Annotated in this window: 57 protein-coding genes and 1 pseudogene (1 of these 58 running past the window's edge); 29 read left to right on the plus strand and 29 right to left on the minus strand. The window is 67.9% G+C overall.

Annotated features, from left to right (window positions below; all coding sequences use genetic code 11):
- From ASC92_RS21910 to ASC92_RS21935, 6 genes are all read left to right on the plus strand, one after another.
- On the plus strand, window positions 1-259 hold a 259-nt coding region (locus tag ASC92_RS21910), incomplete at its 5' end, for an ABC transporter permease subunit (RefSeq protein ID WP_157609105.1).
- On the plus strand, window positions 256-1,134 hold the full coding sequence (locus ASC92_RS21915; RefSeq protein WP_056519951.1) for an ABC transporter permease: 879 nt from the start codon (window positions 256-258) through the stop codon (window positions 1,132-1,134). The genes ASC92_RS21910 and ASC92_RS21915, both read left to right, overlap by 4 nt.
- A gap of 8 nt (window positions 1,135-1,142) precedes the next feature.
- Window positions 1,143-2,132 (plus strand): ABC transporter ATP-binding protein, encoded by a 990-nt coding sequence (locus ASC92_RS21920; RefSeq protein ID WP_056519955.1) that lies wholly within the window; start codon window positions 1,143-1,145, stop codon window positions 2,130-2,132.
- Complete coding sequence (locus ASC92_RS21925; RefSeq protein WP_056519959.1) at window positions 2,129-2,956, plus strand: ATP-binding cassette domain-containing protein; 828 nt, start codon at window positions 2,129-2,131, stop codon at window positions 2,954-2,956. Before ASC92_RS21920 ends, ASC92_RS21925 begins: the two co-directional genes overlap by 4 nt.
- 253 nt (window positions 2,957-3,209) lie before the next feature.
- Entirely contained in the window at window positions 3,210-4,697 is a 1,488-nt protein-coding gene (locus ASC92_RS21930; RefSeq protein WP_056519963.1) for an ABC transporter substrate-binding protein, read from the plus strand.
- Window positions 4,688-6,088 (plus strand): amidase, encoded by a 1,401-nt coding sequence (locus tag ASC92_RS21935; protein ID WP_056519966.1) that lies wholly within the window; start codon window positions 4,688-4,690, stop codon window positions 6,086-6,088. Before ASC92_RS21930 ends, ASC92_RS21935 begins: the two co-directional genes overlap by 10 nt.
- A gap of 248 nt (window positions 6,089-6,336) precedes the next feature.
- Here ASC92_RS21935 and ASC92_RS21940 read toward each other — a convergent pair.
- A pseudogene (locus ASC92_RS21940) lies at window positions 6,337-7,176 on the minus strand (LysR family transcriptional regulator); the annotation flags it as partial.
- A 111-nt stretch (window positions 7,177-7,287) separates the two neighbouring features.
- Between ASC92_RS21940 and ASC92_RS21945 the strand changes: the two are divergent.
- The 3 genes from ASC92_RS21945 (at window position 7,288) to ASC92_RS21955 (ending at window position 10,832) form a co-directional block, all read left to right on the plus strand.
- Window positions 7,288-7,686 (plus strand): tautomerase family protein, encoded by a 399-nt coding sequence (locus ASC92_RS21945; RefSeq protein ID WP_056519969.1) that lies wholly within the window; start codon window positions 7,288-7,290, stop codon window positions 7,684-7,686.
- A gap of 42 nt (window positions 7,687-7,728) precedes the next feature.
- A complete protein-coding gene (locus ASC92_RS21950; RefSeq protein WP_056519973.1) occupies window positions 7,729-9,087 on the plus strand; it encodes a tetratricopeptide repeat protein in 1,359 nt (452 codons plus the stop codon).
- 149 nt (window positions 9,088-9,236) lie between these two features.
- Window positions 9,237-10,832, plus strand: a complete 1,596-nt coding sequence (locus ASC92_RS21955) for an N-acyl-D-amino-acid deacylase family protein (RefSeq protein ID WP_056520369.1) — start codon at window positions 9,237-9,239, stop codon at window positions 10,830-10,832.
- 16 nt (window positions 10,833-10,848) lie between these two features.
- Here the strand turns inward: ASC92_RS21955 and ASC92_RS21960 are convergent, their stop codons facing one another.
- Window positions 10,849-11,550 carry a histidine phosphatase family protein gene (locus ASC92_RS21960; RefSeq protein ID WP_056519977.1) on the minus strand — a complete coding sequence of 234 codons (702 nt, stop codon included), beginning with the start codon at window positions 11,548-11,550 and terminating at the stop codon, window positions 10,849-10,851.
- 41 nt (window positions 11,551-11,591) lie between these two features.
- Here ASC92_RS21960 and ASC92_RS21965 point away from each other — a divergent pair, with 41 nt between their 5' ends.
- Window positions 11,592-12,302: an alpha/beta fold hydrolase gene (locus ASC92_RS21965; RefSeq protein WP_056519979.1), complete on the plus strand. Its 711-nt coding sequence runs from the start codon at window positions 11,592-11,594 to the stop codon at window positions 12,300-12,302.
- Window positions 12,303-12,316: 14 nt separating this feature from the next.
- Here ASC92_RS21965 and pcp read toward each other — a convergent pair whose 3' ends face one another.
- From pcp to ASC92_RS22000, 7 genes are read right to left on the minus strand one after another with little or no spacing between them, the layout of a single operon-like run.
- Window positions 12,317-12,979 carry a pyroglutamyl-peptidase I gene (gene pcp / locus ASC92_RS21970; protein ID WP_056519982.1) on the minus strand — a complete coding sequence of 221 codons (663 nt, stop codon included), beginning with the start codon at window positions 12,977-12,979 and terminating at the stop codon, window positions 12,317-12,319.
- Window positions 12,980-13,004: 25 nt separating this feature from the next.
- Window positions 13,005-13,745: a 5-oxoprolinase subunit PxpA gene (gene pxpA, locus ASC92_RS21975; RefSeq protein ID WP_056519985.1), complete on the minus strand. Its 741-nt coding sequence runs from the start codon at window positions 13,743-13,745 to the stop codon at window positions 13,005-13,007.
- 35 nt (window positions 13,746-13,780) lie between these two features.
- Window positions 13,781-14,779 carry a biotin-dependent carboxyltransferase family protein gene (locus ASC92_RS21980; protein ID WP_056519988.1) on the minus strand — a complete coding sequence of 333 codons (999 nt, stop codon included), beginning with the start codon at window positions 14,777-14,779 and terminating at the stop codon, window positions 13,781-13,783.
- Window positions 14,776-15,438 carry a 5-oxoprolinase subunit PxpB gene (gene pxpB / locus ASC92_RS21985; protein WP_056519991.1) on the minus strand — a complete coding sequence of 221 codons (663 nt, stop codon included), beginning with the start codon at window positions 15,436-15,438 and terminating at the stop codon, window positions 14,776-14,778. The genes ASC92_RS21980 and pxpB overlap by 4 nt, the downstream gene beginning before the upstream one ends.
- A gap of 6 nt (window positions 15,439-15,444) precedes the next feature.
- Entirely contained in the window at window positions 15,445-15,948 is a 504-nt protein-coding gene (gene coaD, locus ASC92_RS21990; RefSeq protein ID WP_056519994.1) for a pantetheine-phosphate adenylyltransferase, read from the minus strand.
- A gap of 43 nt (window positions 15,949-15,991) precedes the next feature.
- The gene (locus ASC92_RS21995; protein ID WP_056519998.1) at window positions 15,992-16,645 is read right to left on the minus strand and encodes an RsmD family RNA methyltransferase; all 654 of its coding nucleotides are present in this window, start codon (window positions 16,643-16,645) and stop codon (window positions 15,992-15,994) included.
- 34 nt (window positions 16,646-16,679) lie between these two features.
- Window positions 16,680-17,315, minus strand: a complete 636-nt coding sequence (locus ASC92_RS22000; protein WP_056520001.1) for a LysE/ArgO family amino acid transporter — start codon at window positions 17,313-17,315, stop codon at window positions 16,680-16,682.
- Between the two features lie 75 nt (window positions 17,316-17,390).
- On the opposite strand from ASC92_RS22000, the gene ASC92_RS22005 reads away from it, so the two are divergent.
- Complete coding sequence (locus tag ASC92_RS22005; protein ID WP_056520004.1) at window positions 17,391-18,305, plus strand: LysR family transcriptional regulator ArgP; 915 nt, start codon at window positions 17,391-17,393, stop codon at window positions 18,303-18,305.
- Between the two features lie 4 nt (window positions 18,306-18,309).
- Here ASC92_RS22005 and ASC92_RS22010 read toward each other — a convergent pair whose 3' ends face one another.
- Both ASC92_RS22010 and ASC92_RS22015 read right to left on the minus strand, forming a co-directional pair.
- A complete protein-coding gene (locus ASC92_RS22010; protein ID WP_056520006.1) occupies window positions 18,310-19,683 on the minus strand; it encodes a M16 family metallopeptidase in 1,374 nt (457 codons plus the stop codon).
- Window positions 19,684-19,701: 18 nt separating this feature from the next.
- Complete coding sequence (locus ASC92_RS22015; RefSeq protein ID WP_056520009.1) at window positions 19,702-21,141, minus strand: M16 family metallopeptidase; 1,440 nt, start codon at window positions 21,139-21,141, stop codon at window positions 19,702-19,704.
- A 29-nt stretch (window positions 21,142-21,170) separates the two neighbouring features.
- On the opposite strand from ASC92_RS22015, the gene ftsY reads away from it, so the two are divergent.
- The 3 genes from ftsY to rpoH all read left to right on the plus strand — a co-directional run bounded on the left by ftsY (window position 21,171) and on the right by rpoH (window position 24,070).
- Window positions 21,171-22,421 (plus strand): signal recognition particle-docking protein FtsY, encoded by a 1,251-nt coding sequence (ftsY, locus tag ASC92_RS22020; protein ID WP_056520012.1) that lies wholly within the window; start codon window positions 21,171-21,173, stop codon window positions 22,419-22,421.
- Between the two features lie 145 nt (window positions 22,422-22,566).
- Complete coding sequence (locus ASC92_RS22025) at window positions 22,567-23,031, plus strand: DUF962 domain-containing protein (protein ID WP_056520015.1); 465 nt, start codon at window positions 22,567-22,569, stop codon at window positions 23,029-23,031.
- A gap of 97 nt (window positions 23,032-23,128) precedes the next feature.
- Entirely contained in the window at window positions 23,129-24,070 is a 942-nt protein-coding gene (gene rpoH, locus ASC92_RS22030) for an RNA polymerase sigma factor RpoH (protein WP_056520018.1), read from the plus strand.
- Between the two features lie 50 nt (window positions 24,071-24,120).
- Here rpoH and ASC92_RS22035 read toward each other — a convergent pair whose 3' ends face one another.
- From ASC92_RS22035 to ASC92_RS22060, 6 genes are all read right to left on the minus strand, one after another.
- Entirely contained in the window at window positions 24,121-24,948 is an 828-nt protein-coding gene (locus tag ASC92_RS22035; protein ID WP_235505946.1) for a DNA alkylation repair protein, read from the minus strand.
- A 10-nt stretch (window positions 24,949-24,958) separates the two neighbouring features.
- On the minus strand, window positions 24,959-25,576 hold the full coding sequence (locus ASC92_RS22040) for an SCO family protein (RefSeq protein WP_056520026.1): 618 nt from the start codon (window positions 25,574-25,576) through the stop codon (window positions 24,959-24,961).
- A gap of 10 nt (window positions 25,577-25,586) precedes the next feature.
- Window positions 25,587-26,492 (minus strand): heme o synthase, encoded by a 906-nt coding sequence (gene cyoE, locus ASC92_RS22045; protein WP_056520028.1) that lies wholly within the window; start codon window positions 26,490-26,492, stop codon window positions 25,587-25,589.
- Window positions 26,489-27,706: a COX15/CtaA family protein gene (locus ASC92_RS22050; RefSeq protein ID WP_200936018.1), complete on the minus strand. Its 1,218-nt coding sequence runs from the start codon at window positions 27,704-27,706 to the stop codon at window positions 26,489-26,491. Before ASC92_RS22050 ends, cyoE begins: the two co-directional genes overlap by 4 nt.
- 112 nt (window positions 27,707-27,818) lie before the next feature.
- Window positions 27,819-28,499: a hypothetical protein gene (locus tag ASC92_RS22055; protein ID WP_056520033.1), complete on the minus strand. Its 681-nt coding sequence runs from the start codon at window positions 28,497-28,499 to the stop codon at window positions 27,819-27,821.
- Entirely contained in the window at window positions 28,486-29,337 is an 852-nt protein-coding gene (locus tag ASC92_RS22060; RefSeq protein WP_056520037.1) for an SURF1 family protein, read from the minus strand. The genes ASC92_RS22055 and ASC92_RS22060 overlap by 14 nt, the downstream gene beginning before the upstream one ends.
- Before the next feature lie 27 nt (window positions 29,338-29,364).
- Here ASC92_RS22060 and ASC92_RS22065 point away from each other — a divergent pair, with 27 nt between their 5' ends.
- Complete coding sequence (locus ASC92_RS22065; protein ID WP_056520040.1) at window positions 29,365-29,595, plus strand: twin transmembrane helix small protein; 231 nt, start codon at window positions 29,365-29,367, stop codon at window positions 29,593-29,595.
- An 80-nt stretch (window positions 29,596-29,675) separates the two neighbouring features.
- Here the strand turns inward: ASC92_RS22065 and ASC92_RS22070 are convergent, their stop codons facing one another.
- The 8 genes from ASC92_RS22070 to ASC92_RS22100 form a co-directional block, all read right to left on the minus strand.
- Window positions 29,676-30,557, minus strand: a complete 882-nt coding sequence (locus ASC92_RS22070) for a cytochrome c oxidase subunit 3 (RefSeq protein ID WP_056520043.1) — start codon at window positions 30,555-30,557, stop codon at window positions 29,676-29,678.
- A gap of 63 nt (window positions 30,558-30,620) precedes the next feature.
- Window positions 30,621-30,836 carry a DUF2970 domain-containing protein gene (locus ASC92_RS22075; protein WP_007836356.1) on the minus strand — a complete coding sequence of 72 codons (216 nt, stop codon included), beginning with the start codon at window positions 30,834-30,836 and terminating at the stop codon, window positions 30,621-30,623.
- Window positions 30,833-31,486, minus strand: a complete 654-nt coding sequence (locus ASC92_RS22080) for a cytochrome c oxidase assembly protein (RefSeq protein ID WP_056520046.1) — start codon at window positions 31,484-31,486, stop codon at window positions 30,833-30,835. The genes ASC92_RS22075 and ASC92_RS22080 overlap by 4 nt, the downstream gene beginning before the upstream one ends.
- A gap of 29 nt (window positions 31,487-31,515) precedes the next feature.
- Window positions 31,516-31,632 carry a cytochrome oxidase small assembly protein gene (locus ASC92_RS29415; protein ID WP_007836360.1) on the minus strand — a complete coding sequence of 39 codons (117 nt, stop codon included), beginning with the start codon at window positions 31,630-31,632 and terminating at the stop codon, window positions 31,516-31,518.
- A gap of 14 nt (window positions 31,633-31,646) precedes the next feature.
- Window positions 31,647-33,287 carry a cytochrome c oxidase subunit I gene (gene ctaD / locus ASC92_RS22085; protein ID WP_056520049.1) on the minus strand — a complete coding sequence of 547 codons (1,641 nt, stop codon included), beginning with the start codon at window positions 33,285-33,287 and terminating at the stop codon, window positions 31,647-31,649.
- Window positions 33,288-33,330: 43 nt separating this feature from the next.
- Window positions 33,331-34,509, minus strand: a complete 1,179-nt coding sequence (coxB, locus tag ASC92_RS22090) for a cytochrome c oxidase subunit II (RefSeq protein WP_007836364.1) — start codon at window positions 34,507-34,509, stop codon at window positions 33,331-33,333.
- Between the two features lie 59 nt (window positions 34,510-34,568).
- Window positions 34,569-35,045: a DUF2244 domain-containing protein gene (locus ASC92_RS22095; RefSeq protein WP_056520371.1), complete on the minus strand. Its 477-nt coding sequence runs from the start codon at window positions 35,043-35,045 to the stop codon at window positions 34,569-34,571.
- Window positions 35,046-35,244: 199 nt separating this feature from the next.
- The gene (locus ASC92_RS22100) at window positions 35,245-36,159 is read right to left on the minus strand and encodes a hypothetical protein (protein ID WP_056520052.1); all 915 of its coding nucleotides are present in this window, start codon (window positions 36,157-36,159) and stop codon (window positions 35,245-35,247) included.
- Window positions 36,160-36,212: 53 nt separating this feature from the next.
- Here ASC92_RS22100 and ASC92_RS22105 point away from each other — a divergent pair, with 53 nt between their 5' ends.
- Both ASC92_RS22105 and trmL read left to right on the plus strand, forming a co-directional pair.
- Window positions 36,213-36,917 (plus strand): ComF family protein, encoded by a 705-nt coding sequence (locus tag ASC92_RS22105; protein ID WP_056520054.1) that lies wholly within the window; start codon window positions 36,213-36,215, stop codon window positions 36,915-36,917.
- 31 nt (window positions 36,918-36,948) lie between these two features.
- Window positions 36,949-37,410 (plus strand): tRNA (uridine(34)/cytosine(34)/5-carboxymethylaminomethyluridine(34)-2'-O)-methyltransferase TrmL, encoded by a 462-nt coding sequence (gene trmL / locus ASC92_RS22110; RefSeq protein ID WP_056520057.1) that lies wholly within the window; start codon window positions 36,949-36,951, stop codon window positions 37,408-37,410.
- 20 nt (window positions 37,411-37,430) lie between these two features.
- Here trmL and ASC92_RS22115 read toward each other — a convergent pair whose 3' ends face one another.
- Complete coding sequence (locus ASC92_RS22115; RefSeq protein ID WP_056520060.1) at window positions 37,431-37,892, minus strand: MaoC family dehydratase; 462 nt, start codon at window positions 37,890-37,892, stop codon at window positions 37,431-37,433.
- Between the two features lie 146 nt (window positions 37,893-38,038).
- On the opposite strand from ASC92_RS22115, the gene ASC92_RS22120 reads away from it, so the two are divergent.
- The 7 genes from ASC92_RS22120 to ASC92_RS22150 all read left to right on the plus strand — a co-directional run bounded on the left by ASC92_RS22120 (window position 38,039) and on the right by ASC92_RS22150 (window position 45,368).
- Window positions 38,039-38,758, plus strand: a complete 720-nt coding sequence (locus tag ASC92_RS22120; protein ID WP_056520063.1) for an NAD(P)H-dependent oxidoreductase — start codon at window positions 38,039-38,041, stop codon at window positions 38,756-38,758.
- Complete coding sequence (gene kefC, locus ASC92_RS22125) at window positions 38,759-40,621, plus strand: glutathione-regulated potassium-efflux system protein KefC (protein ID WP_056520066.1); 1,863 nt, start codon at window positions 38,759-38,761, stop codon at window positions 40,619-40,621.
- Window positions 40,622-40,851: 230 nt separating this feature from the next.
- Window positions 40,852-42,189 (plus strand): MFS transporter, encoded by a 1,338-nt coding sequence (locus tag ASC92_RS22130; RefSeq protein ID WP_056520069.1) that lies wholly within the window; start codon window positions 40,852-40,854, stop codon window positions 42,187-42,189.
- Window positions 42,190-42,232: 43 nt separating this feature from the next.
- Window positions 42,233-43,288 carry an aromatic ring-hydroxylating oxygenase subunit alpha gene (locus tag ASC92_RS22135; RefSeq protein WP_056520073.1) on the plus strand — a complete coding sequence of 352 codons (1,056 nt, stop codon included), beginning with the start codon at window positions 42,233-42,235 and terminating at the stop codon, window positions 43,286-43,288.
- The gene (locus tag ASC92_RS22140; RefSeq protein WP_056520076.1) at window positions 43,285-44,250 is read left to right on the plus strand and encodes a PDR/VanB family oxidoreductase; all 966 of its coding nucleotides are present in this window, start codon (window positions 43,285-43,287) and stop codon (window positions 44,248-44,250) included. The genes ASC92_RS22135 and ASC92_RS22140 overlap by 4 nt, the downstream gene beginning before the upstream one ends.
- A gap of 73 nt (window positions 44,251-44,323) precedes the next feature.
- The gene (locus ASC92_RS22145) at window positions 44,324-44,791 is read left to right on the plus strand and encodes a MarR family winged helix-turn-helix transcriptional regulator (protein ID WP_056520079.1); all 468 of its coding nucleotides are present in this window, start codon (window positions 44,324-44,326) and stop codon (window positions 44,789-44,791) included.
- Window positions 44,792-44,867: 76 nt separating this feature from the next.
- Complete coding sequence (locus tag ASC92_RS22150; protein WP_056520082.1) at window positions 44,868-45,368, plus strand: MarR family winged helix-turn-helix transcriptional regulator; 501 nt, start codon at window positions 44,868-44,870, stop codon at window positions 45,366-45,368.
- A gap of 64 nt (window positions 45,369-45,432) precedes the next feature.
- Here the strand turns inward: ASC92_RS22150 and ASC92_RS22155 are convergent, their stop codons facing one another.
- From ASC92_RS22155 to ASC92_RS22165, 3 genes are read right to left on the minus strand one after another with little or no spacing between them, the layout of a single operon-like run.
- The gene (locus tag ASC92_RS22155; protein WP_056520085.1) at window positions 45,433-47,004 is read right to left on the minus strand and encodes an acyl CoA:acetate/3-ketoacid CoA transferase; all 1,572 of its coding nucleotides are present in this window, start codon (window positions 47,002-47,004) and stop codon (window positions 45,433-45,435) included.
- Between the two features lie 43 nt (window positions 47,005-47,047).
- Window positions 47,048-48,295, minus strand: a complete 1,248-nt coding sequence (locus ASC92_RS22160; RefSeq protein ID WP_056520088.1) for a thiolase family protein — start codon at window positions 48,293-48,295, stop codon at window positions 47,048-47,050.
- Window positions 48,296-48,298: 3 nt separating this feature from the next.
- Complete coding sequence (locus ASC92_RS22165) at window positions 48,299-49,510, minus strand: thiolase family protein (protein WP_056520091.1); 1,212 nt, start codon at window positions 49,508-49,510, stop codon at window positions 48,299-48,301.
- Between the two features lie 157 nt (window positions 49,511-49,667).
- Here ASC92_RS22165 and ASC92_RS22170 point away from each other — a divergent pair, with 157 nt between their 5' ends.
- The 5 genes in view from ASC92_RS22170 to ASC92_RS22190 are tightly spaced (at most 43 nt apart) and all read left to right on the plus strand, a layout consistent with a single transcriptional unit that may run on beyond the window.
- The gene (locus ASC92_RS22170; RefSeq protein WP_056520094.1) at window positions 49,668-50,453 is read left to right on the plus strand and encodes a crotonase/enoyl-CoA hydratase family protein; all 786 of its coding nucleotides are present in this window, start codon (window positions 49,668-49,670) and stop codon (window positions 50,451-50,453) included.
- Window positions 50,454-50,481: 28 nt separating this feature from the next.
- A complete protein-coding gene (locus ASC92_RS22175) occupies window positions 50,482-52,350 on the plus strand; it encodes a feruloyl-CoA synthase (RefSeq protein WP_056520096.1) in 1,869 nt (622 codons plus the stop codon).
- Window positions 52,351-52,372: 22 nt separating this feature from the next.
- Window positions 52,373-53,158, plus strand: a complete 786-nt coding sequence (locus ASC92_RS22180) for an SDR family NAD(P)-dependent oxidoreductase (protein ID WP_056520098.1) — start codon at window positions 52,373-52,375, stop codon at window positions 53,156-53,158.
- Window positions 53,159-53,201: 43 nt separating this feature from the next.
- Window positions 53,202-54,341: an ABC transporter substrate-binding protein gene (locus ASC92_RS22185; protein ID WP_056520100.1), complete on the plus strand. Its 1,140-nt coding sequence runs from the start codon at window positions 53,202-53,204 to the stop codon at window positions 54,339-54,341.
- Window positions 54,342-54,368: 27 nt separating this feature from the next.
- On the plus strand, window positions 54,369-55,166 hold the 5' portion of the coding sequence (locus ASC92_RS22190; RefSeq protein ID WP_056520102.1) for a branched-chain amino acid ABC transporter permease. It continues 243 nt past the right edge of the window; 798 of the gene's 1,041 nt are visible here — the first part of the coding sequence; its start codon is at window positions 54,369-54,371; its stop codon lies off the right edge, out of view.

A 55,166-nucleotide genomic window follows, 5' to 3' on the forward strand; every position in this document is an offset into this window, starting at 1 on the left:
GCTGCGCAACGCGATGATCCCCGTCATCACGGTCATGGGCATGCAGTTCTCCGAGCTGCTGGCCGGCACCATCGTGGTGGAGAACGTGTTCTACCTGCCGGGCCTGGGCCGCCTCATCTTCCAGGCCATCAGCAACCGCGACCTGATCGTGGTGCGCAACTGCGTGATGCTGCTGGCGGCCATGGTGGTGATCGTGAACTTCGTGGTCGACGTGCTGTACGCAGTGATCGACCCGCGCATCAAGGCCAGCGACATATGAGCTCCGTCATCACCGCCCCGAGTGCTGCGGCGCTCAAGGTTCCGAGCTTCTGGCGCCGCGCATTGCACCACCGCAGCTTCGTGCTGGGCGGCGCACTGACGCTGCTCCTTCTGCTCGCCGCCGCCGTTTCGTTGGCCTGGACGCCATGGTCGCCCTACGACATGGACATGGCCAACAAGCTGAAGCCGCCGACGGGCGCGCAGTGGCTGGGCACCGACACCTACGGCCGCGACGTGGCTTCGCTGCTGCTGGTCGGCGCACGCGCGTCGATCCTTGTCGGCGTGATCGCGGTCGGCATCGGCCTCGTGGTAGGCACGGCGCTGGGTCTGCTGGCGGCCGCCAAGCGCGGCTGGGTCGAGGAAGCCATCATGCGGCTCACCGACTTCTCGCTCGCCTTCCCCGCGATTCTCTCGGCCATCATGATGACGGCGGTGTTCGGCGCAGGCATCGTCAACGCGATCATCGCCATCGGCATCTACAACATCCCGACCTTCGCGCGCATCACGCGGGCATCGGCCAACGCCATCTGGTCGCGCGAGTACGTGGCCGCCGCGCGGGCCTGCGGCAAGGGCAGTTTCGCGATCACGATGCAGCACGTGCTGCCGAATATCTCGGCCGTGCTGATCGTGCAGATCACCATTCGCTTCGCCATCGCCATCCTGGCCGAGGCCGCCCTCTCCTACCTGGGCCTGGGCACGCAGCCGCCGCAGCCTTCGTGGGGCCGCATGCTCAGCGAGGCGCAGACGATGATGTTCCAGTCGCCCCTGCTCGCGGTGTTCCCCGGCATGGCCATCGCGCTCGCGGTGCTCGGCCTGAACCTGCTCGGTGACGGCCTGCGCGACCTGCTCGACCCGCGCCTCGCGCGCGCAAGATAAGAAGCGCCATGCCCTTGCTCGAAGTCGAAGACCTCCACATCGAACTGCAGACGCAGCGCGGCCCCGCCAAGGCCGTGCGTGGCATCGGCTTCACGCTGCAGCGTGGCGAAACGCTGGGCATCGTCGGCGAATCGGGCTGCGGCAAGTCGATCACCGTGATGTCGCTGATGGGCCTGCTGCCGTCTAGCGCCAAGATCGCGGGCAGCATCCGCTTCGACGGCACCGAACTCGTCGGCCGCGACGAAAAGGCCATGTGCCAGATCCGCGGCAACCGCATCGGCATGATCTTCCAGGAGCCAATGACGGCGTTGAACCCGGTGCACACGATTGCGCGCCAGGTCGGCGAACCGCTGCGGCTGCATCGCGGGCTCTCGAAGGCCGAGGCGCGCAAGGAAGTGCTCGCGTTGCTTGAACGCGTGGGTATTCCCGATGCGGCCTCGCGCCTCGACGCCTACCCGCACCAGTTCTCCGGCGGCCAGCGCCAACGCATCGGCATCGCGATGGCGCTCGCTTGCGGGCCTGACCTGCTGATTGCCGACGAGCCGACGACCGCGCTCGACGTGACCATCCAGAAGCAGATCCTCGAACTGATCCAGAGCCTCGTGGCCGAGCGCGGCATGGCGCTGATCCTGATCTCGCACGACCTCGGCGTGATCGCGCAGACGGTATCGAAGATGCTCGTGATGTACGGCGGCAGCGTGGTCGAGAGTGGCCCGACCGAGGCCGTGTTCGCGCGCCGCGCCCATCCCTACACGCAAGGCCTGTTCGCCGCGCGGCCCGCCATCGGAGCGCCGCGCGGCCTGCGCCTGGCCACCATCAAGGGCAGCGTGCCCGAGCTGGTCGACCTGCCGCCGGGCTGTCCGTTCGCGGGCCGATGCAGCTACACCATCGACGCCTGCAAGACCACCAGGCCCCCGGCCACGATGCTCCCGCCGGACCATGCGGTCCGCTGCATCCGGCTGGAAGAAATCGCCGCGCAAGGGGCCATCGCACCATGAGCGCAAACACCGCTTCGCCGCTGCTGCAAGTCACCGACCTCGTGCGCCACTACGCGCTGCCGCGCGAGAAACTCTTCGGTCCGCCGCCCACCGTGAAGGCGCTCAACGGCGTGAGCTTCGAGGTGCAGGCCGGCAAGAGCGTGGGCATCGTCGGCGAATCGGGCTCGGGCAAGTCGACCATCGCGCGCCTCGTGATGGCGCTCGATACGCCGACCTCGGGCAGCGTGCATCTTGAAGGCCGCGACCTGCACACGCTGTCGAAGGCCGATCTGCGCACCGCGCGGCGCGATTTCCAGATGGTGTTCCAGGACCCCTACGGCTCGCTCGACCCGCGCCAGACCGTGGCGCGCATCGTCGCCGAGCCGCTCGAAGCGCTGGCAGAGACCAGCCGCGCCGTACAGCGCGAGCGTGCTTCCGAAGCATTGGCCGCAGTCGGCCTGCGCACCACCGACATGGACAAGTACCCGCACGAGTTCTCGGGCGGCCAGCGGCAGCGCATCGCGATCGCGCGGGCGCTGATCACGCGCCCCAAGCTCATCGTCGCCGACGAGCCCGTCAGCGCGCTCGACGTGTCGGTGCAGGCCCAGGTGCTCAACCTCATGCAGGACCTGCAGCAGCAGTTCGGCATCAGCTACCTGCTCATCAGCCACGACCTCGCGGTGGTCAACCACCTGTGCGATGAAGTGTGCGTGGTGTGGAAGGGCAAGATCGTCGAGCAGGGTCCGCCCGCCGAACTCTTCCACCACGCTCAGCATCCCTACACGCGCACGCTGCTCGACGCGGTGCCACGCACGCCCGCGGGCGGCACGCTGCTGGCCGCCTGACACCGAAGCGTCGCTGGCCGAGGACGCCGCAGTTGATCACCGTGGCGGGACAGCCTACGGGAACGTCCCGAGGAAAAACCGGCTCGCGGACCGCACGGCGGCGCACCCACTGCGAGAGAATGACCGGCTGCGCACGTGGCATCTTTCGTGCTGCGTGTCGTGTCTTTCGCGGCGTCGCGCCTCCCTTCGGGGCATGGGGCACGCCGGAGCAGTCGCCATTCGAACCTGGCTTGTCTATCCGGAGATCACACGTATGTTGAACCGCCGCACCCTTCTCACCACCGCTGGCGCCACCGTTGCGCTGGCCACCCCGCTCGCCGGCATGGCGCAGGGCCGGAAGGACGCCATCGTGATCGGCATGGCGCTCGAGCCGCCAGGGCTCGACCCCACCACCGGCGCCGCCGCAGCCATCGCCGAGGTGGTGCACTACAACATCCTCGAGACGCTCACCAAGATCAACGCCGACGGCAGCGTCACACCGCTGCTGGCCGAGAGCTGGGAAATTTCGCCCGACCTGAAGACCTACACCTTCAAGTTGCGGCGCGGCGTGAAGTACCAGAACGGCGAACCCTTCAATGCGGCCGCCGTCAAATTCTCGTTCGACCGCGCGGGCGGCGAGAAGAGCACCAACAAGGACAAGCGCACCTTCGCCAACCTCGCGACGCAGGTGGTGGACGACTACACCGTCGTCGTCATCAACAAGGAAATCGACCCCGACCTGCCCTTCGTGCTAGGCCAGGCCACGGCCGTGATCGTCGAGCCCAAGAGCGCCGAGACCAACGCCGGCAAACCGGTCGGCACCGGCCCCTACAAGCTCGACAACTGGGCCAAGGGCTCGTCGCTCACGCTGAGCAAGTGGGAAGGCTTCCGCAGCCCCGCCACCGCGAAGATCAACAAGGTCACGTTCCGCTTCATCTCCGACACGGCCGCGCAGGCGGCAGCCATGCTCTCTGGCGACGTCGACGTGTTCGCGCGCATCGGCACGCGCGTGGTGCCGCAGTTCAAGGCGAACCCGCAGTTCCAGGTCATCCTGGCGGGCTCGCGCGCCAAGACCATCCTGTCGATCAACAACAGGAAGAAGCCGCTCGACGACGTGCGCGTGCGCCGCGCCATTCTTGCGGCCATCGACCGCAAGGCCGTGATCGAAGGCGCGGCCGACGGCTTCGGCGTGCCCATCGGCAGCCACTACGTGCCGGGCGCGGCAGGCTATGTAGACACCACGGGCATCAACCCCTTCGACATCGAGAAGGCGAAGAAGCTGCTGGCCGAGGCCGGCGTGAAGACGCCGCTCGAACTGACGATGACGCTGCCACCGCCGCCCTATGCGCGCCAGGGCGGCGAGGTGATCGTGGCCCAGCTCGCCAAGATCGGCATCGTGGTGAAGGTGCAGAACGTGGAATGGGCGCAATGGCTCAGCGGCACCTACGGCAACAAGGACTACGACCTGTCGATCATTTCGCACGTGGAGCCCTTCGACCTCGGCAACTACTCGAAGCCGGACTACTACTGGGGCTACCAGTCGAAGGCCTTCAACGCGCTGTTCGACAAGATCAAGTCCACCGGCAACGCGGCCGAGCGCAACAAGCTGCTCGGCGACGCGCAGAAGATGCTGGCCACCGACGCGGCCAACGGCTTCCTGTACCAGCCGCAGTTCCCGACCGTCGCGAAGAAGAACGTCAAGGGCATCTGGAAAGAGAACCCGATCTTCGTCAACGACCTGTCGGCACTGTCGTGGGGCTGAGCGACCTGTCCGCGCAGGAGCTTGCCGCCGCCTACCGCAGCCGCGAACTCTCGCCGGTGGAGGTCACGCGGGCGGTGATCGCGCACGTCGAGCGCTGGGAACCGCACCTGCAAGCCACTTGGCTCTTCAGGCCCGAGGCCGCGCTCGAACAGGCGCGCGCGTCGGAAGCGCGCTGGCTGCGGGGCGATGCGCTCGGCCCGCTCGACGGCGTGCCCGCGACCATCAAGGAAAACATCGCCACGCGCGGCGACCCGATGCCGGCGGGCACCGCCGCGGTCGACCTGAAGCCCGCTGCGGCCGACGCGCCGCCGGCCGCACGCCTCAAGGAAGCCGGTGCGGTGATCGTGAGCAAAACCACCATGCCGGACTACGGCATGCTGTCCTCGGGGCTGTCGAGCTTTCACACGCTGGCGCGCAACCCCTGGGACCTGCGCCTGACGCCGGGCGGCTCCAGCGCAGGAGCTGCCGCGGCGGCGGCTGCCGGCTACGGCCCGCTGCACCTGGGCACGGACATCGGCGGGTCGCTGCGCCTGCCCGCGAGCTGGTGCGGCATCTTCACGCTGAAGCCCAGCCTGGGGCGCATTCCGATCGACCCGCCCTACATGGGCCGCGCGGCAGGGCCGATGACCCGCACGGTGGGCGATGCAGCACTGCTGATGCAGGCGCTGTCTCGGCCCGACGCACGCGACAGCATGAGCCTGCCGCCGCAGGACATCGCCTGGGCAGGCTTCGACGTGGCACCGGACCATCTGCGCGGCCTGCGCATCGGGCTGCTGCTCGACGCGGGTTGCGGACTGGCGGTCGAGCCCGAGATCCAGGCGGCGGTGGAAAACGCCGCGCGGCTGCTCGAGAAAGCCGGCGCGGTGATCGAACCGATGCAGCCGTTCATGTCGCAAGCCATGCTCGACGGCATGGACCACCTCTGGCGCATGCGCTCGCTGGTGGACATGAAGGGCCTGCGCGCGGACCAGCGCGCGAAGGTGCTGCCGTACATCCGCGAATGGGCGGAGAGTGCGGCCGAATTCAGCGGCGAGCATGTGTTCCGCGGCTTCAGCCAGTTCCACGCCACGCGTGTGGCGGCGGTGGCCGCATGCGCGCGTTTCGACTACGTGATTTCGCCCGTGTCGCCGAACATGCCAGCGGCAGCCGAGGCGCCCTCGCCCACGAACGATCCCCTGCGTCCGCTGGAGCACATCGGGTTCACGGTGCCGTTCAACATGTCGGAACAACCGGCGGCTTCGGTGAACTGCGGGTACTCGGCGAGTGGGTTGCCGATCGGGTTGCAGATAGCGGGGCAGCGATTCGACGACCTCGGGGTGTTGCGCGTGTCGCGTGCATTCGAGCAGATCCGGGAGCCGCAGCGGCCGTGGCCCGTGGTGCCGGGACGCTAGGGATTGCGCTGTTCGGGGCGCGATCACGCCGACGGGATACCTTGCTCCGCGAATGTCCTCCGGCCTTCGGCCTCCCCCTTTATTTCGCTGCGCAAGGCACCCCGCCGTCGTGATCGTTCAGAGCACTTGTTGATCGGCCGCACACCAGCGGCGTGCCCCGTGCACAGGGCGTCGGGTGCTCCCCGCAGCGAAATAAAGGAGGAGCGAAGCGGGGGACATTCGCGCAGGGGAGTACCCGGCGGCCTGTGCATCTCCCGAGTCCGCGTCACGAACTCGGTTTCCCCCTTGCGCCCCGGAAGAAACTGGAACGCGACGCGAGGCAAGGCGGGCAGCCCGTGCGGCGTTGCCAGCCGCGCCACGCCGTCGCTGATCGCCGACTCGTTGAGACACGCGACGCCCAGCCCCGCAGCCAATGCCGACTGCAGCCCCGCGACGCCGGACGCCACATGCGCAAGCGCATAAGGCACGCGCCGGCGCCGCAGCAGCGCCACGGTGAACTGGTGCAGCGAACAGGTGTCGGGCAAGGCCAGCAGCCGCACCGGCTCACCGCGTGCGAGCCGCATGCCCTCTGCACCGAGCCACACCAGCGATTCGCGCCGCAGCACCGCGCCCCTGGCCTGCGCGGCGGAAACCCCGGCGATGTTCATCGCGAGGCCCACGTCGAAATCGCCGTGCGCATACGCCGCCCGCAGCGCATCGCTCTTCAGGATGCTGACATGCAGCCGGACCTGCGGATAGCTTTCGCCGAGCCGCCCCAACAGCCGCGTCAGGTCGCCCGGCCGGAAGTAGTCGGTGACGGCGAGGCGCAATTCACCCTGCAGCGTTTCGCCGTGGAGATCGCGAAACGCTTCGTCGCTAAGCGCCAGGATGCGCCGGGCATAGGCCAGCAAGCGCACGCCCGCCTCGGTGGGTGAAACGCCCGCCTTGCTGCGCGTGAACAGCGACTGCCCCGCTCGCTCCTCCAGCTTGCGGATCTGCTCGCTGACCGAAGACTGCGAAAGAAAGACGCGCGGCGCGGCGGCCGTCAGGCTGCCCGCATCGACGACCGCAGCCAGCGTACGCAGTTGTTCCAGATCGAATCCTTGCATGACCTATCCATTGGTTAATCCGATGAAATACATCATATCTTCCTGCTTTTCCGATGGTTAAGGATTGCCCACAATCACTCCATCGACCACTCATTCACCAAGGAGTCCACCATGCCCCACATCGTCGTCCACCTCTCCGGCGAACCCGACGCCGCCCTCACTCGCAAGACCGTCGACACGGTCGCCGAACTCACCCGGAGCGTGCTCGGCAAGCAGCTGCCGGTGATCGCCATCGCCGTGCAGTACATCGCCGCCGACGCCTGGTTCATTGGCGGCCAGATGCTGGCCTCGCTCGGCAAGTCGGCGTTCCACCTCGACATCAGCGTCACCGACGAGACCAATACCAAGGCCGAGAAGGCGCGCTATCTGCGCGAGGTGCATGCAGCCATGGCGAAGATCCGGCCGGACCTGCACGAGGTGTCGTACATCCACGTGATCGATGCGCGCGGCGCGGCCTACGGCTACGGCGGCAAGACGCAGGAGTACCGCCACCAGCAAGCCGGCGTCTGATGGGTCGTTGAAGCATCGCCGGGGGCATGGCACGATGCCGCCATGCCCCCCGGAAAAACGCTCGCCGACAGCCTCGGCAACACCCTCACCCTCGACGACCCCACCAGCCTGGCGCTGGTCGACGATTTCGTCATGGGCTTCATCTCGACCGAGGCGCGTGCGGTCAACCTGCTCGCCGTGGCCGAAGCCGACGCGAGCCCGATCGTGCAGGCCTACTGCGCCACGCTGCACCTGTTCGCCGAGTCGCGGGAGTCCGTCGTCAACGCCCGCCCATTCCTCGCGAAGGCCCGTGCCGGCGCCGCGCGCGCCACCCCGCGCGAGCAGCGATACATCGCGGCCGTCGAGGCCTGGGCCGATGGCGACATCGCACGCGCCATCGCGCTGCATGCCGAGCAGGCGCGCGAGCATCCGCGCGACCTGGTGTCGGTCAAGCTCGGCCAGTACCATTGTTTCAACACCGGCGACTGCCCCGGCATGCTGAAGCTCGCGCTGGCGGCGCTGCCGCATGCAGCCGACGTGCCCTACGTGCACGGCATGGCGGCCTTCGGCTACGAGCAGTGCCACCTGATGCGCGAGGCCGAGGCGAGCGCGCGCCGCGCCATCGCCATGTGCCGCAAGGAGCCGTGGGCGCACCATGCGCTGGCGCACGTGATGCTCACCGAGGGCCGACTCTCGGAAGGCCTGGCGTTCATGGAGAGCGTGAGCGACACCTGGATCGGCCTCAACTCTTTCATGGTCACGCACAACTGGTGGCATGTGGCGCTGTTCCTCATCGACCTGGGCCGTGATGCCGATGCGCTCGCGGTGTACGACGAGCGCGCCTGGGGCGTGGTCAAGGACTACTCGCAGGACCAGATCGGCGCCGTCTCGCTGCTCGCGCGGCTGGAGCTCGCGGGTATCGACGTGGGCGCCCGCTGGGACGACGTGGCGGGCTATCTGCTGCAGCGGCAGGCCGACCACGTGCTGCCCTTTCTCGATCTGCAGTACCTCTACGGTCTGGCGCGCGCCGGCCGACCCGAGGCCGATGTGCTGCTGCGCAACATCGTGGCCTTCGCGCCGCATGCGCCGGCATCGACTCGAGCGGCATGGCAGCGCGTCTGCGTGCCGGCCGCGCACGGGCTGGTGGCGCACGCGCGCGGCGATCTCGCGGCGGCCATCGAAGGGCTGGGCACGGCCCTGCCGTGCATGATCGAGATCGGCGGCAGCCACGCGCAGCGCGACCTGTTCGAGCAGCTGTACCTCGACGCGCTCGTGCGCACCGGCTCCGAGGCCACGCTGACGGCTGCGCAGGGCATCCTGCAGCAGCAGCTCAACGGCCAGCCCGAGTCGCTGCGCCTGCGCCGGCAGACGGCGGCGGTGTATGAGCGCCTCGGCCTCGGGCCGCTTACGACGCACGCCTGAGCGCATCTGCGAGCACTGCCCGGCAGCCCATGCCTTCAGGTCATGGGGCATGGTGCAAAAGGAATTGGCGATGGCGTGGAGGCGGCTCCTAAACTGGCCGCTCCCTATCGACAAGACGCCTTCAAGGCCTCATCAAGGCCCCAATGCCCATGCACAAGTCTCTCGTCACGCTGGCCGTTCTCTCGGCCCTCGCCCCCTTCGCACCCACCCTGCATGCCGCCGACGGAGCGCCCATCGTGCTCGACCTGCTGCTGCGCGGCGGCACCGTCTACACGGGCGACTCCGACACGCCAGTGGTGAGCGATGTCGGCATCGCGGGCGACCGCATCGTGTTCGCGGGTAAGGCGGCGCCGGCGCAGTTCACGGCAAGGCGCGTGATCGACGCCACGGGCATGGTGGTGGCGCCGGGCTTCATCGACGCCCACACGCACGCGGATGCCGACCTGCACTCGAACGACCCGAAGAAGCGCCTCAACATCCCGTTCATCACGCAGGGCGTGACCACCGCGGTGATCGGCAACGACGGCTTCGGCGGCTTCGACATCGCCGCGCAGACGCAGAAGCTGCGCGCCGCGCCGATGGGCACCAACGTGGCCATGTACGTGGGCTTCGGCCCCGTGCGCATGAGCGAGCTGGGCGAGGCCAACCGCGCGCCCACCGCCGAACAGCTCGAAGCGATGAAGAAGCACGTGAGCCAGGGCATGTGCGAGGGCGCGCTGGGCCTTTCGACGGGGCTCTTCTACACGCCGCAGAACTTCTCGAAGACCGAGGAGGTCATCGAGCTCGCGAAGGTGGCGGCGCGGCACGGCGGCCTGTACGACAGCCACATCCGCGACGAGTCCATGTACAACATCGGCCTCAAGGGCTCCATCGACGAGGTGATACGCATCGGCCACGAGGCGAAGCTGCCGGTGCACGTGGCGCACATCAAGGCGCTGGGCGTCGACGTGCAGGGCCAGAGCGGCGACATCATCAAACGCATCGAGAAGGAACGCGCGGGCGGGCTGGACATCACGGCCGACCACTATCCGTGGACTGCGTCGAGCACGCGCTTCTCGGCCGCGCTGCTGCCGCCCTGGGCCAACGAAGGCGGCCGCGCGGCAACGCTGCAGCGCTTCGACGACGCCTCTCAGCAGGAGCGGCTGCGCAAGGACATGCGCGAGAACCTGCGGCTGCGAGGCGGCCCCGAGACCATCCTGTTCTCGGCCGGCAGCACGAAGTACGTGGGCAAGACGCTGGCCGACGTGGCCAAGGCGTCGAATGCCGATCCGGTGGATGCCGCCATCGCGGTGCTGCGCGACGGCGACCTGATGATCGCGTCGTTCAACCAGAGCGACGACGACGTGCGCGCCTTCATGAAGCGGCCGTGGGTCATGACCTCGTCCGACTCGTCGCTGGGCCATCCGCGCGCCTACGGCACCTTCGCGCGCAAGTACGACCAGTACGTGGTGAAGGAGCACACGATCTCGCTGGCGCAGTTCATCCGCAGCAGCTCGTCCCTCACGGCCGACACGCTGGGGCTGAAGCAGCGCGGGCACCTGCGCCCGGGCTACTACGCGGACGTGGTGGTGTTCGACCCGGCGCGCTATGCGGCAAAGGCCACCTACACGCAGCCTACGCTGCTGTCGGAGGGCGTAAGCACGGTGCTGGTGAACGGGCAGCTCGCGGTCGACGGCGGCAAGCCCACGGGCGTTGGCGCTGGGCTGCCGTTGCTGCGCACGCCGAAGGCGGGCAGCTGCGGCTGAGGCCGCTTGCCCGGCCTCAGTCTTCCTTGTCTTTCAGGTGCCGCGTCTGGTCGTAGGTCGGCTGCGCCGGCAGGTCGGCCAGGTGCCGCGTGTCGGCCCATTCCACGATCTCGATCGCCTCGGGCTCGGCCGGATCGGCGATGCGGATGCGGTTGAAGCCCGCATTCGGAATGTCGCTGCGGCGCGGCCCGCTCAGGCTCAGGCCCCTGGCGGTGCGCCACACCATGTCGAGCACGCCGCCGTGCGTGACCACGATCAGGTGCCGCCCCCGGTGCGCCGTGGCGATGCTGCCCAGCGCCGCGATGATGCGCGTGTGGAATTCGCGCGCCGTCTCGCCCTCGGGCATGGCGTGGTCCTCGCGGAACTCCAGCCATTCTTCCCAGGCACGCGGATGCAGGCTCTGGATCTCGTCGGAGCGCATGCCCTCGACCACGCCGAAGAACTGCTCGCGCAGCCCCGCCGAAGTCACCACCGGCAGCGACAGCTGCGACGCGGCGGGCGCGGCCGTCTGCTGCGCGCGCATCAGGTCGCTGCTGATGATGTGCTGCACCGCGCTCTCGCCGGCCAGCCGCAGGCCGATGCGGCGGGCCTGCTCGTGGCCGATGTCGTTGAGCGGCACATCGGCGTGCCCCTGGAAGCGCAGTTCGCGGTTCCAGGCGGTTTCACCGTGGCGAATGAGGATCAGGTCGGTGGTGGTGTCGGGCTTGGGCGTTGGCATGGGCGTCCATTTTCCACCGCATTCGCGCAGAATCTCTCTCCATGCCCAAACTCATCCTGCTGCCCGGCCTCGCTTGCGACGAGCGCATCTGGGAGGCCCAGTTGTCCGCACTTCCCCCCGCCTTCGGCGCCCGCGTGAGCGACGCCCAGCGGCATCACGACACCATCGAGGGCATGGCCGCCGCCGTGCTGCGCGACAACGACGGCCCGCTGGTGCTGTGCGGCGCCTCGATGGGCGGCATGGTCGCCATGGAAGCTGCCCGCCAGGCGCCCGGGCGCATCGCGGGGCTCGCGCTGCTCGGCACCAGCGCGCGGCCCGAGACGCCCGACATGTCCAGGCTGCGCGCAGGCGCCATCGAATACTTCGAGCGCGGCGAGGTGCGCGACGTGATCGAGCCGAACGTCTACTTCGCTTTCCACCCCGCGCAGGCGGCCGACCAGGTGCTGGTGCAGCGCTATCTCGACATCGTGCTCGGCGCGGGCGCGCAGCAGCTCATCAGCCAGAACCGCGCGGTGATGCGCCGGCCCGATGCGCGGCTGCATCTTGCGTCTCTGCGCGTGCCGGTGCTGCTGGTGTGCGGCGACGACGACCGGCTCGCGCCGCCCGAGTGCACGCGCGAGATGGCGGCGCTGCTGCCGCAGGCACAAGTCGCGTGGGTGCCCGACTGCGGCCACATGCTGACGATGGAAAAGCCCAGGTTCGTCAACGCCGCGCTCAACGGCTGGTTGGCGAAGCATTTCCCCGGCACCTGAGCCGCCTCGGCGGTTCAGTGCAGCTGGCCGCCGGTTTCGACGATGTCGTGCTTCACCGCGAGCGCGGTGCCCACGGCGATGCGCAGGGCCGCGATCATCGTTTCCAGCGACATGCTCGGCGCCCCCGGAAAGCGCGCCGCCTGCTCGGGCAGGTACGGAATGTGGATGAAGCCGCCGCGCAGCCCCGGCACCGGGTGCGTCGCGATGCGGTGCATCAGCCCGTAGAAGATGTGGTTGCAGACGAAGGTGCCGGCGCTGTTCGACACCGAGGCCGGCACGCCGGCCGCGCGCAGTTCGCGCACCATGGCCTTGATCGGCAGCGTCGAGAAGTACGCCGCCGGAGCCCCGGGCACCACGGGCATGTCGACGGGTTCGCGGCCCTTGTTGTCGGCCACGCGGGCATCGTCGATGTTGATGGCGACGCGCTCCGGCGTCACCTCCGCGCGCCCGCCGGCCTGGCCGATGCAGAGCACCAGTTGCGGCTGGAGTTCGTTCATCGCGCTGGAGAGCACGTCGATGGCCTCGCCGAACACGCAGGGCATCTGGCGCGCATGCACCGTCGCGCGGCCGAGCTTCCAGCCGTCGAGTGCGCGAACGGCTTCCCATGAAGGGTTGATGGCTTCCTGCTCGAAGGGATCGAAGCCGGTCAGCAGGACGTCGATGGGCTTTGCGGCCAAGACCTTGTCTTTCGCGTTCGCGCTGTCAGGCCAGCGCCCGGACGGCGATGCCTTCCTGCTCCAGCCGTTCGCGGATGCGGCGCGCAAAGGCCAGCGCGTGCGCGCCGTCGCCATGCAGGCAGACGGTCTGCGCATTGACGGGCACGACGCTGCCGTCGATGGCGGTCACCCGGCGGTCGCGCACCAGCGAGAGCGTCTGCGCGATCGACTGCGCCTCGCTTTCGATCAGCGCACCCGGCTGGCTGCGCGGCACGAGGCTGCCGTCGGGCATGTAGCCGCGGTCGGCGAACACTTCCTCCACGGGTGCGAGTCCGGCGCGGCGGGCCGCGTCGATCATGTTGCTGCCCGCGAGGCCGAAGAATTTGAGCGACGGGTCGAAGCGGCGCACGGCCTCGCACAGCGCCTCGGCGAGCTCGGGCTCCTTCACGGCCTGGTTGTAGAGCTGACCATGGGCCTTCACGTGCGAGAGCTTGCCGCCCTCGGCCTTCACGATGGCCGCCAGCGCGCCCACCTGGTAGAGCACGTTGGCCACGATCTCGTCGGGCGGCAGGTGCATGGTGCTGCGGCCGAAGTTCTCGCGGTCGGGGAAGCTCGGATGCGCGCCGATGGCCACGCCGTTGCGCATCGCCCAGCGCACGCACTGCTGCATGGTCTTCGCGTCGCCTGCGTGCCAGCCGCAGGCGATGTTGGCGGAACTCACGAGCGCGAGCAGTGCTTCGTCGTTGCCGGCGCCTTCGCCGAGGTCGGCATTGAGGTCGATTTGCATGGTGGGCTTCCTCTTTTCGCGATTTCCCGCGAAGTCTATGCCGCGCTCGGCCAGCCTGCAGCGGCCAGCCCCTGTGCCACCTGCGACAGGTAGCGCTGCTGCGCGGCCCATGCGGCCAGCGCCTTGGGCTGATCGACCTGCACGAGGCGCAGTTGGCCGTTGAGCGGCGCCTGCGCGAGCTTCCAGAGGTCGGCGCGGATCACCACGCCGATCCGCGGATAGCCGCCCGTGGTCTGCGCGTCGCCCATCAGGATGATCGGCTGGCCCGAGGGCGGCACCTGGATCGTGCCGGGAATCACGCCCGACGAGAGCATGTCGCCGCTGTGCTTGCGCTTGAGTTCGGCGCCCGCGAGCCGGCTGCCCATGCGGTTGCTCTGCGGCGTGATGCGCCAGCGCTCGCCCCACAGCAGCTCGCGCGCGGCCGGCGTGAACAGCTCGAACTCGGGGCCGGGCAGCACGCGCAGGACGATGGCGCCGTCGTCTTCGTCGGGGCCCCAATCGGGACCGCGCAGGCCGAAGGGGCGGCGTTCGCGTTGCGCCGCATCGAGAGGCGAGGCGCCCGTCGGGAGCCGGTCGCCCTTGCGCAGCGCACGGCCTTCGAGGCCGCCGAAGCCGGCCTTGAGGTCGGTGCTGCGCGAGCCGAGGACCGGGGGCACGTCGATGCCGCCCGCCACCGCGAGCCAGCTGCGCAGGCCGGTCTTCTTCACGCCGGGCGTGTTGGCGCCGGCGAGCCTGAGCGTCTGGCCGGCCGCGACCGGCACGCTCCAGCAGGGCCACAGCGGCACGCCGTCGAGGCTGGCGCCGAAGCCGTCGCCGGTGAGAGCGATGCGCGTGGCGGCTTCGAACTGCAGCTCGCAGCCGCCCATCGTGAGTTCGAGGCCGGCCGCGCCGTCGGCATTGCCGACGAGCCGGTTGGCCAGGGCGAGCGATAGCACGTCGAGCGCACCGCCGGGGCAGATGCCCAGCTCGCGATGGCCGTGCCGGCCCAGGTCCTGCACCGAGGCAAGCACGCCGGGTTTGCGCACGGCGATCATGCCTGCACGCTTTCTGCAACGAAGCGCACGCGGTCGCCGGGGCGCAGCAGGGTGGGCGATTCGGCCGTGGGGTCGAACAGCTCGAGCGAGGTTCGCCCGATCAGCTGCCAGCCGCCCGGCGACACCAGCGGGTAGATGCCGGTCTGCTCGCCGCCGATGCCCACCGATCGCGCGGGCACGGCGGTGCGCGGCTCGGCCCGGCGCGGCGTGGCCAGTTCGGGCGGCAACCCGCCCATGAAGGCAAAGCCCGGCAGGAAGCCCAGCAGGTAGACGACGTACTCGGCGCCGCTGTGGCGCCGCACTACCTCGGCCGGCGTGAGCCCGGTGTGGGCCGCGACATTGGCCAGGTCAGGCCCGTCCTCGCCGCCGTAGGCCACGGGAATCTCGACCAGCCGGCCCTCGACGGCACCGGGGGCGAGCTTCGGCCAGGCCTCGAATACGTTCGCGGCCAGCGTGTCCAGGTCGATCGCGGTCGGGTCGAATGTGAGCGTGAGGTTGTTCATGCCCGGCAGCGTTTCGCCGACGCCCGGCCATTGCTGCGCCTGCCGGGCCAGCGCCCAGATGCGTTGCTGCTGCACCAGCGTGGCCGGCGCGGGCAGCTCGCACAGCAGTGCTGCATCGCCCAGCAGGTGCAGCCGGGGCGACGGGGTGCCGCTCATCCCGACCTATTCACGGCCCAAGTTGCGGACCTTGGCCGCGAGCTGCTGCTCCACGTTGGGGGAGACGAACTTGTGGACTTCGCCGCCGAGCATGGCGATCTCGCGCACGAAAGTGCTGGAGATGAACTGGTACTTGTCGCTGGGCGTCAGGAACACGGTCTCGACGTCGGGCATCAGCGAGCGGTTCATGCCCGCGAGCTGGAACTCGTAGTCGAAGTCGGTCACGGCGCGCAGGCCGCGCACCATGGCCTTGCCGCCGCGCGCCACGACAAAGTCGCGCAGCAGGCCCGAGAAGCTCTCGACGGTGACCTGGTCGCTGTAGGGCTTCACGGCATCGCGGGCCATGTCCATGCGTTCGGGGAGCGTGAACAGCGCCTTCTTGTGGTGGCCCGCCGCGACCGCGACGATCACCTTGGAGAAGAGCTGGGTTGCGCGCCGCACCACGTCCTCGTGACCGAGGGTGATGGGGTCGAAGGTGCCGGGGTAAACCGCGATCACGTTGCTGGCCATGGTTGCTTCTTCCTCATGCTGCCGGTGCGGCTTGTCCGGCGGATTATGCAGTCCTATCCGCCGCGGGCCGCAGCAGATGGGCGTGAACGGCGCCGGCTTTGAGGTAACGAAAACCGACAAGGCCGAAGGCGCCAAGTTCTTCATCGCTCCAGCGGCGCGGCGCTTCGAGGTATACCGAGCCGCCGGCACGCAGCGCGCGCGCGGCAGCGCGCAGCGCCGGCTCGTAGAGCGCCGTGCTGTCGAACGGCGGATCGAGGAACACGCCATCGAGGCTGCCGGCCGGCACCCGTTCGAGCGCGGTCACCCCGTTGCCGCGCTCGATACGCACGGCCTCGGCGGCCAGCTTGGTCTTCGTGGCTTGCAACTGGGCGGCCAGTGCGGCGTCCTGCTCGCACAGCAGCACGTTCGCGGCGCCGCGCGAGGCGGCCTCGAAGCCGAGCGCGCCGGTGCCCGCGAAGGCGTCGACGCACTGCCAGCCGGGCAGTTCGCCGCCACCGGCGCCGGCCAGGCTTGCGAGCCAGTTGAACAGCGTTTCGCGCACGCGGTCGGGCGTGGGGCGCAGGCCGGGCTTGTCGGCCACGGCGAGGCGGGTGCGCTTCCATTCGCCGCCGATGATGCGCACTTCGCTGGGCCGCGACGGACGCTTGGGTGCAGCAGGTGCGGAGGGATGTTTGGCGGGGGCGGCTTTCTGGGGCATGCGGCGAGCTTAACGCTGCCGCACGGGCGCCTTCTCAGACTCCAGCCAGTGCGCGCCGCGCCAGCATGGCCGCCAGCACGAGCATGGTTCCGCCGACGAGCGCATCGAGCATCCGCCAAGCGCGCGGACGTGCGAACACCGGCGCGAGCAGCCTTGCGCCGAAGCCCAGCGAGGTGAACCACAACGCGCTTGCCGTGGCCGCACCCACCACGAACCACAACTTGAGCAGCCCCGCGTACTGCGCCCCAGCGCTGCCCACGAGCAGCACAGTGTCGAGATAGACATGCGGGTTCAGCAGCGTGAAGCCGGCAGCCTGCGCCACCACGGCCGCGCGCGACAGCGAAACGCCCCGCGCCGTGGCCTGCAGCGCCGCGGACCGGCGCGAACGCCAGAGCGCCTTCAGTCCGTAGCCGCAGAGAAACGCCGCGCCGAGCCCGGCGAGCACCGTGGCCAGCATCGGCCGCCCCTGCAGCGCCTGCGCCATGCCGGCCACCCCCGCGCCGATCAGCACCGCGTCGATGGCCGCGCAGAACAGCACCACCGCGCCCACGTGCTCGCGGCGCAAGCCCTGGCGCAGCACATAGGCGTTCTGCGCGCCGATGGCGACGATGAGGACCAGGCTCATGAAAAGCCCGTTGGCGAAGGCAGTGGTGGCGTGGACGGCTTGCATGCTTCGAGCTTGCCGCTGGATGCCAGTTAACTCAAACTAAACTTTCTAACGCTAATTCAGTTTCTCTTCATCACCATGCTCGACTACGCCGCCCTGAACGCCCTCGCCGCCGTCGTACGCGAGGGCAGCTTCGAACGCGCCGCCCGCGCGCTGCACGTCACGCCCTCGGCCGTGTCGCAGCGCATCAAGCAGTTGGAGGAACGCACCGGCGGCGCACTGCTGGTGCGCGGCCAGCCCTGCGTCGCAACGCAGGCCGGGCTGCAACTGTGCCGGCACGTCGAACGCGTGGGCATGCTGGAGCACGAACTGCGCGAAGCCCTGCCCGCGCTCGGCATGGGCGGCGACAAGGCGGGCGGCGAGCGCGTCACGGTGCGGGTGGCCGTCAACGCCGACAGCCTTGCGACCTGGTTCATGGCGGCTGCCGCGGCCTTCGCCGCACCGGAACCGGCTGCGCTGCTCGACCTCACGGTAGACGACCAGGACCACACGGCCGAACGGCTGCGCAGCGGCGCGGTGCTCGCGGCGGTCACCGCGCTGGCCCAGCCGGTGGCGGGCTGCAACAGCGAGGCGCTCGGCACGATGCACTATGTGGCGGCGGCCAGCCCCGCGTTCGTGCGCGAGCATTTCGCCAAGGGCGTGGGCGCCCGCACGCTGGCGAGCGCCCCGAGCCTTGTGTTCGACCGCAAGGACCGGCTGCAGGCGCGCTGGGTGCGGCGCATCTGCCACCGCAACGTGGAGACGCCGCGCCACTGGATTCCCTCGCCCAATGCCTTCGTCGAGGCGGCGTGCGCGGGCATGGGCTGGGGCATGCATCCGGCCAGCATGGTGGCCGATGCTGTTCGCGAAGGGAAACTGGTGGAGCTGGAGCCCGGCTCGACGCTGCCGGTGCCGCTCTACTGGCAGCAGGCGCGCGCCGCGCCGCGGCTGCTCGAAAGGCTGGGGGCGGCGGTGCGCGCGGCCGCCCGCCGCGGCCCGCACGCGCTGGCGTGACCGGTTACGGCTGCGCCTTGGCAGTCTTGGCGTCCTTGCCGCCCACCACCACCGTCACCATGCGCTCGGGCTGCAGCTTGCGCTGGAAGGCCGCCTTCACGTCGGCCGCCGTGACCGCGTTCATGCGCGCGGTCCAGGTGTCGAGATAGTCCAGCGGGAGGTCATGCCAGGCGATGTTGGCGACGTTGCCGATGAGCTTGCGGTTGCTGTCCAGCAGCAGCGGGAAGCCGCCGATCAGGTTGTCCTTCGCGGCCTTGAGCTCGCTGGCGGTCGGGCCCTCGGCCACGAACCTGGCGAGCACTTCGCGCGACATCTTCACCGCCTCCTCGGCCTGGTCGGGCCGGGTCTGGAAGCCGACACGAAAGGCACCCGCATCGAGCCCCGGGGCGAAGCCGCTGTAGATGCTGTAGGTCAGGCCGTGCTTCTCGCGCACCTCGTTCATCAGGCGCGAAACGAAACCGCCGCCACCGAGCACGTAGTTGCCCAGCGTGAGCGCGAAGTGGTCGGGGTCCTTGCGCGGATAGCCGGGCTGGCCGACGAAGATGTGGGCCTGGGCCGAGTCGAAGGGAATGCGCTCGTCCTTCGGCGCCGCCAGCGCGGCCACCGGCGCGATGGCCGGCAGCGGTGTGCAGGACCCTGGCGCCGGGAGCCGCGACAGCAGCGTGGTCGCGAGCGTCTCGGCTTCGACGCGCGTGACGGCGCCCACGATGCTGAGCTTGGCGCGGCACGGCACGATGAGCTGCTGGTTGCGCTGGCGCATGGCGGCGATGTCGATGCGCGCCAGTGTCTCTTCCGTCACTTCCTGGCCGTAGGGGTGCACGCCGTACACCGCGTGGGCGAAGGCGCGGCCCACGATGGTCGCGGGCTTGGTGTTGGCTTCCTTGATGGCCGCGTTGATGCGTTCGCGTTCGCGCTGCCACACATCGTCGGGAAAGGCCGGCTCGCCGATCTCGCGCGACGCCAGCGCGACCGCCTTGTTCAGCAACGCGGGATCGGAGAGCGTGCGCAGCGAGTAGCTGGTGCGGTCGGTGCCCGCGCTCACGTCGAAACTGGCGCCCAGATCGGCCCAGGCTTCGCCCAGGGCGTTCTGGTCGAGCGCCGGTTCGCCGCCCTTGCCGGCGCGCACGCCCTTCTCCACCATGGTCGCGGTGCTGCTGGCCAGACCGGCCTGCGCCGCGGGGTCGCGGCGGCTGCCGGCGTCGAAATCGACCTGCACGTCGACGATCGGCAGCGCGTTGGTCGCCACCAGGTAAATCTTCGCGCCGTTAGCCAGCGTCCATTGCTGGATGGGCAGCGCGGCCTGGGCACTGGTGATGCCCACGATGGTGGTGACGCCTGCGAACAGCGCGCATTGCGCGATCTTCTTGAGAGTTTTCATGGAATCGGGACCTGTCTTTCAGCGCATTTCGCCCGCGGGCGCCGCGAAGCCGCGGCCGCGTGGCTTGGCTTCGGGCGGCAGGGGGCGCAGCGTGGCGACCGTGAGCTGGTCGTCGCCGAAATATTTGGCGGCCACCGCCTGCACCTGGGCGGCCGTGACGGATTGCAGCCGGGCAACGATACGCTCGCTGGCGTCGAGCGGCAGGCCCTGGATCCAGTTGCTGCCGAGTTCGCGCGCCTGGGCCATCACCGAGTCGCGCTTGTAGGTCTCGCTCGCCACCCATTGGGTCTTGACGCGGGCCAGTTCGGCTTCGCCCACGCCGTCCCTGGCGACGCGCGCCACCTGGACACGCAGCGCGGCCTCAACCGTCTCGGCGCTCTTTCCGGCGGCCGGCACGCCGTCGAGCATGAAGAGCTGCGGGCCGCGGCCGATGAATCCCGAATAGGCCCCCGCCGAATCGGCGACGCGGTCGGGGCCTTGGGTCAGCGCGCGATCGAGCCGGGCGCCGGTGTAGCCGTCGAGCACGGCCGACAGCACCACCAGCGCCCAGGCGTCGCTGTTCGCATCGTCGATGTTGGCGAGCTGCGGTATGCGGAAGGCCAGCGACACGTACGCCTGCTCGGCCGGCGCCTTCAGTTCGACACGGCGGATGCCGCGCTGCGCCGGCTCGGTGCGCGGCTTGCGCACGGGCACGGCGCGCGAGGCGATGCGGCCGTAGTACTTCTCGGCCATGGCGCGCACCCGGGCCACGTCGACATCGCCGGCCACCACGAGCACGGCGTTGGCGGGCACGTACCAGCGCTTGAGGAAGGCGCGCGCGTCCTCGGGCGTCATGGCGTCGAGGTCGCTCATCCAGCCGACCACGGGGCGGTGGTAGGGCGAGGCGGTGAAGACGGCGGCGTTCTGCTGCTCGCCGAGCAGCGCGCGCGGCTGGTCTTCGGTGCGCAGGCGACGCTCTTCCTTGACGACCTCGATCTCGCGCTTGAACTCGTCGTCGGGCCACTGGTTGTTGGCGAAGCGGTCCGATTCGAGCTTCATCACCTGCTCGAGGCTGCCGACCGGGATCTGCTGGTAGTAGCCGGTGTAGTCGCGGGTGGTGAAGGCGTTTTCCTGGCCACCGAGGGCCGCCACGCGGCGCGAGAACTCGCCGGGCTTGATGTCCTTGGTGCCCTTGAACATCATGTGTTCGAGCGCATGTGCCACGCCCGAGGTGCCGTCGACCTCGTCCATCGAGCCCACGCGGACCCAGACCATCTGCACCGCCGTGGGCGAGCGCCGGTCGGGCTGGACGATCAGCGTCATGCCGTTGGCAAGCGTGAATTGCTGGGGGCCGGGCGCCGCGGCTGCGGCGGCGGAAGTCGAATCGGTCTGGGCCTGCGCAGGCATGGCCCATGGCGCCAGAAGCGCCATCGCCAGCACCGCACCAGACGCAGCACGGCGTGGCGGGAGGTGTTTCATAGAATGGGTCGGATTGTAAAAAGCTCCCGATGTTCAGTTTCTTCAAGAAAAAACCGCCTGCCGAGACCCCCGATACGCCGGCGGCCAACCCGCCGGCCGCGCCGGCGCCCGCCCCGGAGCCCGCACCGGCACGCTCCGTGTTCTCGCCTTCGAGCTGGTTCGGTTCGAAGCCGGCGGCTGAAGAAGCGCCTCCTGCGCCCCCGCCTGCAACGCCACCCGTGCCGTCCCCGGCGCCTGCGCCTGCGCCTATTGCCGCGCCGCCGATCGTGGCAGCGCCCGTACCGGTCCCTGCGCCTACGCCCGCGCCGGCTCCTGCACCAGCACCAGCACCAGCACCAGCACCAACACCAACACCAACGATCGAAGCCGCCGTCGCCACCGAGCGCAAGGGCTGGTTCGATAAGCTCAAGACCGGCCTGCGCAAGACCGGCACCGGCATCCAGGCCGTGTTCGTCAACGCGCAGATCGACGACGCGCTGTACGAAGAGCTCGAATCCGCCCTGCTGATGGCCGACACCGGCGTGAAGGCGACCGAGTATCTGCTCGACGACCTGCGCGGCCGCGTCAAGCGCCAGATGGCCACCGACGCGGCGCAGGTCAAGGTGCTGCTGGCCGAAACCATCGCCGACCTGCTCCGCCCGCTCGAGAAGCCGCTGGTCATTGGCCGGTTCACGCCCACCGTCATCATGGTGGCCGGCGTCAACGGCGCGGGCAAGACCACCTCCATCGGCAAGCTCACCAAGCACCTGGCCGACGAAGGCGCCTCCGTGCTGCTGGCCGCAGCCGACACCTTCCGGGCGGCGGCGCGCGAGCAGTTGCTGGTCTGGGCCGACCGCAACACGGTCGAGATCGTGAGCAACGAGGGCGGCGACCCGTCGGCCGTGAGCTTCGACGCAGTGAACGCCGGCAAGGCGCGCGGCAAGGACGTGGTGCTGGTCGACACGGCCGGCCGCCTGCCGACGCAGTTGCACCTGATGGACGAGCTCAAGAAGATCAAGCGCGTCGTCACCAAGGCCGACACGACGGCGCCACACGAGGTGCTGCTGGTGATCGACGGCAACACCGGGCAGAACGCGCTCGCACAGGTCAAGGCCTTCGACGAGACGCTGGGCCTCACCGGCCTCGTCGTGACCAAGCTCGACGGCACTGCCAAGGGCGGCGTGCTGTGCGCCATCGCGCGCGAACGGCCGATTCCGGTCTATTTCATCGGCGTAGGTGAGAAGCTCGAAGACCTAGAGACCTTCGACGCGCGCGAGTTCGCGCAGGCGCTGCTCGGATAAAAAACGGCCCCGCCGTGCGCGGCAGGCGTGGTTCTTGACGCTACATTTTTCATAGCAATTTCATGGCGGGCGCGCTTGCCATCGGGCCTTGGCGTAGGCACCATCGAATGTCTCGCCGCATCTCACGGCGCCCCGGAGACTTGCCATGACGCACACCGCTGCCGCCCCGCTGGAATCGAGCGACCGCAAGGTCGACCGGCTGCTCGCCCATTACGAGGAGAGCCACCGCAATCCGACCAACGAACTGATCCATTTCATCGCCATCCCGGCCATCATGCTGAGCATCGTTGGCTTGCTGTTCGCGCTCCATGCCTGGGTGGCGTACGGCTTCGTGGCCGCCAGCCTCGTCTATTACGCCCTGCTGCGCTCGCCGGCCTTCCTGCTGGCCATGCTCGCCCTGACCGCGCTGGCCCTGGCGCTGGTGCATGCGATGGGCGGACTTGTATTGCCGATTTCAGCCGCTATCTTTGTGGTGGCCTGGATCTTCCAGTTCGTGGGCCACAGGATCGAGGGCAAGAAACCTTCGTTCTTCGAAGACATCCAATATCTCTGGGTCGGACCGTTGTTCGTGCTGTCCAAGCTCTTCCTAAAGCTGGGGGTACGCTGGTAGCCCTGCTCTATCGCGACGATAGAAATTCAAGGGAACCCTTGGTTTAGCACTCCCTCTAATCGAGTGCTAATATGGCCCACACAAAGGAGTTTCCCTGATGACAACGCTGTCTGGAGTCTCTGCCAACCAGCTGGCCGTCGCCAACCCATGGTCGATGGTTCCCCCGCTGGGCAACCTGGACGCTTACATTTCGGCCGCCAACCGCCTGCCGCTGCTCACGCTCGAAGAAGAGCAGGGCTTCGCACGCAAGCTGCGCGACCACAACGACCTCGAATCCGCCGGCGCGCTGGTGCTGTCGCACCTGCGCCTCGTGGTGTCCATTTCCCGCCAGTACCTGGGCTACGGGCTGCCGCACGGCGACCTGATCCAGGAGGGCAACGTCGGGCTCATGAAGGCCGTGAAGCGCTTCGACCCCGACCAGGGCGTGCGCCTCGTGAGCTACGCCATGCACTGGATCAAGGCCGAGATCCACGAGTACATCCTGAAGAACTGGCGCATGGTCAAGGTCGCGACGACCAAGGCCCAGCGCAAGCTGTTCTTCAACCTGCGCTCGATGAAGCAGGGCTTCAAGGCCGACTCGGCCGCGGCCGACAACGGCACGCACCGCGAGACGCTGAGCCCCGACGAGGTGTCGCAGATGGCGACGCGGCTGAACGTCAAGCCCGAGGAAGTGCTCGAGATGGAAACCCGCCTGTCGGGCGGCGACGTCATGCTCGATCCGGGCCCGTCGGACGACGGTGATGAAGCCTTTGGTCCGATCGCCTACTTGGCCGACGCCACGCAGGAACCCACCGCACTGCTCGAATCGCAGCAGCGCGACCGCCTGTCGAGCGACGGCATCGCCACCGCGCTCGAAGCGCTGGACGACCGCAGCCGCCGCATCGTGGAAGAGCGCTGGCTCAAGGTCAACGACGACGGCTCGGGCGGCATGACGCTGCACGACTTGGCCGCGGTGTACGGCGTGAGCGCCGAGCGCATCCGCCAGATCGAAGTGGCGGCCATGAAGAAGATGAAGAAGGCGCTCGCGGAGTACGCATAGGCCTTGGCCCCTCCGACCTGACAAGTAAGCCCGGTACTCCCGGGCTTTCTTCATTTGGAGAGTGTTCGCAGCGCCCGCTTCGCGATGTAGCGGGTTTCAGCCGTGTCCGACTCTTCCACCCACCGCGCGCAGAGCTTGTCGACCCACTCGCCCTGGCTCTTGCTTGCGTCGTTGAGCCAGTTGGCGACCGAGTTCTGCACGTAGCGGCTGGGGTCGGCGCGCAGCGGCTCGATCAGCGGCAAGGCACGCCACGGCTCGGTCTTGAGCGCATCGATCTGCGCGCACCACACGCCGCGCGGCCGCGTGAGTTCGCTGGCAAAGCGGCGGACGTTGGGGTCGGCATCGGAGACCCACGGCTGCAGCAGCGCAAGCGCCTCGTCGAGCGACGCGATGACCTCGTCTCGTACCGCCATCCAAGCGATCTCGCGCACGCCGAAATGCGGATCGGCGGCGAAGCGGCGCACCGCCGCCAGCTGCGCCGCCAGTGGCAGGCCCGACAACGTGACCCATTGCGCGGCCCAGCAGCGGGCCACGTCGCTCGCGTGCGTGGCCAGCCGGTGCGCGACGGCGTCACGCTCGCCGTGCAGTGCCGCCATGTCGTAGAGCGCACGCGCGATGTGCCCGTGCCGCTGCATGGGCTTGAAGGCGCCCAGCATCGCGAGCGTGTCGACCAGCCGCTCGCTCTGCGCGTCGAGCCCGATGTGCCCCGCCACGCTGCGCGCCAGCCGGGGCAGCTCCAGCGCCATGAACTCGTTGAGGTTGACGGTTTCGAGCAGGCCGTCATTGAGTGCGCTGAGCACCTCGGGCGGGATCAGCGCGATGCGGAAGGCGCCCTTGCGCCCTTTCAGCTGCTCGACCGAATCCACGGCGGCCAACAAGCGGTCTTCCTCAGGAAGCCAGCAGCGTCTTCAGGTCCGACACCATCGCCGGCACGCCAGCGCCGTAGCGCGCATACAGCCGCAGCCGGCCCTGCGTGTCATAGACATAGCTGGCGGCCGAGTGGTCCATCGAGTAGCTGGTGGGCGTCTTGCCGTCGACCTTCTTGTAGTAGACCTTGTAGTCCTTCGCGACAGCCGCCAGCTCGTCGGGCGTGGGAATCAGCGCGACAAAGCTCGGGTCGAACGCGCCCATGTAGGCCTTGAGCACCTCGGCCGTGTCGCGCGCCGGATCGACCGTGACGAACAGCACCTGCAGCCTGTCGCCGTCCTTGCCGAGTTGCTGCTTGACCTGGGCCATCTCGGTCATGGTGGTCGGGCAGACGTCGGGGCATTGCGCATAGCCGAAGAACAGCACGACCGCCTTGCCCTTGAAGTCGGCCATGGTGCGGACCTTGCCGTCGGCGTCCTTCAGCGAGAAGTCCTTGGCGTAGTCCGCGCCGGTGATGTCGACGGCGTTGAAGTTCTGCCTGGTCTCGCCGCAGCCCGCAAGGCCCAGGCCCAGGGCGGCGGCCGCGCCCACCCAGCCGGCGCCCGCGGCCATCAGTCGAAGAGCGTTGCGCTTGTTCATGAAGACTTGGTCAGTGAAGATAGTGATCGACCAGCAGCGCCAGAAACAGCACGCTCAGGTGGATCAGCGAGAAGCGGAAGGTCTTGCGCGCCAGCGTGTCGGAATAGTTGCGCCACAACGCGAATGCATAACCGGTGAAGCCTGCGCTCACCGCGACGGCCACCGCCAGGTAGAGCCAGCCGCTCATGCCGTAGATGAACGGCATCAGGCAGGCCGCGAACAGGATGAAGGTGTACAGCAGCACCTGCAGCCGCGTGAATTCGTTGCCATGCGTGACCGGCAGCATCGGCAGCCCGGCCTTGCGGTAGTCCTCGACGCGGTAGAGCGCCAGCGCCCAGAAATGCGGCGGCGTCCACAGGAAGATGATGAGGAAAAGAATCCATGCCCCGGGGTCGAGGGAGCCCGTCATCGCGGCCCAGCCCAGCACCGGCGGCATCGCACCTGACGCACCGCCGATCACGATGTTCTGCGGCGTCAGCGGCTTGAGGATCACGGTGTAGATCACCGCGTAGCCGACGAAGGTGGCGAAGGTGAGCCACATGGTGAGCGGATTGACCGTGAACCACAGCAGCGCCGAACCCGCCGCGCACAGCAGCGCCGAGAAAACCAGGGCCTGCCTGTCGCTGAGTTCGCCGCGCGCCGTGGGACGCCACGCGGTGCGCTTCATCTTGGCGTCGATGCCCTTCTCGACGAGGCAATTGAACGCGGCAGCCGCACCGGCCACCAGCCAGATGCCGATGCAGGCCAGCACCGCGCGCTGCACGTCGGCCCACGAAGGCAGGCCCGGGACGGCCAGCACCATGCCGATCAGCGCGCAGAACACGATCAGCTGCACCACGCGCGGCTTGGTCAGCGCGTAGAACTGGCGCAGCACGTTCGCGGTGCTGGTTTGCTGAACGGAGATCGGGGTGCTCACGCGGCGGCCTTCCTCTGGCTAGTGTTGTTGGCGGACGCATTGTCACCGGCACGCACGCTCAGCGCCGCGGGATCGCGCCGGCTCTCGCACAGCGCCCAGGTGAGCACCACGGCGAGCGCAGCGGCGCCCCCGGTGTGCAGCACGGCCGCGGCCAGCGGCCAGCCCAGCAGCACGTTGCCAAGACCCGTGGCGAGCTGAAGCAGCGCCAGCCCCGCGAGCCAGCGCGCCTGCGGTCGCAACGCCTCGATGCGGCGCAGGTGCCATGCGAGCACGCCGAGCGCGACGAACACCGCATAGGCCATCAGCCGATGCGCGTAGTGGATCGCGGTGAGCGCGGAAAAATCGAGCGGCTGGCCCTCGCCGGTCACGCCGAGGTGGCGCCAGATCTCGAAGCCCTGCGCGAAGTTCATGGCCGGCCACCAGCTGTCCTGGCAGCTCGGGAACTGCGTGCAGGCCAGCACCGCATAGTTGGTGCTGACCCAGCCGCCGAGCGCGATCTGCAGCCCCAGCAGCACGGTGGTCGCAATGAGCCCGTTGCGCAGTGCGGGCGATACGGCGGTGGGCAGCCGCTGCGCAGCCGCCTGCCGGTAGTGCACGGCCTGGATGCAGAGCAGCGCCAACAACACCACGGCGCCGAGCAGATGCAGCGTGACGATGGCGGGGAAGAGCCTCCAGGTCACCGTGAGCGCGCCGAAGGCGCCCTGCAGGCAAACCCAAACCAAGGTAAATGCCGGCCACCATGCGCTGAGCGTGGCGTGGTGCTCGCCGTCTTTCGACGGCGGCGGCGCGCGGCGCTGGCGGCGGCGCACGATCCAGGTGGCGCCCGCGAGCGTGAGGATCAGCACGCCGACACCCGTCGCCAGATAGCGGTGGACCATCTCCACCCACGCCTTGCTGTGCGTGACGGGGCCGGTCGGCTGCGCGGCCTGCGCCATCGCGATTTCATGGCGCGCGCCGGCCGGGCTGGCGTTGCCGTAGCAGCCGGGCCAATCGGGGCAGCCCAGGCCGGAGTCGGTGAGCCGCGTGAAGGCGCCGAACAGCGTGAGGTCGAAGGTGAGGAACAGCGTGAGCACGGTCAACGCATGCAGCCGCCGCGCCGGACCCGCGCCCGCGTTGCGCCGCCAGACCCACACCAGCGGGCCGAGCGCGATCAGCACGCCCGCCGCCATGAGCCAGGCGATGGGCGTGAGGTCGTACAGCGCGCTCGTGTCCATCACAGGTCCCTTCCAGAAATACCGCGAGACCGGCTTTGCCGGATCGCTGGTATTGCCCCCGGCGGGGGGGTTGGCGAAGCGACACGAAATGCGCGAAGTCTGGGGGCGTGCATCATCTGCCCGGTTCGTCCCACGACGCCGAGGCGCGCAGCAGGCGGTCGAGGTCGCGCTTGGCACGGCTGGCACCGGCCGCATCCATGCGGGCGGGGAAACGCATCATCCAGTTGCCCATCGGATCGACCACGTAGAGGTGTTCGGCCAGCGCGTGGCCCGGCATGGGCGCGAGCCACTTGGCCAGTTGGTCGGCCGGCACGCGCAGCACCGTTGCGCCATGCAGGCCGTTGTCCAGGCGCTCGGGCACGGGCTCGGCGTCGCTCACGAGCCAGACGCGGTCCATGCGGTCTTTCTCCCGGCCCAGGCTCTCGCGCAGCTGGCGCTGCAGGTAGAGCTGCTGCTCGCAGAGCGCATCGCAGGCCGCATCGGCTACTGCCACCAGCAGCCACTGCCCTTTGAGCGTAGCGATATCGACCGGCGCGCCATTGCGGTCGGTGGCCGTCAGCTTCGGCAGCTCGCGCTGCGGATCGACCAGCTCGCCATAAACGCTGCGGCCTTCGGGCCGGATCACGTAGTAAGTGAAATAAGAGGCAATGACGGGTGCCGCGCACATCAGCATCACGGCGATCATCTTCCAGCGCCCGGCGACCGTGCGCCGGCCTTCCGCGCCGTCGAGCGCCTGGTTGGGCGACGGCATCGAATGCACCGTCAAGCCCAGCGGCTCGTCAGAAGCGGCCATCGCGCGCGCGGCGCCTCGAGCGGCGGAGGGGTGTGATGAATTGGAACCAGACATAGAGGATGACGACGAGGGCCGACAGGCCGAACCACTGGAATGCGTAACCGTAGTGCCTTTCCAGGCCCAGCGCCGGGGCCGGCCAGTCGCGCTGCAGGCCCTCGGAAGCCGGTCCGCTCTGCTGCAGCGACACGTCGGTGCGCAGCGGCAGCTTGGTTTCGGCGCGGAAGGCTTCCAGGTCGAGATTTTGCCGGATGGGCGAATACCCCTCGGCGGCCGATGCCGGAGCGGCCGGCGCGGAGGCCGCCGGGGCAGGCGCCGAAGCAGCCGCGGCCGGTGCGGATGCGGGGGTGCCCAATTCCAGCAGATGGCTCGGCGGCGGCTCGACCAGGCCCGTGACCTCGACGATGCCCGCCGGCGTCTCGACCGCGCCGAGCTGGGTGCGGTCGACGAAATTGCGCTGGATCCAGCCGCGTTGCACCATCACCGTCTGTTCGGTGCCTTCCAGGGCGAAGGGCGTCAGCACGTAGAAGCCTGGCGTGCCGTGCATCTGGCGGTTGTCGAGAAATACGGTCTGCGGCGTCAGCCACAGGCCGCGCAGGCGCACCGGGCGATGCATCGCGTCGGAGGGCTTCTCCATCGCCAGGAACTCGGCCTGGGTCAGCGCCGGTTTCAGCTTCTGGGCCTCGATGTCTGCCTGCAGCGCTTCTTTCTGCGCGGCGCGCGACAACTGCCAGCGGCCCAGCGAAACGGTGGCTGCCACCGTCAGCACGGCAGCGATGGTGATGAGCCAGAAACGGCCCGGCCGGCGCCGGTCTTCGGAATACAGGGGTTCAGGAGTCACTGGAGGGAACGGGGCGTGCGGCCGATAATGTGGGTCATGAAATATTTCGTCGCCCTGGTGTTCCTGGGCATCTTCGCGAGCCTCGCGTTTGCCCTGTTCTTCATGCTGAAGGACGGGCGCAACGGGCGCGCCAAGAGCGGCGGCATGGCGCGCGCGCTCACCGTTCGGATCGGCCTCTCGGTGTTTTTGTTCCTCTGCCTGCTGCTGGCCTGGAAACTCGGCTACATCCAGCCCACCGGGCTCCCGATCGGCAAGTAGATGGTGCTCGTTCCACGAGAACCATGAAAAAGGCGCCTTGCGGCGCCTTTTTTCTGGAATGCCGGGACGAGGTTCTTCGCTCAAAGCCAATAGACCAGCATGTAGAGGCCGAGCCAGACCACGTCCACGAAGTGCCAGTACCAGGCGGCGCCCTCGAAGCCGAAGTGGCGCTCCGGCGTGAAGTGGCCCTTGCGCAGGCGCAGCGTGATGAACAGCAGCATCAGCATGCCGATGAACACGTGCAGGCCGTGGAAGCCGGTCAGCATGAAGAAGGTCGAACCGTAGGTGCCTGAACTGAGCTTGAGGTTCAGTTCGGTGTACAGGTGATGGTATTCGTAGCCCTGCACGCTCAGGAAGACAAGGCCCAGCAGCACGGTGACCCACATGAAGCGGATGGTTTGCGCGCGGTGGCCGGCACGCAGCGCGTGGTGGGCGATGGTGAGCGTCACACCCGAACTCAGCAGCAGCGCGGTGTTGATCGTGGGCAGCCAGAACGGGCCGACGGTCTGGAACGGCTCGACGATGCCGGCCGGCGAGCCGGTGGCACCGGCGGCGGCGCTGGGCCAAACGGCCTTGAAGTCGGGCCAGAGGATCGCGTTGTCCAGGCTGCCGAGCGCAGGCAGCGAATGGGTGCGAGCCCACCAGAGCGCCGTGAAGAACGCGCCGAAGAACATCACTTCGGAGAAGATGAACCAGCTCATGCTCCAGCGGAACGAGAGGTCGACCTTGTGGCCGTACTGGCCGCTCTCGCTTTCGCCGATGGCGGCGCGGAACCACACGAACAGCGTGCCGAGCCAGATCGCCATGCCGGCCAGCAGAGACCATGCGCCCCACTCGTGGCCGTTGATCCATTGCGCGGCGCCCAGGATCACGAAGAACAGGCCGATCGCGGCCGAGACCGGATAGGCCGATGGTCCGGGCACGAAGTAGTAGGGCGTGGTGCCGTGGGTGGTTGAACTCATATCAGCTCCTGGCTTTCTTTCTTCTCTCGATTCAATGGATTCTGCTTGTCGCGGGTTTCACCGTCAGGCTGCTGCGACCACGTGGCGCACCAGCAGCACCAGCCCGACCACGAAGACGATCACGGCAACGAACGCCACCGCGATGATGTGCAACGGATTCAGCTTGCCCAGGTCTTCCTGGTAGGCGCTGTTCTTGCGAACACCGAAGAACGACCAGCCCACCGCCTTCACCGTGTCCCACAGCGAAGCCTTCGGCCGGTTCGACGAGGGATCGGTCACGAGCGCGGCTCATCGGAAGTCCTGGAAACGGCGGCCACCGGTGCAGTATTCGCAACTGCGGCTACAGGAGCCGCGGGCGTCTTGCCGCCCACCTCGAAGAAGGTGTACGACAGCGTGATGGTCTTCACGTCCTTGGAAATCTTGGGATCAATCACGAACGCGACCGGCCACTGCTTCTTCTCGCCCGGATCGAGCGTGTACTGGTTGAAGCAGAAGCACTCGAGCTTGTTGAAGTACGGCGCAGCCTGCTGCGGCGCGTAGCTCGGGATGGCCTGCGCGGCCATGCGGCGGTTCTGCACGTTCTGGAACTCGTACATCACCGTGTTGAGTTGGCCGGGGTGGACCTGGATGGTTCGCTCGGCGGGCTTGAAGTCCCAGAGGCCGCCGCGCACGTTGGAGTCGAACTCGACCGTGATGGTGCGGGTCATGTCGACCTGCGTGTTGTCGGGCACGCGCACGTTCTTGCCGCCGCTGGCACCACCCGGCACTTCGAGTTCGGAGAGCGCGAGGATGTTGATGCCGGTCATTTCGCAGATCGCGCGGTACATCGGCACCAGCGCATAGCCGAAGGCGAACATGCCGCAAGCCACGACGGCCAGCTTGCCGACCATGCGCACATTGGCGCGGCGAATGCGTTGGCCGAGGCTCATGGTGCGTGCTGCTCCCGTTCGGTTGGCGGTCAGCGGCCGCTGAAGAAGACCATGCGGACGATGAAGCCGATGAAAAAGATCACCGCGATGGAGGCCAGCGTGAGCCCCATGCGCCGGTTGTTCTTTCTTTGTTCAGGCGTCGTCATCGTCGTGCGGCCGGTCAGCCGATCACCTTGGTGGCGGTCGCGTCGAGCTTGGGCGGGGTCTCGAAGGTGTGGAACGGCGCCGGCGACGGCACTTCCCACTCGAGGCCTTCAGCGGCTTCCCACGGCTTCTGCGAAGCCTTCTCGCCCTTGCCGCGCATGGTGGGCAGCACGACGAACAGGAAGAAGTAGACCTGCGCGAAACCGAAGAAGAAGGCACCGACCGACGCCACGGCGTTGAAGTCGGCAAACTGCATCGGGTAGTCGGCATAGCGTCGCGGCATGCCCGCCAGGCCCAGGAAGTGCATCGGGAAGAAGGTCACGTTGAACGAGATCAGCGACCACCAGAAGTGCACCTTGCCGCGCGTTTCGTTGTACATCACGCCGGTCCACTTGGGCACCCAGTAGTAGAAGCCCGAGAACATGGCGAACAGCGAGCCGGCCACTAGCACGTAGTGGAAGTGGGCCACCACGTAGTAGGTGTCCTGCAGCTGCGTGTCGATCGGCGCGACCGCGAGGATCAGGCCGGTGAAACCGCCCATCGTGAACACGAAGATGAAGCCGACCGCGAACAGCATGGGCGTCTCGAAGGTCATCGAGCCCTGCCACATCGTCGCGATCCAGTTGAAGATCTTCACCGCCGTGGGCACCGCGATCAGCATGGTCGCGTACATGAAGAACAGCTGGCCGGTGAGCGGCATGCCGGTCGTGAACATGTGGTGCGCCCACACGATGAACGACAGGATGGCGATCGACGAGGTGGCGTACACCATCGAGGCGTAGCCGAACAGGCGCTTGCGGGCGAAGGCCGGCACCACCTGGCTGATGATGCCGAAGGCCGGCAAGATCATGATGTAGACCTCGGGGTGGCCGAAGAACCAGAAGATGTGCTGGTACATCACTGGGTCACCGCCGCCGGCGGGGTTGAAGAAGCTGGTGCCGAAGTGGCGGTCGGTCAGCGTCATCGTGATGGCGCCTGCGAGCACGGGCATCACGGCGATCAGCAGGTAGGCGGTGATGAGCCAGGTCCAGCAGAACATCGGCATCTTCATCAGCGTCATGCCGGGGGCGCGCATGTTGAGGATGGTCACGATGATGTTGATCGAGCCCATGATCGACGAGGCGCCCATGATGTGCATCGCGAAGATGCCGGCGTCCATCGAGGGGCCCATCTGCAGCGTGAGCGGCGCATAGAGCGTCCAGCCGGCCGCGGGTGCGCCGCCGGGCATGAAGAACGAACCGACCAGCATCAGCGCGGCCGGGATCAGCAGCCAGAAGCTGAAGTTGTTCATGCGCGCGAACGCCATGTCGGAGGCGCCCACCTGCAGCGGGATCATCCAGTTCGCGAAGCCCACGAAGGCCGGCATGATGGCGCCGAACACCATGATCAGGCCGTGCATGGTGGTGAACTGGTTGAACAGTTCGGGGTTCACCAGTTGCAGGCCGGGCTGGAACAGCTCGGCGCGGATCAGCAGCGCGAGCACGCCGCCCACCATCAGCATCGTGAAGCTGAACAGCAGGTAGAGCGTCCCGATGTCCTTGTGGTTGGTCGCGAAGACCCAGCGGCGCCAGCCGGTGGGCGCGTGGTGGTCGTGATGCTCGTCGTGTGCGTGGTCGCCGTGGGCGGCGTGACCGTGGGGGTCGAGGACTGCACTCATTTCGTTGTTCCTTGCAATTTCTTCGTCGCGGGACGCTGTCGCATCACTTGCCGCGCAGGGCCAGCACTTCGGCCGGCTGCACCAGCTGGCCGGTCTTGTTCGACCAGCTGTTCTTGGTGTACGTGGCCACGGCCGCGAGGTCGGTATCGCTCAGCTGCTTCCACGACGGCATCGCGCCGTTGTTCTGGCCGTTGAGCAGCACATGCAGTTGCACCGAGTGGTCGGCATCGAGCACCTTCGGATCGCCGTCGAGCGCCTTGATCGGGCCCGCGCCCTTGCCGTTGGCCTGGTGGCAGGCGGCGCAGTTGGCGGCATAGACCTTCTCGCCGCGAACGAGCATATCGGGCAGCGTCCAGACCTTGGTCGGGTCGTCGAGCTTGGCGGCGGCTTCCTTGCGCTTGGCGGCCACCCAGGTCGTGTAGTCGGCCGACGAGACCACCTTCACGTGGATCGGCATGTAGGCGTGTTCCTTGCCGCACAGTTCCTGGCACTGGCCGTAGTAGTCGCCCACGGTCTCGGCACGGAACCAGGTGTCGCGCACGAAGCCGGGAATCGCGTCCTGCTTCAAGCCCAGCTGCGGCACGGCGAAGGCGTGGATCACGTCGTTCGCGGTGGTGATGATGCGGACCTTCTTGTTGACCGGCACCACCAGCGGGTTGTCGACCTTGAGCAGGTAGTCGTCGGGCATCGCGCCCTTGGCGCCGGCGTCGGACATGGCGCGCTGCGAGCTGTCGAGCGTGGAGATGAAGGCAAGACCCTCGCCTTCGCCGTTCAGGTAGTCGTAGCCCCACTTCCATTGATAGCCGGTGGTCTTGATCGTGAGGTCGGCGTTGGTTGTGTCCTTCTGGGCCACCAGCACCTTGGTGGCGGGCAGCGCCATGACGATCACGATGAGGAAGGGCACGATGGTCCAGATGACCTCGACCACCACCGATTCATGGAAGTTGGCCGCCTTGTGGCCGACCGACTTGCGGTGCTTCCAGATCGAATAGAACATGACCGCGAACACGGCGACGAAGATGACCGTGCACAGGATCATCATGATCGTGTGGAGCAGATGCTGCTCCTGCGCGATCTTGGTCACACCGACCGGAAGATTCAACTGGCGAACCGAAGGGCCGCCGGGCAGATCGTTGACTGCGTGCGCCGCGCTGCTGAAAGCCGCGCCGGCCGCCAGCAACAGATTCGCCGGCCTGTACTTATTGCGCCAAATGCTCTTCATCGTGTTCACGTTTCTTCAATTTATCGACAACCCAACCGTGCAGCACTGCGCGAGCCCCCTCAGGCGCCACGCAACGCCATGCGAATCTCGCGGGCCAAAGCCGCACGCAACTCCGGGCGTACATAGCGCCCCACCCTGACCGATCGACCCTGACCCGAGACCTCGATCAGCGAGCGATCGCCGGTCTGCGGTTCGATCCGCACCTGGTGCGGAAGAAATTCCGTGCGTTCGTAGTGCCCGCCGTTTTCGAGCTCCACGACGAGCCGCCCCTCCTGCAGCGCGATCTTCTCGCCGTCGGTCGCATGCCGTGCGTAGAGCATGAACGCAAACCCGACAGCGGCCAGCTCGAGCCAGGCAAAAGGCAGGACCAGCGGCGCACCGTGCAGCCAGAACAGGGTGCCGGTGCCGAGCGATACCACGCACAGCGAGGCGTAGAGCCAGCCCAGCTGGCTCGGCGTCACCGAGCAGTTCCGCTTCAGGAACCAGTGGATGCTCTGGCCTGAAACGGTGGCAAATCGAAACACGGAATTCGACACGGGCGAGTTCAGCAAATCGGTGCGTCGATGGTCGCCCAACCCCTCGTACACCTTCGTACAGACAGGATCCGACACCCCTCGATCGCGGGACAATACCCGCGGGTTCCACGCAACGGCGGATTGTAGCGGGTAGATATCGGCGCCCGCGTTGCGTAGAGGACGCCTACGGGTCACTACTAACTAGGCAAAAAGGTCCGCATCAGGCACCCGGACGGCCGCGCTGGAGCATCGAGCGCATCTCGCGCAGCGACACCGCGCTTTCGGCGGACAGCGACACGCGCGGCGCCGGCTTGAACGCGTGGCCGTAGATGACCTCGAAGGTCAGCGCGATGCGCCCGCCGCCCTCTTCGGCCGCAGCGAGCTCGGGCAGCGCCTTCTTCAGCGACTGGTGCCAGACCTTGCCGCGCAGCGCCGGGAAGCGCGCCGGGTGCAGGTTGCGGCCCATCGTGCGCAATTCGGCGAGCGCCGCCTCGGGCGTGGCCCAGGTCAGCACGATGCGCTCCATGTCCATCACCGGTTCGGCGAAGCCGGCGTGCACCAGCATGTCGCCCCAGTCGTGCATGTCGGTGAATTCGTGGCCCGCGACCGGCCAGCCGAGCCGGGCATGCAGCGCGCGCAATTCACGCACGGTGTCGGGCCCGAGACAGGAGAACATCAGGAAGCCGTCGGTTGCCACCAGCTTGTGCCAGTGCGCGATCAGCGCTTCCGGGTCGGCCGCCATGTGCAGCGACATGTTGGCCCATAGCAGGTCGACGCCGTCTTCGGGCGGCGCGTCGAAGCGCGCCTTGCCGGCCTGCCAGCGACGCGTGCTCCACCACGGGGCGGACAGCGCCTGGCCGGTGGCAGCCGCCAGCGCGGGCTCCGGCTCGATCACGAAGGAAGCCGCGTCCTTGTAGCGGCGGGCGACGAGTTCATGCGCCTCGAGGCCGCTGCGCAGCGGTGCCCAGTCGGCCCAGGTGCGGGGCTGGGCCTTGATCCATTGCAGCCGGTCTTCCATCCGGCGGCCGATTTCCTCATGCAGCCAGGGCGAGCCATCGGCAGGCGCGAGCTGGCGCCAGCGGGCGGCCGCCGTGGCATCGATGGTCGGCGGTCGTCGTGAGGGGTCGGTGGCCATGGGGCCGTGAGTATATTGAGGCCATGTCCAGCCATCGGGCCTTGTGGCCTTTCATGCCCTTCAGGCCTTTCACCTCGCTGCTCGCACGGCTGCCCAGCCAGTGCGCGGTCTGCCGCGCCTGGCCGTCGCGCCCGGTGTGCGATGCCTGCGTGGCCCGCTTCGCCCCACCCGCCGCGCGATGCAGCAGCTGCGCCCTGCCCGTGCCCGAAGGCGTGAGCCGCTGCGGCGACTGCGTGAAGCACCCGCCGCCGCTGGACGCCTGCCTCGCGGCCTGCACCTACGCATGGCCGTGGCCAGACGCCATCGCGGCGTTCAAGTTCCACGGCGAGGCCGGCTGGGCCGGGCCGTTCGCCACGCTGCTGCGCAGCACGCCCTGGGTGGAGCCGGCGCTGGACGCTTGCGACAGCGTGCTGCCGATGCCGCTGGCGCCCGGCCGGTTGCGCGAACGCGGCTTCAATCAGGCGCACGAGCTTGCGCGGCGGCTGTCGCCTGCCAAGACTGACGCCACCCTGCTCCTGCGCACCCGCGAGACGCCCGCGCAGAGCGGCCTTTCGCGCGCCGACCGGCTGCACAACCTGCGCGGCGCCTTCGCCGTGGAGCCGCTGCGCGCCGAGAAGCTGCGCGGCCAGCGCCTCGTGCTGGTGGACGACGTGATGACCAGCGGCGCCTCGCTGTTCGCGGCCGCCGAAGTGCTGCGGCTGGCGGGCGCGGCCCATGTCACCGCCGTTGTGCTGGCCCGGACCGATCCGCCGCGCTGAACCTTCGACGCGGCCCGCCGACAATCGGCGCATGTTCCATATCGTCCTGGTCCACCCCGAAATCCCGCCGAACACCGGCAACGTGATCCGGCTCGCCGCCAACACCGGCTGCACGCTGCACCTCGTCGAGCCGCTCGGTTTTTCGATGGACGACCGTCTGCTGCGCCGCGCCGGGCTCGACTACCACGAGTACGCCGAAGTGAAGCGCCACGCCGACTGGCAAGCGCTGCTCGCCACGGAGCAACCGGCCGCCGAGCGCATGTTCGCCCTCACCACGCGCGGCACGCGGGCCGTGCACGACGTGCGCTTCCAGCCCGGTGACTGGCTGGTGTTCGGCTCGGAGACCAGCGGCCTGCCACCCTCGGTGCGCGACGGCTTCGCCGAGCCGCAGCGCCTGCGCCTGCCGATGCGCGAGGGCCAGCGCAGCCTGAATCTCTCGAATGCAGTAGCCGTGACGGTGTTCGAGGCCTGGCGGCAGAACGGCTTCGGCTGAAACGGAAAAAGCCCGACGCCTCAGCGGTAGCGGCGCACCACCGACTCGGCCACGCACGCAGGCTTGGCGGTGCCTTCGAGCTCGATGGTGACTTCCCAGGTCATCTGGAAGCCATCGTCGGCGATCGGCTCCGAGCTCAGCAGCTTCATGCGGGCGCGCAGCCGCTTGCCCACCGGCACCGGCGACATGAAGCGCACCCGGTTCATGCCGTAGTTCACGCCCATGCGCGATTCGACCACGTCGATCGCCGTCTCGAAAAAGCGCGGCAGCAGCGACAGCGTGAGGAACCCATGGGCGATCGGCCCGCCGAACGGGCCGGCCTTGGCCCGCTCGACATCGATATGGATCCATTGGTGGTCGCCCGTCGCCTCGGCGAACTGGTTGACCTGCTCCTGCGTGATGGTGATCCAGTCGCTCACGGCGACTTCCTGGCCGACGCAGGCGGCGAGATCCTGAAGGGTCTGGAATGTCTTTTTGGTCATGCGGGCATTCTGGCGGCTGGGGCGATCGCGCAGCTGTCGGGCTTGCGACAACCTGGCTCAGGGAAAACCGGGAGCCCGGCGCAATCGCTGGCGCCCTGTTGCCCGGCGAACCGGTGGCCCGGCCTTGACTGCGCTATGTTCGCAGGATGACGACAACAACATCCACGGGAAATTCCGGCGGCATCTATGTGCTCGCGGCCCACCCGCACTGGCGCGACTCGCGCGTCAACCGCCGCATGCTCGCCGCCGCGCGCGCCGTGCCGGGCATCGACGTCAACGACCTCTACGGCAGCTACCCCGACTTCGCCATCGACGTCGAAGCCGAGCAGGCCCGGCTCGCCAAGGCCGACCTGGTGGTGCTGGTGCACCCGATCCAGTGGTACTCGATGCCCGCGCTGCAAAAACTCTGGGTCGACGAGGTGCTCGGCTACGGCTGGGCCTACGGCCCCGGCGGCACGGCGCTGCAGGGCAAGGATCTCTGGCTGGTCGCCACCACCGGCAGCCCCGAGGCCGCGTACCACCCGCAGAACTACCACCGCTATTTCTTCGACGCCTTCCTGCCGCCCTACGAGCAGACCGCCGCGCTGTGCGGCATGCGCTTCCTGCCGCCGCTGGTCTTCTACGGCGCGCGCAGCGCCAGCGAGGCGGACGTGGCGTCGCACGTCGAAACCTTTGCCCAGCGCCTCGGCAGCTACCCCGACTGGCCGGAGATCGAGGAGATCGACGTCTGCGTGGCCTGCCCCGTGCCCGAGAGCGACCGGCCGGCCGACACCGACGACATCGGCCCTGTGGTCTCCAGCGCCTTCCAGGCTGCCATGGCCCACGGCCTCGCGGCCACGGCCGCAGACAACGGCAAGGCGGCCTGAATGGAACACGCACCCGCCTGGCTGACCAACAGCCTGATCTACCTGGGCGCCGCCGTGCTGGTGGTGCCGCTGTCGAAGGCCCTGGGCCTCGGCTCGATCATCGGCTACCTCGTGGCCGGCATTGCCATCGGCCCTTGGGGGCTGGGCCTCGTGTCCAGCGTCGAGGACGTGCTGCACTTCGCCGAGTTCGGCGTGGTGCTGATGCTGTTCCTCGTGGGCCTCGAACTCGAACCCAAACGCCTGTGGAACCTGCGCCGCCCCATCTTCGGCTGGGGCGCCGCGCAGGTGCTGAGCTGCGCCGCGGTGCTGTTCGCCGCGGGCTGGGCCGTAGGCGCCGAATGGCGCGTGGCACTGGTGGCCGCGCTGGGCCTCGCGCTGTCGTCCACCGCCATCGCGCTGCAGGTGTTCGGCGAGCGCAACCTGCTGAAGACGCCCAGCGGCCAGGCCGGCTTCTCGATCCTGCTGTTCCAGGACGTGGCCGCGATTCCGATCCTCGCGCTGCTGCCGCTGCTCGCAGGCGCCACCGCGGCCGAGCAGTCCATCACCGGCCTCGAACGCGCGCTGGAAGCCGCGAAGATCATCGGCGTGATCGGCGGCATCATCCTCGGCGGCCGGCTGCTGCTGCGTCCCATCCTGCGCTGGATCGCGCGCAGCGACACGCCCGAGATCTTCACCGCCGCCGCCCTGCTGCTGGTGGTGGCCATCGCCGCGCTGATGCAGGCGGTCGGCCTGTCGATGGCGCTCGGCGCCTTCCTGGCCGGCGTGCTACTGGCCGAGAGCGAATACCGGCGCGAGCTCGAAACCGACATCGAGCCCTTCAAGGGCCTGCTGCTCGGCCTGTTCTTCATCGCCGTGGGCATGTCGATCAACTTCGGCGTACTCATTGCGAGCCCCTGGGTCATGGCGATGCTGGTGGTCGGCTTCATGGCCGTCAAGCTGGTGGTGATCTATTCGCTCGCCAAGGCCATGGGCATTGCCTACCAGGAGCGCCCGGTGTTCACGCTGCTGCTGGCGCAAGGCGGCGAGTTCGCGTTCGTGGTGTTCCAGGCCGCGGGGCCGGACGTGCTGCCGCCCGAGATCACCTCGCTGCTGATCGGAGCGGTGGCGCTGTCGATGCTGCTGTCGCCGCTGCTGTTGGTGCTGCTCGACAAGTTCGTGCTGCCGCGCTACAGCCAAAATGGCGGTCCGCAGTTGGAAGAGATTTCGGAGCAGCAGGACGCCAAGGTGCTGATCTGCGGCTTCGGCCGATACGGCCAGATCGTCGGCCGCATGCTCATGTCGCAGGGCCTGCGCGTGACCGTGCTCGACCACGACGCCGACACCGTCGAAGGCCTGCGCCAGTTCGGCTTTCGCGTGTTCTATGGCGATGCCACGCGGCTCGACCTGCTGCGCACCGCGGGCGCCGGTTCGGCCAAGGCCATCGTGGTGGCGGTGGACGACATCGAGCAGTCGCTCGAAATCGTCGATCTCGTGCGGGAGAACTTTCCGCAGGCGCGCATCATCGCGCGGGCCCGCAACGTGACCCACCTGTTCCAGCTGCGCGACCGTGGCGTGACGGACGTGGAGCGCGAGGTGTTCGAATCATCGCTGCGCAGCGCCCGCACCACGCTCGAGGCACTGGGCTGGCCGGCGCATGAAGCGCGCGAATCGGCCATGCGCTTTCGCCGTCGGAATATCAAGCTCAGCGACGAGATCTATCCGCACTACAAGGACCGCGCCAAGCTGATCGCGGCCAACAAGGCGGGCCGCCAGCAGTTCGAGGAACAAATGGCGCGCGAGCGCGAGGAGCGGCAGCGGCGCTCGGGGCGCGACTGGGATCGGATCGACGAAAACGAGGCAACGAAGGAAGAGGCGGACGCGTAGCGCCCCTCCACTCGCGCCTTCAGGGGGCCCCGACATCACGTCGGGCCTGGACCCCGCCGCCCCAGCCAGGAAGGGCGGGACGCCCTATCGATTTCCATCAGGGTTTCCCCTCAGCAAGCTCCGGTCCTTCATTCAGTACACTGATTGTCATATTCAGTGTGCTGAATGTCGCCTCGCACTCAAAAAAAGCTTCGTGCGACTGCGCTTGTATTTCCCTTCAGGAGACAACGATGAAACACGCCTTGCGCCGTGACCTGGACGAAGGTCCCATGAGCAGATTCCAATGGAGCGCGATCGCCATCTGCATCACGCTCATCATGCTCGACGGCTTCGACGTGCTGGTGATGGCATTCACCGCCGCCAGCGTCTCGGCCGAATGGAAGCTCAGCGGCGCCCAGCTCGGCGTGCTGTTCAGTGCCGGACTGTTTGGCATGGCGGCCGGTTCGCTGTTCCTCGCGCCCCTCGCCGACCGATTCGGGCGCCAGGCCATCATCCTCCTGTGCCTCGTCGTGATCGCGCTTGGCATGGGGCTTTCGGCGCTGGCGCAAAGCAGCACCCAACTGGCGGCCCTGCGCGCACTCACGGGGCTCGGCATCGGCGGAATGCTGGCCAGCGTCGGCGTCATCACGGCCGAATTCGCCTCGAACAAGTGGCGCAGCACGGCTGTCGCGCTGCAGGCGACGGGCTATCCCATCGGCGCGACGATCGGTGGCAGCATCGCCGCAGTGCTGCTCGAGGCCTACGGGTGGCGCTCGGTCTTCGTCTTCGGCGGCCTCGCCACCGTCGCCATGATTCCGCTGGTGCTCTGGCGGCTACCGGAATCCGTCGATTTCCTCACTTCGAGGCGCCCGGCTGGCGCGCTGCAAAAGCTCAACGCCCTGCTGCGGAAAATGCAGCGCACCGAACTGGCCGAACTCCCGCCGCTCCCGGCCGTTGGCGAACGCCCTGCCAACACGATTCCGGGCCTGTTCAACGGCGGTCTGGCCCGCTCGACGCTGCTGCTCTGGGCCGCATTCTTCCTGCTCATGTTCAGCTTCTACTTCGCGCTCAGCTGGACGCCGAAGCTGCTGGTTTCGGCGGGGCTCTCGGCCCGCCAGGGGATCACCGGCGGCGTGCTGCTGAACATCGGGGGCATCGTCGGCGGCAGCCTGTTCGGGCTGCTGGCCGCCCGGCTGGACCTTGGCCGGCTGACGGCTGCCAGCCTGACGATGACCGCCGTCGCCATGGCTGCCTTCGGCGCCTCTACCGGTCACCTCGGTGCGTCGTTCGCGATTGCCTTCCTGATCGGCGCATTCATCTTCGGCTCGATGGCCGGCCTTTATGCGTTCGCGCCGGTCATCTATCCGGCGGCGGTGCGCACGACCGGCATGGGCTGGGCCATCGGCATCGGACGCATCGGTGCCATCCTCGCGCCGCTGATTGCCGGGATGCTGCTCGACGGCGGCTCGCAGGCACCCACGCTCTACTACGCCTATGCGCTGCCGCTGGTCGCGGCGATGGCGGCGGTGCTGGCGCTGCGCCGAAACGCCGCACGGCATTCCACAGGCACCGTGATCGGTGCGCACTGAGCCGGTTTCTTTTCTTTCCCGGAAATCTCAAGGAGACACACACATGTTCCCGAAAAATGCCTGGTACGTGGCCTGCACCGCCAATGAAATCGACGACAAGCCACTGGGCCGGATGATCTGCGGCGAGAAGCTCGTGCTGTACCGTGCGGCTGAAGGCAAGGCTGCGGCGCTGGAGGATTTTTGTCCGCATCGGGGCGCGCCGCTCTCGCTCGGCTCGGTCGTCGAAGGCAAGCTCGTGTGCGGCTATCACGGCCTGGAGATGGGCTGCGACGGCAAGACGGTCGCCATGCCCGGCCAGCGCGTGCGTGGATTCCCCGCGATCCGGTCCTTCCCGGTGATCGAGCGCTACGGTTTTGTCTGGGTGTGGCCCGGCGACCCGGCCCTGGCCCATCCGGCCAAGCTGCATCACCTCGAGTGGGCCGAAAGCCCGGATTGGGCCTACGGCGGCGGCCTCTTCCACATCCAGTGCGACTACCGGCTCATGATCGACAACCTGATGGACCTGACGCACGAGACCTACGTGCACGCGACCAGCATCGGCCAGAAGGAGATCGACGAGACGCCGACCAAGACCGTCACCGAAGGCGACACCGTCACCACCGCGCGCCACATGGAAAACATCATGGCGCCCCCTTTCTGGCGCATGGCGCTGCGCGGCAACCACCTGGCCGACGACGTGCCGGTCGACCGCTGGCAAATCTGCCGTTTCACGCCGCCGAGCCACGTGCTGATCGAAGTCGGCGTCGCACATGCCGGCAAGGGTGGCTACCACGCCGACGCGGCGCACAAGGTGTCGAGCATCGTGGTCGACTTCATCACGCCCGAAACGGAAACCTCGATCTGGTACTTCTGGGGCATGGCGCGCAATTTTCAGCCGCACGACAAGGCGCTCACCGCATCGATCCGCGAAGGCCAGGGCAAGATCTTCAGCGAAGACCTCGAGATGCTCGAATCGCAGCAGCGCAACCTGCTCGCGCACCCGCAACGCCAGTTGCTCAAGCTCAACATCGATTCCGGCGGCGTGCAGTCGCGCCGTGTCATCGAACGCCTGATCGCACAGGAAGACGAAGCTTCCAGCAAGCAGGAGGTCACCGAATGAACGCCTCCGAACTCAACGTACGCGTTGCACGCAAGCACGTCGAAGCGCTGGACATCTGCACGTTCGAGCTGGTGCGGGAAGATGGAGGCGCCCTGCCGGCGTTCTCGGCCGGTTCGCACATCGACGTGCACATGCCGAACGGTGTCACGCGCCAGTACTCGCTGTGCAATGACCCGAGCGAAAGCCATCGTTATCTGATCGGGGTGCTGCGCGATCCTGCATCGCGCGGCGGATCGCAAACGATGCACGACCTCGTCAAGGAGGGCGACGCGCTTCGCATCAGCGCACCGAAGAACCACTTCCCGCTGGCGCACGGCGCCGCGCACAGCGTGCTGATTGCCGGCGGAATCGGTGTGACGCCCATCCTGTGCATGGCAGAGCGGCTCGCCGTCGCCAACGCGGCCTTTGACATGCACTACTGCACGCGTTCGCAGGAACGCACGGCGTTTGTCGAGCGCATCGCGCAAGCGCCATTCGCTTCCCTGGTGCAATTTCACTTCGATGACGGGGATGAAACGCAGAAGTTTTCGCTTCCGACCATCGTCCAAACTCCGAAGACGGGCGTTCACCTGTACGTGTGCGGCCCCAAGGGCTTCATGGACTGGGTGCTCGACGCTGCACGCACCGCCGGCTGGCCCGTCGACCAGCTCCACTACGAATTCTTCTCGGCCGAGGTGGTCAAGTCGGACGCCGATGCGGCCTTCGAGGTCAAGCTCGCGAGCTCCGGTCGCATCGTTGCGGTGCCCAAGGACAAGACGGTGGTGCAGGCCCTCGCGGCGGCGGGCATCGAGGTGGCCACTTCGTGCGAGCAGGGCGTGTGCGGCACATGCCTCACGCGCGTGCTCGAAGGCGAGCCCGACCACAAGGACATGTACCTGACGCCCGAGGAACAGGCAGCCAACGATCAGTTCACGCCCTGCTGCTCGCGGTCGCGTTCGCCGATCCTCGTGCTCGACCTGTAGGGCGCTTGAAGCGAGAGAGCCTCGGTAAGATCGCGGGCTTCTGCGCTGCCGAAGCCGATCTGTATTCTCCATCATGTCCCTCAGCAAGTCCGATACCGTCGCGATCGACATCAACGACCAGCCGGGTCACCTCATCCGGCGCGCCCATCAGATCGCAGTGTCGGTATTTCACGAGACGCTGGGCCGCGACGTCACGCCGGTGCAATATGCCGCGATGCGCGTCTTGCAGGACAAGCCGGGCATCGACCAGATCACCCTGGCCCAGCAGGTGGCCCTCGATACCTCCAGCACTGCCGACATCGCTGCGCGGTTGGAAACGAAGGGATTGATCACCCGCAAGATGCTGGCGCGTGGACAGCGCGAGTTGCGCCTCACGACCGCCGGCGAGGACTTGCTCGCAGAGATGGTGCCCGCGATGGCACAGATGCAAGATGCCCTCCTGGGCTCGCTGAGCGAGAAGGAGCGCGGAGATTTCATGGCGTTGCTCAGGAAATTCGTCACCGTCAACAACGAGAAGAGCCGCGCGCCGATGCGCGCGTAATGCGGGCGGCTGCGTTCCACGAGCGCCTCTGCGGCTTCGCAAGCCCACTGTTGCGTCGCCTCGGCACAATCACCCCATGCCCAGCGTCCAACCCATCAAGAAAAAGACGGCCCCCACGGTCCCGGCCACACCGACGCCCCCGACCGGGTCCGTGGACACCGCCTTCCTTCGCACGCTCGTGGGCTACAACGCGCGCCGCGCCTCCCTGGCCGTCATCGAGGTGTTCATGGAGCGCATGGCGGTATACGGCCTGAAGGTGGTGGATTTCTCGGTACTGTCGCTGATGGCGCACAACCCCGGCATCACCTCGCGCCAGCTGTGCGCCACGCTCGATGTGCTGCCGCCCAACCTGGTGGGACTGATCGCCGCGCTGGAGCGGCGTGGGTTGATCGAACGCCGCCCGCACCCGAGCGACGGACGCGCCCTGGGCCTGCACCTCACGCCGGCAGGGATGGATCTGACCGCGCAGGCCGAGCAGACCGCCGCGGACCTGGAGATGGACGCCACCGGGCGCCTGACGGCCGCCGAGCGCAAGACGCTGATCCGGCTGCTGCAGAAGGTGTATTCGCGGGGATGAAGTTCCCCCTGGCGCTGCGCCGGAGCGCAGGGCCGAAGACGACGCGAGCGCTATCGGAGGTACTTCACTCGACGCGCGACTTCTCGGCCATGGCCTGCGCCAGGCCACCCCACTGCGCGCGGAACAGCCCCGGGTCCATCGTCTTCACATCGCGCATGATCGGCCTGAACCCCATGTGCGCCAGCACGTCGCGCTCCAGGTCGATGCCCGGCGCGATCTCGATCAGCTCCAGCCCGTCGGTGGTCAGATCGAACACCGCGCGTTCGGTGACGAACAGCACGTTCTGCTGGCGCCGTGCGGCATCCAGCCCGTTGAAGGTGATCTGCTCCACCTTCTCGATGAACTTGCGCGACTTGCCTTCCTTGACGATGGCGAGCTGGCCGTCGGCCACCTTCACCTGCAGGCCGCCGGCGGTGAAAGTGCCGCAGAACACCAGATTCTTCGTGGCGCACGTGATGTTTACGAAGCCGCCGCAACCCACGGGGCGGCCGTTGAACTTGCTCACGTTCACGTTGCCGTGGTTGTCTACCTGGGCCAAGCCCAGGAAGCTCGCGTCCAGGCCGCCGCCGTCGTAGAAGTCGAACTGCAGCGACTGCTCGATGATGGCGTCGGCGTTGTAGGCGGTGCCAAAGTCTCCGAGCTGCGCCGGGATGCCACCGGTGATGCCGCTTTCCACACTCAGGATGAACTGGTCGGACACGCCCTCTTCCGCCGCCACCGAAGGCACGCCGGCCGGAATGCCGATGCCCAGGTTGGTGATGGCGCCGGGGGTCAGCTCCAGCGCCGTGCGGCGGGCAATGACCTTGCGCTCGTCCAGCGCCATCGGCTCCAGCGAATTGAGCGGCACGCGCACGTCGCCGCACAGCGCCGGGCTGAACTGCGTGGTGATGGTCTGCATGTGGTTCTCGGGCTGGCTGACCACCACGTAGTCGACCGACACGCCCGGCACCTTCACCGACTTGGGGTGCAGGCTGCCGGCCTTGACGATGCGCTCCACCTGCGCAATGACGATGCCGCCGCTGGCCTTGGCCGCGTGGGCAATGCTGATCTGCTCGAGCAGCACGCCTTCCTTGTCGAGCGTGATGTTGCCGTTCTCATCGGCCAGCGTGCCGCGGATGATGGCGACGTCGACCTTGGGCGAGGGGTAGAACAGCCATTCCTCGCCGTTGAACTCCACGAGCTTCACCAGATCTTCGGTGGACTTGCTGTTGAGCTTGCCGCCTTCGATGCGCGGGTCCACGAAGGTGCCCAGGCCCACCTTGGTCAGCAGCCCGGGGCTGCGGCTGGCGATATGGCGCGTGAGGTGCGAGAGGCTGCCCTGCGGGAAGTTGTAGGCCTCCACCTCGCCGTCGAACACCATCTTCATCATCTCGGCGCCGGTCTGGCCGAAGTGGCCCGCCACGGTGCGCTTGATCATGCCGGGGTGGGCGAAATGCACCATGCCCGCGTCCTTGCTGTTGCCGATGGCACCGCAGGCCCAGGTCGTCACGTTGCGCGGGTGGCCCGTGTCGAGGAAGTTCTTTTCCACGCCCTTGAGCACTTCCTCGGGCAGGCTGGAGACGGCCAGGCCGCCCAGGAAGATGGTGGCATCGTCGGGAATGAGGGCCCCGGCTTGGGCGGCGGTGATGATTTTCATGGTGTGTGTGTTCCGGGTATCGGGTGTGCGGGTTCCGGGGCTCTCAGGCCTCGGGGTTTTCGATGAGGAGCGCCATGCCCTGCCCGCCGCCCACGCAGGCGCTGGAAATGCCGTAGCGCAGGCCGCGCCGGCGCAGCTCGCGCGCCAGCGTCACCGTGAGGCGCAGGCCGGTGGCGGCCAACGGGTGGCCCAGCGCGATGGCGCCGCCGTTGACGTTGAGCTTGTCGCGGTCGAGGCCCAGTTCGCGCTCCACGGCGATGGTCTGCGCGCCCTGGGCTTCGTTGATTTCAAACAGGCCGATGTCGTCCAGCGTGAGCCCGGTGCGCGCCAGCAGCGCGCGGATGGCGGGGGCCGGGCCGATGCCCATGTATTCGGGCGCCACGCCCACCGCCGCCGCACCGCGCAGGCGCGCCAGGGGCTTCAAGCCGCGCTGCTGAACATACGCATCGCTGGCCACCACGGCACCCACGGCGCCATCGACCAGGGCCGAGCTGTTGCCAGCCGTCTGCACGCCACCCGGGTACACGGTGCGCAAGCCCGCCAGGGCCTCGATGGGCGAGGGGCGCGGGTGAGTGTCGCGGTCGAGCTGCGCCACCTTGCGAGGCAGCGTGATGCCGCGCGTGGCATAGCCTTCGAGTGCGAATTTCTCGCTCGCCACCGGCACGATCTCGCCGGCCAGGAAGCCATCGGCCTGGGCCTGGAGCGCTCGCTCGAACGAGCGGGCGGCATAGGCATCCACGTCTTCGCGGGTGATGCCGTATTTCTTCGCCAGGTTCTCGGCGGTCTCGATCATCGTGACCGGGCCCGCGGTGTCGATCAGCGCTTCCATCAGGAAGTCCTTGAACTCCACCGGGGCGCCCAGCTTGAAGCCGGTGCGGTGCGTGTAGGCGGCAATGGGGTTGCGCGTCATGGACTCGGTGCCCACCACCAGCGCCACGTCGGCATAGCCCAGCGCGATCTGGTCGGCGGCCTGGCGCAACAGCTCGAACCCCGTGCCGCAGATGCGCTGCACCAGGATGGCCGGCACGCTCTGCGGCACGCCCGCGTACAGGCCGATGTGGCGCGGCAGCACGAAGGCGTCGAAATCGGCCTGCGCCATCGATCCCGTGATGACCGAGTTCACGTCGGCGGCGGGCACGCCGCTGCGCTCCAGAGCCGCACGGGCGACCTTGATGCCCATGTCGGTGGGCGACACATGGCCCAGGGGCCCACAGTAGTCGACCATCGGCGTGCGCACGCCGTCGATCAGCCAGGCGTTCAGGGGAGCGGAGAAGGAATGTTCGGTTGTCATGGATCAAACTTTCTGGGTTTTGCTGTCGGTCACGCGCAGCACGGTGGCATAGCCGGTGTCGCCCGCGGCGCAGCCGGTGAACAGGCCCACGCCGCCGCCGCGCAGCACCAGTTCTTCGATGAGTTCGATGATGGCGCGCATGCCGGTGGGCGCCTGCGGGTGGCCCCAGATGATGGAACTGCCGAAGTTGTTCATGCGCTCCCACGCGAAGCCCGTGTCACGCGCCAGGGCGATGTCGTTCACGGCGAACGGGTTGTGGGTCTTGATGGCGTCCACGTCCTTCACGGCGAGGCCCGCGTGCTTCAGGGCATTGAAGGTGGCGGGCACTGGCGCCATGGGCATGTAGCCGGCCTCCACACGCGCCATGCCGAAGCCGAGGATCTCGATCTCGATGCCGGGGTCGATGGAGGCCGCGCGCGCACGGTCGCGCGTGGTGACGATGGCGCCAGCGTTGCCGTCGGCCGGATGGGTCTGCCCGCCGAAGGTCACGGTGCCTCCTTCCTTCACGGGCTTGAGCCTGGCCAGGCCCTCGGCGGTGGTCGGGAAGATGCCTTCGTCGGTGGCGAGCGTGCCGGTCTGCTTGCGGAACTTTGAATCGCTCAGCGGCACGTCGGCCATGTAGCGCTTCTGGAACGCGCGATCGTCGGCCAGCGCCTGCTGGTACTGGATGTAGCGATGCAGCTTCAGCGCGTGCTGCTCTTCGGTACTGATGCCATAGCGCGCGGCCACGTTCTCGCCGGTCTGCAGCATCGCGTTCTTGGCGTAGGGGTCGTGCGCCATGTTGTCGGGCACCCAGTGCTCGGTGATGCCGTAGCCGCCGGTGCCGCTGGAGTCGGGGTAGTACACGACCGGGCCGTTGGACTGCCGGTCCGCCATCACCAGCAGCGCGCTGCTGGCGGTGCCGCACGCCACCTCCTGCGCGGCCATCTGCAGCGCGCGCACGCTGGTGGCGCAGGCCTGCTGCACGGTGGGGCCGGCCACGCGGTCGATGCCCATGAGGCCCGTGACCCACGGCAGGCCGTAGAAGCTGCCCTTTTGCGGATTGGTGATGCCCAGGATGGCCAGGTCCACCGCCGCGAGGTCGTAGCCGCGCGCCGCCAGTGCCTGCTGGCCCACCTTGGCGGCCAGCGGCAGCGCATTGAGGTTGGCCAGGGAGCCCTGCCACTTGGCAAAGGGCGACGACCAGTAGATACCGTAGGGGATGAAGGCGTTCACGGCGGTTTCCTTGTTCCTGAGGGCTGCATTTAGTTATTTACTATAACCATATGGCTTGCTGGAAGAGGCTAGGGAAAGCACCTAGAAAAGAGCCCGGCTCTCACCTTGTTTTAGTTATTTTCAATAATCATAATTTCGTCAACTTACAGACATCACCATGACCCAGTCCACCGACATCTCCCTGGAAATCCGCGGCGAACGCGAGGAAATCGCGGTCATCCGCCTCACCCGCCCCGCCAAGCGCAACGCCTTGAACGACGGCCTGATCCTCGCGCTGCGCGATGTGATGGACACCCTGCCTGCCACCGTGGGCGCGGCCGTGATCGACGGCCAGGGCGAGCATTTCTGCTCGGGGCTGGACCTCAGCGAACTCAAGGAGCGCGATGCCGGCCAGGGCCTGCACCACTCGCGCATGTGGCATGCGGCGCTTGATCGCGTGCAGTTCGGCCCCGTGCCCGTGGTGGCCGCGCTGCACGGTGCCGTGGTGGGTGGCGGGCTGGAACTTGCCAGCGCCTGCCACATCCGCGTGGCCGACGAATCGACGTTCTACGCACTGCCCGAAGGCTCGCGCGGCATCTTCGTGGGCGGCGGCGGCGCGGTGCGCATTCCGCGCCTGATCGGCACGGCCCGCATGACCGACATGATGATGACCGGCCGCGTCTACAACGCCGTGGACGGCGAGAAGGTCGGCTTTGCGCAGTACCTCGTGCCCACCGGCACCGCGTTCGACAAGGCCTTCGAGCTGGCCCAGCGCATCGCCCAGAACGCTCCGCTGACCAATTACGCGCTGATGCACGCGCTGCCCCGCATTGCCGAGCAGCCGTCCGACCAGGGCCTGATGACCGAAGCCATGATGGCCGCCATCGCACAGAGCGCACCCGAGGCCAAGGCCCGCGTGCGCGCCTTCCTCGACGGCAAGGCGGCCAAGGTCAAGAAGGACTGAGGCACATCGCGCGCACGGAAAGCCCCTGATGACTGCAAACCCCTCCACCCCCCGCTACCGCCCCCTGCGTTTCGGGGTCACCGAAGTGCGCACCCGCGCTGCGGGCAACGGCGTGGTCTATGTCGAAGCCGCGCAGGCCCTGCAGCCGCACCCCGTGCGCCTCACCGACCGGCTGGCGCACTGGGCGCAGGTGGCGCCCGAGCGCACGTGGATGGCCCAGCGCGTGAAGAATGCCGATGGCAGCCTGGGCGACTGGCGCCACGTCAGCTACGGCCAGGCTTGGCAGGCTGCGCGCAACATCGCGCAGGCGCTACTCGACATGCACCTGAGCGCCGAGCGACCCGTCGCCATCCTGAGCGAGAACGACCTGGACCATGCCCTGCTGTCGCTGGGCTGCCTGGTGGCCGGCGTGCCGCAGTGCACGGTGTCCACCGCGTACTCCACCATCAGCCAGGACTACGACAAGCTGCGCCACGTGCTGGATACGCTGACGCCGGGCCTGGTGTTTGCCAGCGACGCCGCGCGGTTCGAACGCGCCATCCAAGCCACCGTGCCCGCCGACGTGCAGGTGGTGCTGGGCAGCGGCGGCATCGAGGGCCGCGGCACGGTGCCGTTCAGCGACCTGCTGGCGACGCCCGCCACGCCCGCCGTGGATGCGGCGCACGACGCCATCACCGCCGACAGCATCGCCAAGTTCATGTTCACCTCGGGCTCCACCAAGCTGCCCAAGGCCGTGATCGTCACGCATGGCATGTGGGCCGCCAACCTGCAGCAGATGAACCAGTCCATGCCCGTGCTGGCCGAGGAGCCGCTGGTGCTGGTGGACTGGCTGCCGTGGAACCACACGTTCGGCGGCAACCACAACTTCGGCATCGTCATCTACAACGGCGGCACGCTGTATCTGGACGAGGGCAAGCCCACGCCCAAGGGCATGGCCGAGACCATCCGCAACCTGCGCGAGATCGCGCCCACGGTGTACTTCAACGTGCCCACCGGGTTCGAGGTGATCGCGCACACTATGAAGACCGACGAGCAGCTGCGCAAGAACCTGCTCAGCCGCGTGAAGATGTTCTTCTTTGCCGCCGCCGCGCTCTCTCAGCCCATCTGGGATTCGCTGTTCGAAAGCGCCGAGCGCGAGGTGGGCGAGCGCATCGTGATGAACACGGGCCTGGGCATGACCGAGGGCTGTCCCTTCTGCGTGGCCGTGAACAGCCCGAACGTGCAGGCCGGCGACATCGGCGTGCCCACGCCGGGGCTCGAACTCAAGCTTGTGCCGGTAGACGGCAAGGTCGAGGTGCGCTACCGCGGCCCCAACATCACGCCCGGCTACTGGCGCAACCCCGAGGCCACGCGCGAGGCTTTCGACGAAGAGGGCTTCTACTGCTCGGGCGATGCCGTGAAGTGGATCGACGAGAACGACCTCCACAAGGGCTTGAAGTTCGACGGCCGCATTGCCGAGGATTTCAAGCTCAGCACCGGCACCTTCGTGAGCGTGGGCCCCATGCGCGCCAGGATCATCGCGGCCTGCGCGCCTTACGTGCAGGACGCCGTCCTCACCGGCATCAACCTGAAGGAGATCGGCGCACTGCTGGTGCCCACACCCGCCGTGCGCGCGCTCGGCGGCCTGCCCGACGGCGCGAGCCTGCAGGAGGTGCTGGAAAGCGCGCCGGTGCAGCAGCACTTCCAGCAGGTGTTCGACAAGCTGGCGGCCGAATCCACCGGCAGCGCCACCCGCGTGGCGCGTGCCCACCTGATGGCCGAGCCGCCATCGCTCGACAAGGGCGAGATCACCGACAAGGGCTCCATCAACCAGCGCGCCGTGCTCCAGCACCGCGCCCAGCTGGTGGACGCCCTGCACGGCGGCAGCCTGCCTTTCACCATCGTTCCCCAACACTGAATCTCACCGGAAGGAATCCATCATGCACATCCAGGGACAAGCCGCCATCGTGACCGGCGGCGCCTCCGGCCTCGGCGAAGCCACCGCCCGCGAACTGGCGCGCCTGGGCGCGAAGGTGGCCGTGCTCGACCGCAACGCCGAGCAGGCCGAGAAGATCGCCGCCGAGATCGGCAAAGAATTTGGCAACGGCTGCGCCGTGGCGTGCGCCTGCGACATCACCGACGCCGCCAGCGTGACCGCCGCACTGGACAAGGCTGCCGCCGCCCATGGCCCCGCGCGCATCCTCATGAACGTGGCCGGCATCGGCAGCGCCAAACGCATCGTGCAGCGCGACGGCAGCGCCGCGCCGCTGGAAGACTTCACGCGCGTGGTCACCATCAACCTGATCGGCAGCTACAACGTGAGCCGCCTGTTCGCAGCCGCCTGCGCCAAGCTGCCCGCGCTGGACAACGGCGAACGCGGCGTGATGATGTTCACCGCCTCGGCCGCCGCGTTCGACGGCCAAGTGGGCCAGCAGGCCTACAGCGCATCGAAGGGCGGGCTCGTGGGCATGACGCTGCCCATGGCGCGCGATCTGGCCCAGCACGGCATTCGCGTGTGCACCGTGGCGCCCGGCCTGTTCGCCACGCCGCTCATGAACGAACTGCCCGAAGCCGTGCAGCAGTCGCTGGCCGCGTCGATCCCGTTCCCGCCACGCCTGGGAAAGCCCTCGGAGTTCGCCGAGCTGGCCTGCCATATCGTCACCAACGGGCACCTCAACGGCGAAGTGATCCGCCTCGACGGTGCACTGCGCATGGCGCCGCGCTGACTCTTCAAACCCGCTTCCATCCCGCTTCCTTCAGGAGACATCGATGACATTCAAGAAAAAGACCACCCTCGCCGCCGTGCTGGCGCTCATGGCCATGGGCATGGCCCATGCCGACATCACCATCGGCGTGGTGCAGCCCCTCACCGGCCCGGCCTCCGGCCTGGGCATTCCGGTGAAGAACGGCATCATGATCTGGCCCAAGGCCATCGCGGGCGAGACGCTCAAGGTGGTCGTGCTCGACGACGCCACCGATCCGACCACCGGCGTGAAGGATGCGCAGCGCCTGGTGACGGAAGACAAGGCCGACGTGATCATCGGCTCCAGCGCCACGCCGGTCGCCATTCCGATGGCCGACGTGACCGCCGAAGCCGGCACGCCCCAAATCGCGACCTCGCCCGCCAGCCTGCCGCCGGGCAAGGACAAGTGGTTCTTCCGCATGCCGCAGTCGAACGACGTGATGGCCTATGCGGTGGTCGCGCACATGAAGAAGCAGAACGTGAAGACGGTCGGCTTCCTCGGCTACACCGACGCGTATGGCGAACTGTGGCTCAAGGCGCTGACCGCCGAGGGCGCCAAGAACGGCATCAAGATCGTTGCGACCGAGCGCTTCGCGCGCTCCGACACCAGCGTGACCGGCCAGGTGCTGAAGCTCACGTCGGCCAACCCGGATGCGATCCTGATCGTCGCCTCGGGCAGCGGCGCAGGCATGCCGCAAAAGGCGGTGATGGAGCGCGGCTACAAGGGCAAGGTCTACCAGACGCATGCCGCCGCCACGCAAGACCTGATGCGCACCGCCGGCAAGGACGCCGAAGGCACCTTCGTGGTGTCCGGCCCCGCCACCGTGGCCGAGCAGCTGCCCGACAGCCATCCGTCGAAGGCGGCCGCGGTCGCCTTCGTGCAGGGCTATGAGAAGGTCTATGGCCCCGGCTCGCGCAACCAGTTCGCCGGCCATTCGGCCGACGCGCTCACGGTGCTCGAGAAGGCCGTACCTGTTGCACTCAAGAAGGCCAAGCCCGGCACGCCGGAATTCCGTGCCGCGCTGCGCGATGCACTCGAGAACATGGGCCGCACGGTGCTCGCGCACGGCGTACTCAACTGGACGGCGCAGGACCACTGGGGCTACACGACCGAGACCGGCGTGATGCTCAAGGTGGTGAACGGCGCGTTCAAGGTCGAGCAGTAATCTTCTCTTCAATCGCAGCCTCACGCCATGGACTTATCAATCGCCGGCATCCTGACGCTGGACGGCCTCACCAACGGCGCGATCTATGCCCTGCTGGGCATGGGCATCGTGCTTGTCTTCACGGTGACCCGCGTCATCTTCATCCCGCAGGGCGAATTCGTGGCGTACGGCGCGCTGACGCTGGCGATCTTCCAGACCGGCAAGACGCCGGGCACGGTGTGGCTGCTGCTCATACTGGCGGGCGTTGCCGCGCTGATGGACCTGGTCACGACCTGGCGCCACAGCGGCAGCGCGGCGGGCGGGCTGAAGGCGGCAGCGCGTACCTTCGCCCTGCCGGCCATCATCTGCGCGGTGTCGGCGTGGGCCGGCCCGCGCAACCTGCCGATCGGCGTGCAGGCGCTGCTCACGGTGTTCATCGTCACGGCCTTCGGGCCGCTGGTGTACCGGGTGGCGTACCAATCGCTGGCGGGGGCAAGTTCGCTGGTGCTGCTGATCGTCTCGGTCGGCGTGCACTTCGCGATGACGGGGCTGGGGCTGTTGTTCTTCGGCGCGGAGGGCTTTCGCAACCCGCCGTTCTGGGACGAGCGGATGGCGCTGGGCCCGCTGAACGTGAGCGGGCAGGCACTGATCATCTTTGCCATGTCGGCCGCGCTGATCGTGCTGCTGTACCTGATGTTCGAGCGCAGCCTGTATGGCAAGGCGCTGCGGGCAACGGCCGTGAATCGGCTGGGTGCGCGGCTCATGGGCATTTCCACCCAGGCGGCGGGGCAGCTCACTTTCGCGATGACGGCACTCATCGGTGCGCTCTCGGGCCTGCTGATCGGG

Origin of the sequence: Variovorax sp. Root411, assembly GCF_001425205.1 — a bacterium.
GTDB lineage: Bacteria > Pseudomonadota > Gammaproteobacteria > Burkholderiales > Burkholderiaceae_C > Variovorax.

Coding starts and splice junctions, on each gene's coding strand:
- ASC92_RS21915 (WP_056519951.1), top strand. CDS start 256: ATGAGCTCCGTCATCACCGCCCCGAGTGCTGCGGCGCTCAAGGTTCCG.
- ASC92_RS21920 (WP_056519955.1), top strand. CDS start 1,143: ATGCCCTTGCTCGAAGTCGAAGACCTCCACATCGAACTGCAGACGCAG.
- ASC92_RS21925 (WP_056519959.1), top strand. CDS start 2,129: ATGAGCGCAAACACCGCTTCGCCGCTGCTGCAAGTCACCGACCTCGTG.
- ASC92_RS21930 (WP_056519963.1), top strand. CDS start 3,210: ATGTTGAACCGCCGCACCCTTCTCACCACCGCTGGCGCCACCGTTGCG.
- ASC92_RS21945 (WP_056519969.1), top strand. CDS start 7,288: ATGCCCCACATCGTCGTCCACCTCTCCGGCGAACCCGACGCCGCCCTC.
- ASC92_RS21950 (WP_056519973.1), top strand. CDS start 7,729: ATGCCCCCCGGAAAAACGCTCGCCGACAGCCTCGGCAACACCCTCACC.
- ASC92_RS21955 (WP_056520369.1), top strand. CDS start 9,237: ATGCACAAGTCTCTCGTCACGCTGGCCGTTCTCTCGGCCCTCGCCCCC.
- ASC92_RS21960 (WP_056519977.1), bottom strand. CDS start 11,550: ATGCCAACGCCCAAGCCCGACACCACCACCGACCTGATCCTCATTCGC.
- ASC92_RS21965 (WP_056519979.1), top strand. CDS start 11,592: ATGCCCAAACTCATCCTGCTGCCCGGCCTCGCTTGCGACGAGCGCATC.
- pxpA (WP_056519985.1), bottom strand. CDS start 13,745: ATGCAAATCGACCTCAATGCCGACCTCGGCGAAGGCGCCGGCAACGAC.
- ASC92_RS21980 (WP_056519988.1), bottom strand. CDS start 14,779: ATGATCGCCGTGCGCAAACCCGGCGTGCTTGCCTCGGTGCAGGACCTG.
- pxpB (WP_056519991.1), bottom strand. CDS start 15,438: ATGAGCGGCACCCCGTCGCCCCGGCTGCACCTGCTGGGCGATGCAGCA.
- coaD (WP_056519994.1), bottom strand. CDS start 15,948: ATGGCCAGCAACGTGATCGCGGTTTACCCCGGCACCTTCGACCCCATC.
- ASC92_RS21995 (WP_056519998.1), bottom strand. CDS start 16,645: ATGCCCCAGAAAGCCGCCCCCGCCAAACATCCCTCCGCACCTGCTGCA.
- ASC92_RS22000 (WP_056520001.1), bottom strand. CDS start 17,315: ATGCAAGCCGTCCACGCCACCACTGCCTTCGCCAACGGGCTTTTCATG.
- ASC92_RS22005 (WP_056520004.1), top strand. CDS start 17,391: ATGCTCGACTACGCCGCCCTGAACGCCCTCGCCGCCGTCGTACGCGAG.
- ASC92_RS22010 (WP_056520006.1), bottom strand. CDS start 19,683: ATGAAAACTCTCAAGAAGATCGCGCAATGCGCGCTGTTCGCAGGCGTC.
- ASC92_RS22015 (WP_056520009.1), bottom strand. CDS start 21,141: ATGAAACACCTCCCGCCACGCCGTGCTGCGTCTGGTGCGGTGCTGGCG.
- ftsY (WP_056520012.1), top strand. CDS start 21,171: ATGTTCAGTTTCTTCAAGAAAAAACCGCCTGCCGAGACCCCCGATACG.
- ASC92_RS22025 (WP_056520015.1), top strand. CDS start 22,567: ATGACGCACACCGCTGCCGCCCCGCTGGAATCGAGCGACCGCAAGGTC.
- rpoH (WP_056520018.1), top strand. CDS start 23,129: ATGACAACGCTGTCTGGAGTCTCTGCCAACCAGCTGGCCGTCGCCAAC.
- ASC92_RS22040 (WP_056520026.1), bottom strand. CDS start 25,576: ATGAACAAGCGCAACGCTCTTCGACTGATGGCCGCGGGCGCCGGCTGG.
- ASC92_RS22050 (WP_200936018.1), bottom strand. CDS start 27,706: ATGGACACGAGCGCGCTGTACGACCTCACGCCCATCGCCTGGCTCATG.
- ASC92_RS22055 (WP_056520033.1), bottom strand. CDS start 28,499: ATGGCCGCTTCTGACGAGCCGCTGGGCTTGACGGTGCATTCGATGCCG.
- ASC92_RS22065 (WP_056520040.1), top strand. CDS start 29,365: ATGTGGGTCATGAAATATTTCGTCGCCCTGGTGTTCCTGGGCATCTTC.
- ASC92_RS22070 (WP_056520043.1), bottom strand. CDS start 30,557: ATGAGTTCAACCACCCACGGCACCACGCCCTACTACTTCGTGCCCGGA.
- ASC92_RS22080 (WP_056520046.1), bottom strand. CDS start 31,486: ATGAGCCTCGGCCAACGCATTCGCCGCGCCAATGTGCGCATGGTCGGC.
- ASC92_RS29415 (WP_007836360.1), bottom strand. CDS start 31,632: ATGACGACGCCTGAACAAAGAAAGAACAACCGGCGCATGGGGCTCACG.
- ctaD (WP_056520049.1), bottom strand. CDS start 33,287: ATGAGTGCAGTCCTCGACCCCCACGGTCACGCCGCCCACGGCGACCAC.
- coxB (WP_007836364.1), bottom strand. CDS start 34,509: ATGAAGAGCATTTGGCGCAATAAGTACAGGCCGGCGAATCTGTTGCTG.
- ASC92_RS22100 (WP_056520052.1), bottom strand. CDS start 36,159: ATGGCCACCGACCCCTCACGACGACCGCCGACCATCGATGCCACGGCG.
- ASC92_RS22105 (WP_056520054.1), top strand. CDS start 36,213: ATGCCCTTCAGGCCTTTCACCTCGCTGCTCGCACGGCTGCCCAGCCAG.
- trmL (WP_056520057.1), top strand. CDS start 36,949: ATGTTCCATATCGTCCTGGTCCACCCCGAAATCCCGCCGAACACCGGC.
- ASC92_RS22115 (WP_056520060.1), bottom strand. CDS start 37,892: ATGACCAAAAAGACATTCCAGACCCTTCAGGATCTCGCCGCCTGCGTC.
- ASC92_RS22120 (WP_056520063.1), top strand. CDS start 38,039: ATGACGACAACAACATCCACGGGAAATTCCGGCGGCATCTATGTGCTC.
- kefC (WP_056520066.1), top strand. CDS start 38,759: ATGGAACACGCACCCGCCTGGCTGACCAACAGCCTGATCTACCTGGGC.
- ASC92_RS22130 (WP_056520069.1), top strand. CDS start 40,852: ATGAAACACGCCTTGCGCCGTGACCTGGACGAAGGTCCCATGAGCAGA.
- ASC92_RS22135 (WP_056520073.1), top strand. CDS start 42,233: ATGTTCCCGAAAAATGCCTGGTACGTGGCCTGCACCGCCAATGAAATC.
- ASC92_RS22140 (WP_056520076.1), top strand. CDS start 43,285: ATGAACGCCTCCGAACTCAACGTACGCGTTGCACGCAAGCACGTCGAA.
- ASC92_RS22145 (WP_056520079.1), top strand. CDS start 44,324: ATGTCCCTCAGCAAGTCCGATACCGTCGCGATCGACATCAACGACCAG.
- ASC92_RS22150 (WP_056520082.1), top strand. CDS start 44,868: ATGCCCAGCGTCCAACCCATCAAGAAAAAGACGGCCCCCACGGTCCCG.
- ASC92_RS22155 (WP_056520085.1), bottom strand. CDS start 47,004: ATGAAAATCATCACCGCCGCCCAAGCCGGGGCCCTCATTCCCGACGAT.
- ASC92_RS22160 (WP_056520088.1), bottom strand. CDS start 48,295: ATGACAACCGAACATTCCTTCTCCGCTCCCCTGAACGCCTGGCTGATC.
- ASC92_RS22170 (WP_056520094.1), top strand. CDS start 49,668: ATGACCCAGTCCACCGACATCTCCCTGGAAATCCGCGGCGAACGCGAG.
- ASC92_RS22175 (WP_056520096.1), top strand. CDS start 50,482: ATGACTGCAAACCCCTCCACCCCCCGCTACCGCCCCCTGCGTTTCGGG.
- ASC92_RS22180 (WP_056520098.1), top strand. CDS start 52,373: ATGCACATCCAGGGACAAGCCGCCATCGTGACCGGCGGCGCCTCCGGC.
- ASC92_RS22185 (WP_056520100.1), top strand. CDS start 53,202: ATGACATTCAAGAAAAAGACCACCCTCGCCGCCGTGCTGGCGCTCATG.